Genomic DNA, 55,528 nt, shown 5'->3' with positions numbered 1-55,528 from the left:
CATTATACACCTCGTGCTAAAAAGGTTATTGAATTATCTATGGATGAAGCGCGTAAGCTAGGCCATTCTTACGTTGGAACAGAACACATTTTACTCGGTTTAATCCGTGAAGGTGAAGGTGTAGCGGCACGTGTTTTAAATAATTTAGGTGTAAGTTTAAATAAAGCGAGACAACAAGTGTTACAACTTCTTGGAAGTAATGAAGCTAGTTCAGGTCATCAAGGTGGTTCAGCAACAAATGCAAATACACCGACACTTGACAGTTTAGCAAGGGACTTAACAGTTGTTGCACGTGAAAATCGCTTAGATCCTGTTATTGGACGTGGTAAAGAAATTCAACGTGTAATTGAGGTGTTAAGCCGTAGAACGAAAAACAACCCAGTATTAATCGGTGAGCCTGGTGTAGGTAAAACGGCAATTGCAGAAGGATTAGCACAGCAAATTGTAAATAATGAAGTTCCTGAAACTTTAAGAGATAAGCGTGTTATGACACTAGACATGGGTACAGTAGTAGCTGGAACGAAATATCGCGGTGAATTTGAAGACCGTTTAAAGAAAGTGATGGATGAAATTCGCCAAGCAGGCAATATTATTCTATTTATTGATGAGCTTCATACATTAATTGGTGCAGGTGGAGCAGAAGGTGCAATCGATGCATCGAATATTTTAAAACCATCTTTAGCACGAGGAGAGTTACAATGTATTGGGGCGACAACTTTAGATGAGTATCGCAAATATATTGAAAAAGACGCGGCTTTAGAAAGACGTTTTCAACCAATTCATGTTGATGAGCCAAGTTTAGAAGAATCGATTCAAATCTTGAAAGGTTTACGTGACCGTTATGAGGCGCATCACCGTGTATCTATTACAGATGACGCTATTGATGCAGCTGTAAAACTTTCAGATCGTTATATTACAGATCGCTTTTTACCAGATAAAGCAATTGATTTAATTGATGAAGCTGCTTCAAAAGTTCGCTTACGTTCTTATACAACACCACCAAACTTAAAAGAGCTTGAAGTGAAGCTTGAGGAGATTCGAAAAGAAAAAGATGCGGCTGTACAAAGTCAAGAATTTGAAAAGGCTGCTTCTTTACGTGATATGGAACAACGCTTACGAGAGAAGTTAGAAGATACAAAACGTCAATGGAAAGAGCAACAAGGAAAAGAAAATTCAGAGGTTACGGTAGAAGATATTGCAAATGTCGTTTCTACATGGACGCGTATCCCAGTTTCTAAACTTGCACAAACAGAGACTGATAAATTATTAAACTTAGAATCCATTCTTCATGATCGTTTAATTGGTCAAGATGAAGCGGTAGTAGCTGTAGCAAAAGCTGTTCGTCGTGCGAGAGCAGGATTAAAAGATCCGAAGCGCCCAATTGGTTCATTTATTTTCTTAGGGCCAACAGGTGTAGGTAAAACAGAACTTGCAAGAGCACTAGCAGAATCTATGTTCGGTGACGAAGATGCAATGATTCGCATCGATATGTCAGAGTACATGGAGAAGCATTCTACTTCCCGTTTAGTTGGTTCTCCTCCAGGATATGTTGGATATGAAGAAGGTGGACAATTAACAGAGAAAGTTCGTCGCAAGCCATATTCAGTTGTCTTATTAGATGAGGTAGAGAAAGCTCATCCGGATGTGTTTAATATTTTACTACAAGTATTAGAAGATGGTCGTTTAACCGATTCTAAAGGACGTACAGTAGATTTCCGTAATACAATTGTTATTATGACATCTAACGTTGGGGCAGATGCATTAAAACGTAATAAGTATCTTGGATTTAACGTACAAGATGAGAGCCGCGATTATTCGGATATGAAAGGTAAAGTAATGGATGAACTGAAAAAAGCATTTCGTCCAGAATTCTTAAACCGTATTGATGAAATTATCGTATTCCATATGCTTGAGAAAAAACATATTCAAGAAATAGTAACTCTTATGGTAAATCAGTTAGTGAATCGCTTAAAAGAACAAGAAATCGAATTGCAATTAACAGAAGGGGCAATTTCTGCTATTGCTGATAAAGGATTTGATCGTGAGTACGGTGCTCGTCCGCTTCGTAGGGCAATTCAGAAGCATGTAGAAGATAGACTATCTGAAGAACTTTTAAAAGGTGCTATTGAGAAAGGACAAAAAGTTATCTTTGATGTAGAAGGAGAATCATTTGTCATTCATAGTGCGGAAAAGGTAAAATAAGTATAGACAAACAAAGAGGGCTACGCGATAGCCCTCTTTCTTGTACGAGAAGGATAAACGTTTATAGACGAAAGTGAAGTGAACTATAAAAAGGTATGGCTAAAAAGAAAACGAAATTTATATGTCAAGAATGTGGTTATCAGTCACCGAAATATATGGGTAAATGTCCCGGATGTGGTCAATGGAATACACTTGTTGAAGAGATGGAACCAGTTGTATCATCAAGGCGCCTTAATTACGCGAATGCAATTCAAACGGAAGTAACAAAACCAAGACGTCTTACTGAAGTAGAAACAAAGTCTGAGGCACGTATTGAAACGGAATTTCAAGAGTTTAACCGTGTGCTTGGTGGCGGAATTGTAGATGGGTCCTTAGTACTTATTGGTGGAGACCCTGGGATTGGAAAATCAACATTACTATTACAGATTTCATCGCAATTAGCAGATTCTTCATATGATGTATTATACATATCGGGTGAGGAGTCGGCAAAGCAGATTAAACTTCGTGCAGATCGTTTGCATGTAAAGGGTAGCAATCTATTTGTTGTAGCAGAGACAGACTTGCAGCGTATTGCAGCACATATTGAAGAAATGAATCCAGCTTTTGTTGTTATTGATTCTATTCAAACGATACATTTACCTGAAGTGACGTCAGCACCAGGAAGTGTGGCACAAGTACGTGAATGTACAGCGGAATTAATGAAACTTGCAAAAACAAAAGGAATCCCTATTTTCATCGTCGGGCATGTGACAAAAGAAGGAGCAATTGCAGGACCTCGTATGTTAGAACATATGGTCGATGCAGTTCTCTACTTTGAGGGAGATCGACACCATACGTATCGTATTTTACGAGCTGTGAAGAACCGTTTTGGTTCCACGAATGAAATGGGTATCTTTGAAATGAAAGAGCTTGGTCTTGCGGAAGTTTTAAATCCTTCTGAAATCTTCCTTGAGGAAAGGCCGGTTGGTGTTGCAGGGTCAACAGTAGTTGCTTCAATGGAAGGAACAAGACCGGTTTTAGTAGAAATACAAGCTTTAATCTCCCCTACTAGTTTTGGAAATCCTCGAAGAATGGCGACGGGAATTGATCATAACCGTGTTTCGCTTATTATGGCAGTATTAGAAAAAAGAACAGGCTTACTATTGCAAAATCAAGATGCATATTTAAAAGTAGCTGGTGGTTTGAAATTAGATGAACCGGCAATTGATTTAGCAGTGGCTTTAAGTATAGCCTCAAGTTTTAGGGATAAATCTACGGCACCAACCGATGCAGTAATAGGAGAAGTAGGATTAACTGGAGAAATAAGAAGAGTATCAAGAATCGAACAACGTGTACAAGAAGCGGCTAAATTAGGATTTCAACGTGTTATTATTCCTAGAAAAAACTTAGGAGGATGGACCATTCCAGATGGGATTGAGGTTGTAGGTGTTTCTAATTTAGGAGAAGCGCTTCGTTTGACATTAGGAGGCTAGGCTATGGAAGAAAATAAGCAACGTGTCAAAAGTATGATTAATATTTTACAGCTCGTGGCCCCAGGGACACCACTGCGCGAAGGGATAGATAATGTACTTCGCGCACAAACAGGGGGACTAATTGTTCTTGGATATAATGAGCAGATTAAAAGTATTGTTGATGGCGGTTTTCACATTAATTGTGCATTCTCTCCTGCTAGTTTATATGAATTAGCAAAAATGGACGGGGCACTTATTTTAAATGAAACGGGAAGTAAAATTTTAATAGCAAATGCACAGTTAGTTCCAGAGGCATCTATTGATTCTATTGAAACAGGCATGCGTCACCGAACAGCAGAACGTGTAGCGAAGCAGACTGGTAGCCTTGTTGTAGCTATTTCACAAAGACGTAACGTAATTACGCTATATCAAGGGAACTTACGTTATACACTAAAAGATATAGGGGTTATTTTAACAAAGGCAAATCAAGCTATTCAAACGTTAGAAAAATATAAGGCTGTATGGAATGATGGTATTACGAATTTGGGCATTCTAGAATTTGAAGAGGTCGTTACAATGTCCGAGGTCGTTCACGTTTTACATAGTGTTGAAATGGTACTGCGTATTAAAAATGAAATATTGAGCTATATTCATGAGCTAGGAACAGAAGGTAGGTTAATCCGTTTACAACTTACAGAACTACTAGCTGATTTAGAGGCAGAGGCAGCATTATTAATCAAAGATTATCACCAAGAAAAAACACAAGACCATCATCAAATTTTGAAAAAGTTGCAGGACCTTGCAAATACACAACTTTTAGAGGATAGTGATTTAGTTAAATTACTTGGCTACCCAGGGCAAACGAGTTTAGAAGAAAGTGTGACGCCAAGGGGATATCGAATCACAAGCAAAATCTCTCGTGTTCCGCCACTTATCATTGAAAATTTAATTAATCGATTCAAAACGTTGCAAGGTGTTTGTCGCGCGACTATTCATGAATTGGATGATGTGGAAGGAATTGGAGAAGTAAGGGCGAAGAAAATACGAGAAGGCTTAAAAAGAATTCAAGAGCATCTCTATATGAGTAGACACAATTAAGAATATTACATTGATTCCATAATATAACGACACTAGAACATTTTTGGTATATGATATGATATATTGGTAAATAAAACTATTTATAAAAAAACACGTCCGCTTTTGCATTCGGCGTTTTGATTAGCGAAACAATGGTTAATAATGAGTAGGAGGTGGTTGGATGTTAAAACGGATCGTACAGCTCTTCTTTCTAGTAATTGGGGGAGCGTTAGGGATTTACTTAATCCCAAAAGTTATTAATGTATTAGACATCGGTGCTGTTCCTTTATTGGAAGGATCGTATGTTCGTGCAATTATTGGTGCAATTATTTTATTTTTAACAACATTTTGGCTTGTAGATTATATTGTTCAACTTATTAAGCATATTGAAGAGGCTCTTGTAAAGGCGCCTGTAGCAGATGTTTTATTTGGTACATTAGGGTTAATCTCTGGTCTCATTGTTGCATATTTAATTTTAATACCAATTCGTGAATTTACAATTCCGGTTATTAGCACAGTATTGCAAGTGTTCTTTACTCTTTTACTTGGATATTTAGGATTCCAAGTAGGATTTAAAAAGAGGAATGAATTGCTAGGATTATTTACATTACCCCAACGCGGAGGTAAGAAGAAAAACAATAGTGAGAACGAAGAGATAGAGGTAGAAAAATCTACGGCTCATTGGAAAATTCTCGATACGAGTGTAATTATTGATGGACGTATTGCAGATATTTGCCAAACGAAGTTTTTAGAAGGAACAATTGTAATTCCACAATTCGTATTAGAAGAGCTTCAGCATATTGCCGACTCCTCCGATGCTTTAAAGCGTAATCGTGGTCGCAGAGGACTAGACATTTTAAATCGTATTCAAAAAGAGATGCCGATTCCGGTAGAAATTTATGAAGGCGATTTCGAGGATATCCAAGAAGTGGATAGCAAACTTGTAAAGTTAGCTAAAATCACCGGTGGAACTGTAGTAACAAATGATTTTAACTTAAACAAAGTTTCTGAATTACAAGGAGTAACGGTGTTAAACATTAATGATTTAGCTAATGCAATTAAACCAGTTGTACTCCCTGGCGAAGAATTAAGTGTTTATGTTGTGAAAGATGGTAAAGAGCAAAACCAAGGTGTTGCGTACTTAGATGATGGTACGATGATTGTAGTAGAAGATGGTAGAGAGTATGTAGGTTCGCAACTTAATGTACTAGTTACTAGCGTATTACAAACATCGGCTGGTCGTATGATTTTCGCAAAACGTAAATTATTAGAAAAAGCATTATAGGTAGAGGATTATTAATATGTATACATTAATTATTCCGGCAGCCGGTCAAGGAAAGCGGATGGGTGCTGGCAAAAATAAGTTGTTCTTACTTATAAATGAAGTACCGATTATCGTGCATACATTACGTGCTTTTGAAAGAGATAAGGCGTGCAAAAGTATTGTTATGGCAATTAACGAAGAGGAACGCCCGTATTTTGAAGAATTAATGCAGAAGTATCCGATTGAAAAACAGGTGCAATTTATTCAAGGTGGGGCTGAAAGACAAGATAGTGTATATAACGCGATTCAGCATGCAAGTGATGTGGAATACGTTCTTGTGCATGACGGAGCGCGCCCATTCGTAACGAATAAAGTGATTCAAGATGTATTAACAGCAGCAGAAAAATATGGGGCTTCCATTTGTGCAGTGCCAGTAAAGGATACAGTGAAGAAAGTAGAGCAAGGTGTTGTTGTCGAAACGGTAGAACGATCTCAGCTTAAGGCTGTACAAACACCGCAAGGGTTCTCTGTTTCGCTTTTGTTAGAAGCTCATAGAAGTGCAAAACAGAGCTGTTTTCTTGGTACAGATGATGCAAGTCTCGTAGAACGCATTGGTAAGCAAGTAGGTGTAGTAGAGGGGAGTTACTATAATATTAAAGTGACGACTCCAGAGGATTTACTAATTGCTGAAAGTTTCCTTCATGTTCAGAAAAAATAGCCGTGATGGTGTATAACAAAGGAAAGCTCGGCAATAGCCGGGCTTTTCTTTGTAAGGATATCGATATAATATAGAGTCATAAAGCTCAGTGGTTTAGCTCAAGGAGGATGTAAAGAATGTTTCGAATTGGACAAGGTTTTGATGTACATGAATTTGCGGAAGGTAGACCGTTAATTATCGGCGGAATTACAATTCCTCATGAGAAGGGATTAATCGGTCACTCAGATGCGGATGTATTGTTACATACGATTGCTGACGCATGTCTAGGAGCAATTGCAGCAGGAGATATTGGAAAGCATTTTCCTGATACTGATCCTGCCTTTAAAGATGCAGATTCAGCTATATTACTACAAAAGGTTTGGGAATTTGTACGCGAACAAGGTTACGAGCTAGGAAACCTAGATTGTACAATTATTGCTCAAAAGCCAAAAATGGCACCGCATATTGAAAGTATGCGTAAACGTATTAGTGAACTGTTAGAAACGTCTATAGATAACATTAATGTAAAGGCAACAACAACAGAAAAATTAGGATTTACAGGTAGAGAAGAAGGAATTGCTTCTCAAGCAGTGGTATTATTACAGAAAAAATAATGGTTTTTAATTCGTAAGATGGATAATCACATTTTTTTGTTGTACAATTATAGAATGTGTTGACATTAAGAATGGAAGGTGTACCAATTATGGAAAAGCAAGTGAGAGTGCGCTATGCGCCAAGTCCAACAGGACACTTACATATCGGAAATGCGCGTACGGCATTATTTAATTATTTATTTGCTCGTCATCAAGATGGTAAGTTTATTATTCGTATTGAAGATACTGATGTAAAACGTAATGTTGCAGGTGGAGAAGAAAGCCAATTAAAATACTTGAAATGGCTCGGTATGGACTGGGATGAAGGTGTTGATGTTGGTGGTGAATTCGGACCATATCGTCAAACAGAGCGTTTAGATATTTATAAAAAATTATATCTAGATTTATTAGAGCGTGGTTTAGCTTACAAATGTTATATGACAGAAGAAGAGCTGGAAGCAGAGCGTGAAGGACAAATTTCTCGTGGTGAAACACCTCGTTATGCAGGTAACCATCGTGATTTAACTGAAGAACAAATGAAAGAATTTGAAGCTGAGGGACGTATTCCAAGTATTCGTTTCCGTGTACCAGCTGATCGTGATTACACATTCAAAGACATCGTAAAAGATGAAGTTGCATTCCATTCAAATGATTTCGGTGATTTTGTTATCGTGAAAAAAGATGGAATTCCAACTTATAACTTTGCGGTAGCAGTAGATGATCACTTAATGGAGATTACACATGTGCTTCGTGGCGATGATCATATTTCAAATACGCCAAAACAAATGATGATTTATGAAGCTTTCGGTTGGGACATCCCACAATTCGGTCATATGACCCTAATTGTTAACGAAAGCCGTAAAAAGTTAAGTAAACGTGATGAATCTATTATTCAATTTATTGAGCAATATAAAGAGCTAGGATATCTTCCAGAAGCAATCTTTAACTTTATTGCACTACTAGGTTGGTCGCCGGTAGGAGAAGAAGAGATCTTCTCTAAAGATGAGTTCATCAAAATGTTCGATGCAGCTCGTTTATCAAAATCACCTGCATTATTTGATTCTCAAAAATTAAAATGGATGAACAACCAGTATATGAAAAAGCAAGATTTAGATACGGTTGTAGAGTTAAGTTTACCGCATTTAGTGAAAGCTGGACGTGTGGGCGAAACTTTAAGTGAACAAGAACAAGCTTGGATTCGTGATGTAATTGCTTTATATCATGACCAAATGAGTTTCGGAGCTGAAATCGTAGAGCTTTCTGAAATGTTCTTTAAAGATCATGTTGATTATGAAGAAGAAGGACAAGAAGTATTAAATGGTGAACAGGTACCTGAAGTACTTCGTGCATTTGCTGGTCAAATAGAAGCTCTAGAAGCGATGGAGCCTGCAGCGATTAAGGCAGCTATTAAAGCAGTTCAAAAGGAAACAGGGCATAAAGGTAAAAACTTATTTATGCCAATCCGTGTTGCTACTACTGGTCAAACACATGGTCCAGAGCTTCCTAATGCGATTGCACTTCTTGGGAAAGAAAAAGTTTTAAATCGCCTTCAAAAAGTAATTGGTTAACATTTTCTAGGTTTAGAAATATAATAAGTATACTTAAAATCTAATAAGGAAAAGCGACGAGAAGGAGAAGTAGAAAATCAGGCTTTTTACAGAGAGAACCACCTTTAGGCTGGAAGTGGTTTATAAGCGGATTTTTGAAATGCCCCTTCGAGTCTTCTGCTGAACAACGAATTGTTTCGTGAAATGTCTTAGGGCGTAAAGTAAGCAGAAGCGGTGTACACCGTTATCATGGATGAGTTTGAGGCTTTTTTATTAGCCTAAACAGAGTGGAACCGCGCTTAAAAGGCGTCTCTGTCAATATGACAGAGGCGTCTTTTTTTATACCGTAAAAGTCGGTATAAGTATAAGTTTGATCTCCTTGTATAAAGATTTAGAGGATAAGTGGGGAGTTAAGGGAGTTAGTTCACTCGAAAAAGCAGCCCATAAAGGGGAGGGGACATCGATGTTTAAGAGGCTTCGGGAAGATATTGAAGTCGTTTTTGAACAGGATCCAGCGGCACGAAGTTATTTCGAAGTCATTTTGACTTACTCTGGATTACATGCAGTTTGGGCCCATCGAATTGCACATGCTTTTTATAAAAAGAATTTCTTTTTTATTGCACGTTGGATTTCACAAGTTAGTCGGTTTTTTACTGGCATTGAGATTCATCCAGGAGCAACAATTGGTCGTCATTTTTTCATTGACCATGGAATGGGGGTTGTAATTGGAGAAACGTGTGAGATTGGTGATAATGTAACAATTTATCAAGGTGTTACATTAGGTGGTACGGGAAAAGAAAAGGGAAAGAGGCACCCTACAATTCAGGATAATGTATTAATTGCAACAGGTGCTAAAGTACTAGGCTCAATTACTGTTGGAGAGAATTCTAAAATTGGAGCAGGATCCGTTGTATTAAAAGAAGTCCCTGCGCATTCTACAGTTGTAGGTATACCTGGCCGAGTCGTTATTCAAAATGGAGTGAAGATTGGTCAAGAGTTAAATCATTCCGATCTTCCGGATCCGATTTTTGATAAATTAAAGGTTATGGAAGCAGAACTTGATAAATTGAAAAAGCAACTTGAAGTAAAGGTAGAAAGGAAGGATAAAAATGACTATTCACATTTATAATACGCTAACACGTCAAAAGGAAGAGTTTATTCCATTAGAAGAAAATAAGGTAAAGATGTATGTTTGCGGTCCTACAGTATATAACTACATCCATATTGGGAATGCGAGACCCCCTATGGTGTTCGATACAGTACGCCGTTATTTAGAATACAAAGGGTACGAAGTGCAGTATGTATCTAACTTTACTGACGTAGATGATAAATTAATTAAAGCAGCAAATGAATTAGGTGAAGATGTACCGACAATTGCTGACCGTTTCGTTGAAGCATATTTTGAAGATGTAACCGCACTAGGTTGCAAACATGCAACAGTTCATCCGCGTGTAACAGAAAATATGGATATTATTATTGAATTTATTCAAGAACTTGTGAATAAAGGGTATGCATATGAATCAGAAGGTGATGTGTACTTTAGAACGAAAGAATTCGAAGGTTACGGTAAATTATCGCATCAGCCAATCGCTGATTTACGTCATGGTGCACGTATTGAAGTAGGAGAAAAGAAACAAGACCCTCTTGACTTTGCTTTATGGAAAGCTGCAAAAGAGGGAGAAATCTTCTGGGAAAGCCCTTGGGGGAAAGGACGTCCAGGGTGGCATATTGAATGCTCAGCGATGGCACGTAAGTACTTAGGGGATACAATTGACATTCATGCTGGTGGTCAAGACTTAGCATTTCCTCATCATGAAAATGAAATTGCGCAGTCCGAGGCGTTGACTGGAAAAACATTTGCACGTTACTGGATGCATAATGGATATATTAATATTGATAATGAGAAGATGTCTAAGTCACTTGGAAACTTCATTTTAGTTCACGATATCATTAAGCAATATGATCCACAGTTAATTAGATTCTTTATGCTATCAGTACATTACCGTCATCCAATTAACTTTAGTGAAGAGTTATTACAAAGTACGAATAACGGGCTAGAAAGAATTAAAACAGCTTACGGTAACTTAAAGCATCGTATGGAAAGTAGCGCGAATTTAACAGATCATAATGAGAAATGGTTAGCTGAGATGGAAAAATTCCAGGCTGCATTTGAAGAAGCAATGGATGATGACTTCAATACTGCTAATGCGATTACTGAATTATATAATGTAGCAAATCACGCAAATCAATATTTATTAGAAGAACATACTTCTAAAGTTGTAATTGAAGCATACGTGAAACAACTTGAAACATTATTCGATATTTTAGGATTAGAATTAGCAAAAGAAGAATTGCTTGATGAGGAAATTGAGGCGCTTATCCAAAAGCGTATTGAAGCTCGTAAAAATCGTGATTTCGCATTATCTGATCAAATTCGCGATGATTTAAAAGAACGGAATATTATTTTAGAAGATACCGCACAAGGTACAAGATGGAAAAGAGGATAAGAATGATTGATGCAAAGCAATTAAACAGCTTAGCGTTAGCATATATGGGTGATGCGGTATATGAACAATATATCCGCTATCACCTCCTTCAAAAGGGAAAGGTTCGTCCTAATCAATTACATCGCTTAGGGACGAGCTTTGTTTCGGCAAAAGCACAGGCGAAAGTTGTTTATCATTTATTAGAGACGTCATTTTTGACAGAGGAAGAAGAGGCGGTATTAAGAAGAGGGCGTAATGCAAATTCAGGTACCGTTCCGAAAAATACGGATGTACAAACATATCGACATAGTACAGCCTTTGAAGCGCTAATTGGTTATCATCACTTATTAAATAATCGTGAAAGATTAGACGAAATTGTATATAAGGCAATTGCAGTTTTAGAAGAAAAGGAAGGGGGCACATCATCATGAGTAGTGAATATATTATCGGACGTAACCCTGTAATTGAAGCGTTACGATCAGGGAGAGATATTAATAAAATTTGGATCGCAGAAGGTGCTGCCAAAGGGCAAGTGCAGATTGTACTAGCATTAGCGAAAGAAAATAAGATTATTTTACAACATGCACCAAAGAAGAAGTTAGATCAATTAGTTGAGGGTAATCATCAAGGTGTAATTGCTCAAGTAGCTGCATACCAGTATGCTGAATTAGAAGATTTATTCAAAGTAGCAGAAAAACGTAATGAAGATCCATTCTTCTTAATCTTAGATGAAATTGAAGATCCGCATAACCTAGGTTCTATTATGCGTACTGCTGATGCCACAGGAGCTCATGGGGTTATTATTCCGAAAAGAAGGGCTGTAGGACTTACAGCATCAGTTGCGAAAGCATCAACAGGAGCAATTGAATATATTCCAGTTGCGCGCGTAACAAACTTATCTCGCACAATTGATGAATTGAAGGAACGCGGACTTTGGATTGCTGGTACAGATGCCAAAGGAAAAACGGATTACCGTAATTTAGATGGTAAAATGCCGATTGGATTAGTAATTGGTAGTGAAGGAAAAGGTATGAGTCGTATTATTGGTGAAAAGTGTGATTTCTTAATTACTTTACCTATGGTTGGTAAAGTTACATCCTTAAATGCTTCAGTAGCCGCAAGTTTGTTAATGTATGAGGTATATCGTAAACGTCACGAAATTGGTAAATAAAAAATGAACGATATTTTAATCGTTGACGGTTACAACATTATCGGAGCTTGGGGAGACTTGAAAAAACTACGGGATGTAGATTTGCAATCATCAAGAGACGCGCTTATTGATAAGATGGCGGATTATCAAGGATATACAGGAACGAAAGTAATGATAGTCTTTGATGCCTATACAGTCCACGGTATTGAAAAAAAGATGAAACAATCGCGGGTGGAAGTAATATTCACGCGCAAAAATCAAACTGCGGACGAAAAGATAGAGAAACTTGCGATTGAGCTTAGAAATATAAATACACAAATATATGTTGCGACTTCTGATTATACGGAACAATGGGTTATATTTGCGCAAGGTGCCCTTCGGAAATCTGCGCGTGAATTAGAGTTAGAAGTACAAGCGATGGAACAACAAGTAAGAAGACGTACAAAAGACACGAAAGAAAAGCAACCTGCCATGCGAAAGATATTTAGTGAGGATATTACAGAAAAATTAGAAAAATTAAGAAGAGGAGAGCGTTGAAGCATTGACGCTCTTTGTCTTTTTACTGTATAATATTGCTAAATAAATAGCGGTCGGAGGGATCAAGGTGGAAGCAGGCTTCGTAAGTGTAGGCGACGTTACATTTCGTGATTTAGAGGATGAGGCAATCGTTGAGTTAGTTCGAAAAGGTAATACTGACGCTCTAGAATATTTAATTCATAAATATAAGAACTTTGTTCGCGCGAAATCAAGATCTTATTTCTTAGTGGGTGCCGATCGAGAAGATATTGTTCAAGAAGGTATGATTGGATTGTTTAAAGCGATTCGTGATTATAAAGAGGACAAGCTGTCTTCGTTCAAAGCATTTGCTGAACTGTGTATTACTCGACAAATTATTACCGCTATTAAAACAGCAACAAGACAAAAACATATTCCTTTAAATTCGTATGTGTCTTTAGATAAGCCGATTTACGATGAGGAATCTGATCGAACGTTATTGGATGTTATTTCCGAAGCGAAGGTGACTGATCCTGAAGAGATGATCATTAGTCAAGAAGAATATACCGACATAGAGTCTAAAATATCTGAATTATTAAGCGATTTAGAAAGAAAAGTACTTTCTTTATACTTAGATGGTCGCTCTTATCAAGAGATTTCGGAACAGTTAAATAGACATGTGAAATCTATTGATAACGCTTTACAGCGGGTGAAGAGAAAATTGGAACGATATATGGAAATGAGAGAGAGTACAACTTTAAATTCATAGAAAGTAACGCAGGTGTAAATTAATTCACCTGTTTTCTTTTTGTAATGAGAGTGAGAGTCATGACATTGACATTGTCTTTTGTTGTATGATACATTTTTAGGGACATAATGTTACAAGGCTGGTGTAACTAATGAGGAAAAAAGTTGTACTCTCATGTGAAGAGTGTAAAAATCGAAACTACTCTACGATGAAAGATACGAGCTCAGTAGAGCGACTTGAGATAAAGAAGTTTTGTAAAACATGCAATAAGCATACAGTTCACAAGGAAACAAAATAAATAATACACTGGAGGTCCCGCAGATGCGTTTAACGAACTTTTTCGGCGATGTAGGTCGCGAAATGAAAAAAGTAAGTTGGCCTAAAAAAGATGAATTACTCCGCTCAACAGCGACTGTTATCGCTACAGTTGTGTTCTTTGCGATTTTCTTCGCAGTAGTTGATATGGGCATTTCTTCTTTAATTCGGTTAATTCTTGGTTAATTCTTGAATAAGAAGCACTTATCCATGATATAATGTTATTTATAAGAACTGTGTAAAAGCCCGGTGAACGGGTTTTTTCATTTGCGCAAAAAAATGTACGTCAGGGAGGGAAGGACGCTCGTCCTAAATGAATGGAAAAAAGTTGGTATGTTGTCCATACTTATTCTGGATATGAAAATAAAGTAAAGGCAAACCTAGAGAAACGTGTAGAATCAATGGGTATGCAAGATAAAATTTTCCGTGTTGTTGTCCCAGAAGAAGTAGAAGTAGAAATGAAAAATGGTAAAGAAAAAATAATGAAAAGAAAAGTGTTCCCAGGTTACGTGTTAGTGGAACTAATCATGACTGATGACTCTTGGTATGTTGTTCGTAATACACCGGGTGTAACAGGTTTTGTTGGTTCTTCAGGTTCTGGATCTAAACCATCTCCTCTATTAGAAGAGGAAGTTGTTACCATTATGAAGCATATGGGAATGGACAATGAAGTGGTTGATTTCGACTTTGAACTTCATGAGACAGTACGTGTAAATGAGGGACCATTCGCAGATTATACAGGTGCTATTGAAGAAATTGATGTGGAGAAGAAAAAAGTGAGTGTGCTTGTAGATATGTTTGGTCGCGAGACTCCAGTTGAACTTGACTTCCATCAAATTGAAAAATTATAAAATGAAACTTGAAATGAATTGTAAAAAGTGATAATATCTTTTAAGTCAGTACGTCTTCGTTATCGGAGACGTTTTTTGAAAGATTTTATCGTTACAGATAAAATATGACGTGGGAGGGCAAATCACTGTCCAATTGACCACATCACGGACTTAAGGAGGTGTGTCTCGTGGCTAAAAAGGTAATTAAAATGGTAAAGCTTCAAATTCCTGCAGGTAAAGCTAACCCAGCTCCACCAGTTGGTCCAGCATTAGGACAAGCAGGTGTTAACATCATGGGCTTCTGTAAAGAGTTTAACGCTCGTACAGCAGATCAAGCTGGTCTTATCATCCCTGTTGAAATTACGGTATTTGAGGACCGTTCATTCACTTTCATTACTAAAACTCCTCCTGCTGCTGTTCTTCTTAAGAAAGTAGCTGGTATTGAGTCTGGTTCTGGTGAACCAAACCGTAATAAAGTGGCAACTGTTAAGCGTGATAAAGTACGCGAAATCGCTGAAACTAAAATGCCTGACCTAAACGCTGCTAGCGTAGAAGCTGCAATGCGTATGGTTGAAGGTACTGCACGCAGTATGGGCATCGTTATCGAAGACTAATTCGATTTGTTTTTAAAAAAGGTTGCGGGTCTGGAATTCCAATTCGCAACCTTTATTATCGTAAATGATTATCGTTTTTTAAAATAAAAGGATGGCGCGCATCCTCAGGTTATCCCTGGAAAAAAGGCGTAAACGTGGGAGGTTATTCCGCTAAAACCACATTCGAGGAGGAAATAAAAATGGCTAAAAGAGGTAAAAAGTACGTAGAAGCTGCGAAGCTTGTTGATCGTGCAACTGCTTACTCTGCAACAGAAGCAGTAGAATTAGTAAAGAAAACAAACACAGCTAAATTTGATGCAACTGTAGAAGCTGCATTCCGTTTAGGTGTTGACCCTAAGAAAGCTGACCAACAAATTCGTGGCGCAGTTGTTCTTCCGCACGGTACTGGTAAAGTACAACGTGTATTAGTATTCGCTAAAGGCGAAAAAGCAAAAGAAGCTGAAGCTGCTGGCGCTGAATTCGTAGGCGATGCTGATTACATCGGTAAAATCCAACAAGGTTGGTTCGACTTCGATGTAGTAGTAGCAACTCCTGACATGATGGGTGAAGTTGGTAAACTTGGTCGCGTATTAGGACCTAAAGGTTTAATGCCAAACCCTAAAACTGGAACAGTTACTTTCGATGTAACTAAAGCTGTTAACGAAATCAAAGCTGGTAAAGTTGAATACCGCGTTGATAAAGCTGGTAACATCCACGTTCCAATCGGTAAAGTATCTTTCGAAGATGCTAAACTAGTAGAAAACTTCAAAACAATTGCTGACACGCTACAAAAAGCTAAGCCAGCTGCTGCAAAAGGTACTTACATGAAGAATGCAACTGTTGCTTCTACAATGGGACCTGGCGTACGCGTAGACGTTTCTACACTTGCGTAAAAATTGGAAGTTGACTTCATAAAGAAGTTTTAATATAATCATTTATGTTGTGAATTTAAATAGTGTACCGTAGACAGTAGGTGTCATTCGACTTAATTTCCTACCTAGGTGTTAATATACGAAGCGGAATCTTTTTTCTGTGACTATATGCCTCCATGTCTACAAGTTGGGCATGGAGGTTTTTAGTGCACTTTCGGTACATCTTCTATATAATCTACAGGAGGTGTAATAACATGAGCAAAGTAATCGAAACTAAACAACAAGTTGTAACTGAAATCGCGGACAAACTTCGCGCTAGTAAATCTACAATCGTTGTTGACTACCGTGGTTTAACAGTTTCTGAAGCAACAGAATTACGTAAGCAATTACGTGAAGCTGGCGTTGAGTTCAAAGTTTACAAAAACTCTTTAACTCGTCGTGCTGCAGAGTCTGCTGAAATGGCTGAGTTAAACGAATTCTTAACAGGACCAAACGCAATCGCGTTCAGTAACGAGGATGTAGTTGCTCCTGCGAAAGTATTAAACGACTTCGCTACAAAACATGAAGCTTTAGAAATTAAAGCGGGCGTAATCGAAGGTAAACTTGTAACACTTGATGAGGTTAAAGCTATCGCTACTCTTCCATCACGTGAAGGCTTACTTTCTATGCTTCTTAGCGTTCTTCAAGCTCCAATCCGTAACCTTGCACTTGCTACTAAAGCAGTTGCAGAACAAAAGGAAGAGCAAGGCGCTTAATTTTTTAAAAGATAATTACTTGTTATCTATAAAACAATACAAACCTATTTAAGGGAGGATATTTACAATGACTAAAGAACAAATCATTGAAGCAGTTAAATCTATGACTGTATTAGAACTTAACGACTTAGTAAAAGCTATCGAGGAAGAATTCGGCGTAACTGCTGCTGCTCCTGTAGCTGTAGCTGGTGGCGCTGGTGAAGCTGCTGCTGAGAAAACTGAATTTGACGTAGTACTTGCAAGTGCTGGCGCTCAAAAAATCAAAGTTATCAAAGCTGTACGTGAAATCACTGGTCTTGGCTTAAAAGAAGCTAAAGAATTAGTTGACAACACTCCAAAAGCAATCAAAGAAGGCGTTTCTAAAGAGGAAGCTGAAGAAATGAAAGCTAAACTTGAAGAAGTTGGCGCTGCTGTAGAAGTTAAGTAATTAACTTTTGATGCTTTAAAAAGCTCGCTCTCATGCGAGCTTTTTTTTTAACTGTAAAGAAAAGAGGTGGCCATATGGCAGACCATTATTTTTCTAACGACCCTTCTAGTAAGAGTGATCGTAAACGATGGGAATTTACGCTTCGTGAATCTCGATTTACTTTTTTATCTGACCATGGGGTGTTCTCGAAAAACGAAGTGGACTTTGGTTCTCGTCTTTTAATTGAAGCGTTTCAAATGCCAGATGTTAAAGGTAATGTGTTAGACGTAGGGTGTGGGTACGGTCCAATCGGTTTGTCGTTAGCGAAAGAGTTTCAAGATCGTGAAATTCACATGGTGGATGTGAATGAAAGGGCCTTGGGGCTTGCAAAAGAAAATGCCGCTAATAACAAAATTGAAAATGTACGTATTTTGCAAAGTAGTGTCTATGAAAATGTAGATGGCAAGTATGCTGTTATTCTATCTAATCCTCCAATTCGTGCTGGTAAAGATATCGTGCATGAGATTTTAGAAAAAGCTGTAGAGTATTTAGTTTCAGGTGGAGAATTGTGGATTGTTATTCAAAAGAAACAAGGTGCACCATCTGCGCTAAAAAAACTAGAAGAAGTATTTTCTGAAGTTGAAGTTGTAGAAAAGAAAAAAGGATATTATATCATAAAATCAAAAAAGCGTTGACGGTTATTTTTGGCTATGTTAACATTATACAATGCCAATATATGATTTTCTGCGTTGAGAAAAGATGTATATTTTTGTTTCTCTTGGAAAAGATAGTAAAATCAGCAGATTATGAAACAGAATGATGGTTTTCTTAAAGAAGCCATTTTTCTTTTTGAGCAGGTAGAAAGACTCAACGTATCTATCTTTAAGAGAAAAAAACTACGCTAATAGCAGTAGTTGTATTTATTTGTGATTTTGCACAAATTTTTTTGTGCATTTATAATACTCATGATTTGAGGGGTGAAGCAGTTGACAGGTCAACTAGTTCAATACGGACGCCACCGCCAACGAAGAAGTTATGCCCGTATTAGTGAAGTATTAGAGTTACCAAATCTTATCGAAATTCAAACCTCTTCTTATCAGTGGTTTCTTGATGAGGGTTTGCGAGAAATGTTCCAAGACATTTCTCCGATCGAAGACTTTACGGGAAATCTATCGCTTGAATTTATCGACTACAGCTTAGGTGAACCTAAATACTCTGTAGAAGAATGCAAAGAGCGTGATGTGACGTATGCAGCACCACTTCGTGTAAAAGTGCGTCTAATCAACAAGGAAACTGGTGAAGTAAAAGAACAAGATGTGTTCATGGGAGATTTCCCACTCATGACAGAGACTGGAACATTCGTAATTAACGGTGCAGAACGTGTTATCGTTTCCCAGTTAGTTCGCTCTCCAAGCGTATACTATAGTGGCAAAGTGGATAAAAACGGAAAACGTGGTTTTACTGCTACTGTAATTCCAAACCGCGGGGCTTGGTTAGAGTATGAGACAGATGCTAAGGATGTTGTATATGTACGTATTGACCGTACTCGTAAACTTCCTGTAACTGTTTTGTTACGCGCATTAGGGTTTGGCTCTGATCAAGAAATCACCGAGCTTTTAGGTGATAACGAATACTTAAGCAACACATTAGAAAAAGACAACACAGATAGCACAGAAAAAGCATTGCTTGAAATTTATGAGCGTCTACGCCCTGGTGAACCACCAACAGTAGAAAATGCAAAGAGCTTACTTGTGTCTCGTTTCTTTGATCCGAAGCGCTACGACTTAGCAAATGTAGGTCGCTATAAGATCAACAAAAAGCTACACATTAAAAATAGATTGTTTAACCAACGTTTAGCTGAAACACTGGTGGATCCAGAAACTGGTGAAATTTTAGCGGCAGAAGGAACAGTCTTAGATCGTCGTACGCTTGATCGCATTCTACCTTACTTAGAGAAAAACATTGGATTCAAAACAGCGAAACCAATGGGTGGAGTGGTAGCAGGCGATGTTGAGCTGCAATCTATTAAGATTTATGCTCCTGAGTCAGAAGGCGAACGCGTAATTAACGTAATTGGTAATGCAAATATTACTCGTGATATAAAACATATTACACCAGGTGATATCCTTGCTTCTATCAGCTACTTCTTCAACCTACTATACAAAGTAGGGGACACAGACGATATCGACCACTTAGGAAACCGTCGTTTACGTTCAGTAGGAGAGCTTTTACAAAACCAATTCCGTATCGGTCTTTCTCGTATGGAACGTGTTGTTCGTGAGAGAATGTCGATTCAAGATACAAATGCAATTACACCACAGGCGTTAATTAACATCCGTCCTGTTATTGCATCTATTAAAGAGTTCTTCGGAAGTTCTCAGTTATCTCAGTTCATGGACCAAACAAACCCATTAGCAGAGTTAACTCACAAACGAAGACTATCTGCATTAGGACCCGGTGGTTTAACGCGTGAGCGCGCAGGCTTTGAAGTGCGTGACGTTCACTACTCTCACTACGGTCGTATGTGTCCGATTGAAACACCAGAGGGACCAAACATCGGTTTGATTAACTCATTATCTTCGTTCGCGAAAGTAAATGAGTTTGGTTTCATTGAAACACCATACCGTCGTGTTGACCCAGAAACTGGTCTTGTAACAGGGCAGGTTGATTATTTAACAGCAGATGAAGAAGATAATTATGTTGTAGCCCAAGCGAATATGAAATTATCTGAAGAAGGAGAATTCCTTGATGAAGATATCGTAGCTCGTTTCCGTGGTGAAAACATTGTCACAAATAAAGAACGCATCGACTATATGGATGTATCTCCAAAGCAAGTAGTGTCGGCAGCGACAGCTTGTATTCCGTTCTTAGAAAACGATGACTCTAACCGCGCACTTATGGGAGCGAACATGCAACGTCAGGCGGTTCCGTTAATGAATCCGGAATCACCGATTGTAGGTACAGGTATGGAGTACGTATCAGCAAAAGACTCAGGTGCTGCAGTAATCTGTAAACACCCTGGTGTTGTTGAACGCGTAGAAGCACGTGAAGTTTGGGTACGTCGCTATGTAGAAGTTGACGGTCAAACAGTAAAAGGCGACTTAGATCGCTACAAAATGCAAAAATTCATTCGTTCTAACCAAGGAACTTGCTACAACCAACGTCCAATCGTAAGTGTTGGAAATGAAGTTGTAAAAGGTGAAATCCTTGCGGATGGTCCTTCTATGGAATTAGGTGAACTAGCACTTGGACGTAACGTGCTTGTTGGCTTCATGACATGGGACGGTTATAACTATGAGGATGCGATCATTATGAGTGAGCGCCTTGTAAAAGATGATGTGTACACTTCTATTCATATTGAAGAATATGAGTCAGAAGCTCGTGATACGAAGCTTGGACCAGAAGAAATTACACGTGATATTCCAAACGTCGGAGAAGATGCACTTCGTAACCTTGATGAGCGTGGTATTATTCGCGTCGGTGCTGAAGTAAAAGATGGAGATCTACTTGTTGGTAAAGTAACACCTAAAGGTGTAACAGAACTAACAGCAGAAGAACGTCTATTACATGCAATCTTCGGTGAAAAAGCACGTGAAGTACGTGATACATCACTACGTGTACCACATGGTGGTGGCGGTATTATCTTAGACGTAAAAGTATTCAACCGTGAAGATGGCGATGAATTGCCACCGGGCGTGAATCAACTTGTACGTGCGTATATCGTTCAAAAACGTAAAATTTCTGAAGGTGACAAGATGGCAGGACGTCACGGTAACAAAGGTGTTATCTCTCGTATTTTACCAGAAGAAGATATGCCTTACTTACCAGATGGTACGCCAATCGATATCATGTTAAACCCATTAGGGGTACCATCTCGTATGAATATCGGTCAGGTATTAGAGCTTCATCTTGGTATGGCAGCAAGATACCTTGGCATTCACATTGCAACACCAGTATTCGATGGTGCTCGTGAGGAAGATGTATGGGGCACAATTGAAGAAGCTGGTATGGCAAATGACGCGAAAACAATCCTGTATGACGGACGTACTGGTGAACCATTCGATAACCGCGTATCTGTTGGTGTCATGTATATGATCAAACTTGCGCACATGGTTGACGATAAACTTCATGCTCGTTCTACTGGACCATACTCACTTGTAACGCAGCAACCTCTTGGAGGTAAAGCTCAGTTCGGTGGACAGCGTTTCGGTGAGATGGAGGTTTGGGCACTTGAAGCTTATGGTGCTGCTTATACTCTTCAAGAAATTTTAACAGTGAAGTCTGATGATGTTATCGGACGTGTTAAGACGTATGAAGCAATTGTTAAAGGTGAAAATGTTCCAGAACCAGGCGTTCCTGAATCATTCAAAGTATTGATTAAAGAACTGCAGAGTTTAGGTATGGACGTTAAAATGATGTCTAGCGACGATAAAGAAATCGAAATGCGTGATACAGAAGATGACGACGATCATCAATCAGCAGATAAATTGAATGTCGAAGTTGAGACAACTAAGGAATAATTGGGATAACCTGTAGACTAAAAGGGAGGTAGGCCCCTTGATAGATGTAAATAACTTTGAATATATGAAGATTGGACTTGCTTCACCTGACAAGATTCGTTCTTGGTCATACGGTGAAGTTAAGAAACCAGAAACAATTAACTATCGTACGTTAAAGCCTGAAAAAGATGGCTTGTTCTGTGAGCGTATTTTCGGACCACAAAAGGACTGGGAATGTCATTGCGGAAAATACAAACGTGTACGTTATAAAGGTGTAGTTTGTGATCGATGTGGCGTTGAAGTAACGCGTGCAAAAGTTCGTCGTGAACGTATGGGTCATATCGAATTAGCTGCTCCTGTATCTCATATTTGGTATTTCAAAGGTATCCCGAGCCGCATGGGACTTGTCTTAGACATGTCCCCTCGCGCGCTTGAAGAAGTAATTTATTTCGCTTCTTATGTTGTAACAGAAAGTGGAGATACACCACTTGATAAGAAGCAATTACTTTCTGAAAAAGAATACCGTGCATATCGTGATCGATATGGTAGCACATTCCAAGCTGCTATGGGTGCAGAAGCGATTAAAAAGCTACTACAAGATATCGATTTAGATAAAGAAGTAGACTTCTTAAAAGAAGAATTAAAAACAGCACAAGGACAACGCCGTACTCGTGCTATTAAACGTCTAGAAGTATTAGAAGCATTCCGTAACTCTGGAAATCACCCATCTTGGATGATCCTAGATGTTCTTCCAGTTATCCCACCAGAACTACGCCCAATGGTACAGTTGGATGGTGGACGTTTTGCTACTTCTGATTTAAACGACTTATACCGTCGTGTAATTAACCGTAACAACCGTTTAAAACGTCTATTGGACTTAGGTGCACCAAGCATCATCGTTCAAAACGAAAAACGTATGTTACAAGAAGCTGTAGACGCATTAATCGATAATGGTCGCCGTGGCCGTCCAGTTACTGGACCAGGTAACCGTCCATTAAAATCTCTATCTCACATGCTTAAAGGTAAACAAGGACGTTTCCGTCAAAACTTATTAGGTAAACGTGTTGACTACTCTGGTCGTTCAGTAATCGTTGTAGGACCGAACTTAAAGATGTACCAATGTGGATTACCGAAAGAAATGGCGCTTGAACTGTTCAAACCTTTCGTTATGAAAGAGTTAGTTGAAAAAGGTTTAGCACACAACATTAAGAGTGCTAAACGTAAAATCGAGCGTGTACAACCTGAAGTTTGGGACGTTTTAGAATCTGTGATTAAAGAACATCCAGTACTTCTAAACCGCGCACCAACACTTCACCGTCTTGGTATCCAGGCGTTTGAACCTACACTAGTAGAAGGTCGTGCAATCCGTCTTCACCCACTTGTATGTACTGCATACAACGCGGACTTTGACGGTGACCAAATGGCGGTTCACGTTCCGTTATCATCAGAAGCACAAGCAGAAGCTCGTATTCTTATGTTAGCGGCACAAAACATCTTGAATCCAAAAGACGGAAAACCAGTTGTTACTCCATCTCAGGATATGGTATTAGGTAACTACTACTTAACACTTGAGCGTGAAGGTGCAATCGGTGAAGGTATGGTCTTCAAAGATGCCAACGAAGCAATACTTGCATATCAAAATGGATATGTACATCTGCACACGCGTGTTGCAGTTGCTGCAAGTTCAGTAAATAATGTAACGTTTACTGAAGAGCAAAAAGGTAAGCTTCTATTAACAACAGTTGGTAAATTAATATTTAACGAAATCTTACCAGAGTCGTTCCCTTATATTAACGAACCAACAAACTCAAACCTTGAAAAAGAAACACCAGCGGAATATTTCGTTGAAAAAGGTGCGAACATTAAAGAAATTATTGCTAGTCGCGAAGAAGTGGCACCATTTAGCAAGAAGATTCTTGGTAACATCATTGCGGAAGTATTCAAGCGTTTCAAAATTACAGAGACGTCTCGCATGCTTGACCGTATGAAGAACTTAGGATTTAAATACTCTACAAAAGCTGGTATTACAGTTGGGGTATCTGACATTCTTGTATTAGGTGAAAAAGATGAAATTCTCCACGAAGCACAAGCAAAAGTAGATAATGTAATTAAACAATTCCGTCGCGGTTTAATCACGGAAGAAGAACGTTACGATCGTGTTATCTCTATTTGGAGTAATGCAAAAGACGTTATCCAAGGAAAACTGATGAAGTCCTTGAATAAACGCAATCCAATCTTCATGATGAGTGATTCCGGTGCCCGTGGTAACGCATCTAACTTCACTCAGCTTGCTGGTATGCGTGGTCTGATGGCCAATCCATCTGGTCGTATCATTGAACTTCCGATCAAATCAAGTTTCCGTGAAGGTTTAACAGTACTTGAGTACTTCATCTCTACGCATGGTGCTCGTAAAGGTCTTGCCGATACAGCACTTAAGACTGCCGATTCTGGTTACTTAACACGTCGTCTTGTAGACGTTGCACAAGATGTAATTGTTCGTGAAGATGATTGTGGAACAGATCGCGGTTTACTAATCGGTGCGATTAAAGAGGGTAATGAAGTAATTGAGTCATTATATGATCGTCTTGTTGGACGTTTTGCAAGAAAAACTGTAAAACATCCTGAAACAGGTGAAGTATTAGTTGCTGAAAATCAATTAATTACTGAAGATATCGCTCATATCGTTGAAAATTCGGGTGTTGAAACTGTAAACATTCGTTCAGCGTTTACGTGTAACACTCGCCATGGTGTATGTAAGAAGTGTTACGGTCGTAACTTAGCAACTGGTACAGACGTAGAAGTAGGAGAAGCGGTAGGTATTATCGCGGCTCAATCTATCGGTGAGCCAGGTACACAGTTAACGATGCGTACGTTCCATACAGGTGGGGTTGCCGGTGATGATATCACACAAGGTTTACCTCGTATCCAAGAGATCTTTGAAGCTCGTAATCCGAAAGGTCAGGCAGTTATCAGTGAAATCGACGGTGTTATCGCAGCGATCAATGATGTTAAAGATCGCCAAGAAGTAGTTGTACAGGGTGAGGTTGAAGCTCGTACGTATGCTATTCCTTACGGTGCTCGTCTGAAAGTAACGCCAGGACAGCCAATTAGCCACGGTAAAGAGTTAACAGAAGGTTCTATTGATCCGAAAGAATTACTAAAAGTAACGGACATTACGGCAGTTCAAGAATACTTATTACGTGAAGTTCAAAAAGTATACCGTATGCAAGGGGTAGAAATTGGTGACAAACACGTAGAGGTAATGGTACGTCAAATGCTACGTAAAGTTCGTGTAAGTGATGCAGGTGAAACAGATGTATTACCAGGAACATTACTAGATATCCATCAGTTTACTGATGCGAATGCGAAGGTGTTACTGCAAGGTAAACAACCAGCAACGGCTAGACCTGTTCTACTTGGTATTACAAAAGCTTCACTTGAAACTGATTCATTCTTATCTGCAGCATCATTCCAAGAAACAACTCGTGTCTTAACTGATGCAGCAATTAAAGGTAAACGTGATGAGCTTCTAGGACTGAAAGAGAACGTTATTATCGGTAAACTTGTTCCTGCTGGAACAGGTATGAATCGTTATCGCAAAGTGGATCTTGTAAAAACAACACAAGATGACATGAATGTAGAAAACGATGAGATTTATGTGGAACAGTAAAATTTTCCGTCGTAAATTTTGTATAAAAACATCTAATCCTAGTTGACATTGTATGAGTCAAAATGTTACTATAATCAAGGTTGCTCCTGAACGATGCTTTGGAGGATATTTATATGTCTTATCAAAAAGTGTCAAATGCTGAAAATGTAGTCGTTGGTCATAAACGAACATTGGAAGCAATCAAAAATGGTATAGTTAAAGAAGTTGTTATTGCAGAAGATGCTGATGTGCGGTTAACCCATATTATCATTCGCACTGCTTTGCAACATAACATACCCATAACCAAAGTTGAATCAGTTCGTAAGCTTGGAAAAGTTTCGGGGATTCAAGTGGGAGCTTCAGCAATAGGAATAATAAGTTAAAACTGTTTTTGTGAGGAGAGAGCATTTGCTCTTCCTTGCAAAAACTTTGTTTTCAACTAATAATGAACCACCTGGATATGTGGTCATACAAACATGCGAAGGGAGGATAATCAAATGCCTACTATTAACCAATTAGTGAGAAATGGTCGTACTGATAAAGTATGGAAATCTAAATCACCTGCGTTAAACAAAGGTTTTAACTCTTTAAAGAAAAAATCAACTGATATCTCTGCACCTCAAAAACGTGGTGTATGTACTCGTGTTGGTACAATGACTCCAAAGAAACCTAACTCAGCGTTACGTAAATACGCTCGTGTACGTTTAACAAACGGTATTGAAGTTACAGCTTACATCCCAGGTATCGGTCATAACCTACAAGAGCATAGCGTAGTATTAATTCGCGGTGGTCGAGTAAAGGATTTACCAGGGGTACGTTACCACATCGTTCGTGGAGCGCTTGATACAGCTGGTGTTGACAAACGTATGCAAGGACGTTCTAAATATGGTACTAAGCGACCAAAACCTGCTAAAAAATAATAAACTTATAATGAAAGGAGGAACTCAATATGCCTCGTAAAGGACCTGTTGCGAAACGTGACGTGTTACCTGATCCAATGTACAATTCTAAACTTGTAACACGCCTAATCAACAAAATGATGGTTGACGGTAAAAAAGGTAAATCTCAAACAATTCTTTATAACGCTTTCGATATCGTTCGTGAACGTTCAGATAAAGAACCAATGGAAGTATTCGAGCAAGCTCTTAAGAACATCATGCCTGTTCTTGAAGTACGCGCTCGTCGTGTTGGTGGTGCTAACTACCAAGTTCCAGTTGAGGTTCGTCCAGAACGCCGTACAACTTTAGGTCTTCGCTGGTTAGTAAACTATGCTCGTCTTCGTGGTGAAAAAACTATGGAAGAGCGTCTAGCTTACGAAATCTTAGATGCAGCTAACAACGCTGGTGCATCTGTTAAGAAACGTGAAGACACTCATAAAATGGCAGAAGCTAACAAAGCATTTGCTCATTACCGTTGGTAGGATTCAACGTAAAATAAATGTAAGCATAAACCGCTTTATTTGTCGCTTATGGAAGTGTGGAGAGGGAGAATGCCTCTCCCTTTCGTTGGGCGCTCGTTTTACATAATGAGGGTACTGGACACTGGCATATGTAACAATATAAAGTGGCTTTTTTGCTACTTAAAATAAAAAAATCCAATCCATATATGGAAGGAGCAAGACACCAAATGACAAGAGAGTTCTCTTTAGAAAACACTCGTAATATTGGTATCATGGCTCACATCGATGCTGGTAAAACTACAGCAACTGAGCGTATTCTGTATTACACAGGACGTATTCATAAAATCGGTGAAACTCATGAAGGTGCATCTCAGATGGACTGGATGGAGCAAGAGCAAGAGCGTGGTATCACAATTACTTCTGCTGCAACTACAGCTCAATGGAAAGGTCACCGTGTAAACATCATTGACACTCCAGGACACGTAGACTTCACAGTAGAAGTAGAACGTTCTTTACGCGTACTTGATGGTGCGGTAGCAGTACTTGATGCACAATCTGGTGTAGAACCACAAACAGAAACTGTTTGGCGTCAGGCTACTACTTACGGTGTTCCTCGTATCGTATTCGTTAACAAAATGGATAAGATCGGTGCAGATTTCTTATACTCTGTAGGGACAATCCACGATCGTTTACAAGCAAACGCACATCCAATTCAGTTACCAATCGGTGCTGAAGATGAGTTCAATGGTATCATTGACCTTGTTGAAGAGTGTGCTTACATGTACGGTAACGATTTAGGAACAGACATCGAGCGTGTCGAAATTCCTGAAGAGCACAAAGAACTAGCTGAAGAATACCGTGGAAAGCTTATTGAAGCGGTAGCTGAGCTTGATGAAGAAATGATGATGAAGTACCTAGAAGGTGAAGAAATCACTGTAGAAGAGCTTAAAGCTGGTATCCGTAAGGCTACAACTTCTGTAGAATTCTTCCCAGTAATCTGTGGTTCTGCATTCAAAAACAAAGGTGTTCAAATTCTGTTAGACGCAGTTATCGACTACCTACCATCTCCATTAGATGTACCTGCTATTAAAGGTACTCTTCCGGATACAGAGGAAGAAGTAGAACGTAAGTCTAGCGATGAAGAACCATTTGCAGCTTTAGCATTCAAAATCATGACTGACCCTTATGTTGGTAAGTTAACGTTCTTCCGTGTGTACTCTGGTGTGTTAAACTCTGGATCATACGTGAAAAACTCAACTAAAGGTAAGCGTGAGCGTGTAGGTCGTATCCTACAAATGCACGCTAACAGCCGTGAAGAGATTTCAACAGTTTACGCTGGTGACATCGCTGCTGCTGTAGGTTTAAAAGATACTACTACTGGTGATACTCTTTGTGACGAGAAGAGCCTTGTTATCCTTGAGTCTATGGAATTCCCAGAGCCAGTTATCTCTGTAGCTATCGAACCAAAATCTAAAGCTGACCAAGATAAAATGGGTACAGCATTATCTAAGCTTTCTGAAGAAGATCCAACATTCCGTGCTCACACTGACCAAGAAACTGGCCAAACAATCATCGCTGGTATGGGTGAACTTCACCTTGATATCATCGTTGACCGTATGCGCCGTGAATTCAAAGTTGAAGCAAACGTTGGTGCTCCTCAGGTAGCATACCGTGAAACTTTCCGCGCTGCTGCGAAAGTTGAAGGTAAGTTCGCTCGTCAATCTGGTGGACGTGGACAATTCGGTCACGTTTGGATTGAGTTTGCACCTAACGAAGAAGGTAAAGGATTTGAATTCGAAAACAAAATCGTCGGCGGTGTAGTTCCACGTGAATACATCCCAGCTGTTGGAGCGGGTCTTGAAGACTCACTTAAAAATGGTGTACTAGCTGGTTACCCACTAGTTGACATTAAAGCAGCATTAGTTGACGGTTCTTACCATGATGTCGATTCATCTGAGATGGCGTTCAAAATCGCTGCATCTATGGCACTTAAAGCTGCGGTTTCTAAATGTAACCCAGTAATTCTTGAGCCAATGATGAAAGTTGAAGTTGTAATTCCTGAAGAATACATGGGAGACATCATGGGTGACGTAACATCTCGTCGTGGACGTGTAGAAGGTATGGAAGCTCGCGGTAACGCACAAGTTGTTCGCGCTATGGTTCCACTTTCTGAAATGTTCGGTTATGCGACAGCATTACGTTCAAACACTCAAGGACGCGGAACATTCTCAATGACATTTGATCATTATGAAGAAGTACCGAAGTCTGTTTCAGAAGAAATTATTAAAAAAAATAAAGGTGAATAATTGATTTTTATCGATTGTTCAAGTATAACTACTTATGTAAGCTTAGAAAGTGAGACTTTGGTTTCGCTTTCTAGTCTAAATATAAAATAACCTATATAAACTAAGGAGGAATTTAGAATGGCTAAAGCTAAATTCGAACGTTCTAAACCCCATGTTAACATCGGTACAATCGGCCACGTTGACCATGGTAAAACTACATTAACTGCTGCGATCACTACAGTTCTTGCAAAAGCTGGTGGTGCTGAAGCACGCGGATACGATCAAATCGACGCTGCTCCAGAAGAAAGAGAGCGCGGAATCACAATCTCAACTGCACACGTTGAGTACGAAACTGAAACTCGTCACTATGCACACGTTGACTGCCCAGGTCACGCTGACTATGTTAAAAACATGATCACTGGTGCTGCTCAAATGGACGGCGGTATCTTAGTAGTATCTGCTGCTGATGGCCCAATGCCTCAAACACGTGAGCACATCCTTCTTTCTCGTCAAGTAGGTGTACCTTACATCGTTGTATTCTTAAACAAATGCGACATGGTAGACGACGAAGAATTATTAGAATTAGTAGAAATGGAAGTTCGTGACCTATTATCTGAATACGGATTCCCAGGCGACGACATTCCTGTAATCAAAGGTTCTGCTCTTAAAGCTCTTCAAGGAGAAGCTGATTGGGAAGCAAAAATCATTGAATTAATGACTGAAGTTGATGCTTACATCCCAACTCCAGAACGTGAAACTGACAAACCATTCTTAATGCCTATCGAGGATGTATTCTCTATCACAGGTCGTGGTACAGTTGCAACTGGTCGTGTAGAGCGCGGAATCGTTAAAGTTGGTGACGTAGTAGAAATCATCGGTCTTGCTGAAGAGAATGCTTCTACAACTGTAACTGGTGTAGAAATGTTCCGTAAACTTCTTGACCAAGCTCAAGCTGGAGACAACATCGGTGCTCTTCTTCGTGGGGTTGCTCGTGAAGACATCCAACGTGGACAAGTTCTTGCTAAAACTGGCTCTGTAAAAGCACACGCTAAATTCAAAGCTGAAGTTTTCGTATTATCTAAAGAAGAAGGTGGACGTCACACTCCATTCTTCGCTAACTACCGTCCTCAGTTCTACTTCCGTACAACTGACGTAACTGGTATCATCCAATTACCAGAAGGTACTGAAATGGTAATGCCTGGTGACAACATCGAAATGACTATCGAACTTATCGCTCCAATCGCTATCGAAGAGGGAACTAAATTCTCTATTCGTGAAGGTGGACGTACAGTAGGTTACGGCGTAGTTGCAACTATCGTTGAGTAATCTTAACTGATATAAAAACCCAAGGGATTCTCCCTTGGGTTTTTTGTTTGTGTTTATATAATGAGTAAGATTATATTTTTATGTTTTGACGAGTTTCTTCTATAGTAATATAAAACCAACAAAACAAAACCCAGAAACTGTAAAATGAATTCTGTTAGATGAAAACTTGAAATTCTTTAAAGTGCCATGTATAATAGCAAAAGTAGAGAAAAGCAGATGCAAACAAAAAGATGCTTGCATCTAGACGAATAACATTGTATAATAGACAATGTTGGTCTTTGACTGCGATGAAGTGGAAGGTTGCTGACACACCCGGCCGCTTTGCCATGGCATGGTGTGGGGAAATTTCCATGGAGAAGGTCTATTTTAGAAATAGGCGAACGAAGGAGGGAAAATAATGGCAAAAGAAAAAATTCGTATCCGTTTAAAAGCTTATGATCACCGTATTCTTGATCAATCAGCTGAGAAAATTGTAGAAACAGCTAAGCGTTCTGGGGCAACAGTTTCTGGTCCGATCCCATTACCAACTGAGAAGACTATTTACACAATTCTTCGTGCTGTTCATAAGTACAAAGATTCTCGTGAGCAATTCGAAATGCGCACACACAAACGTTTAATCGATATCGTGAGTCCTACTCCACAAACAGTAGATTCATTAATGCGTTTAGACTTACCGTCTGGTGTAGATATCGAAATCAAACTATAAATTATATAACTTAAAAATGTAGGAGGTGTAACTCATGACCAAAGGAATCTTAGGAAGAAAGATCGGTATGACTCAAGTATTTGCTGAGAACGGTGAGTTAATCCCAGTAACAGTTATCGCTGCTAATCCAAACGTTGTTCTTCAAAAGAAAACAACTGAAACTGATGGCTACAATGCAATCCAGTTAGGATTTGAAGATAAACGTGAAAAGTTAACTAACAAACCTGAACAAGGCCACACTGCTAAAGCATCTACAACTCCTAAGCGCTTCATTCGCGAAATCCGCGATGCAGACGTGGACGGATTAGAGGTTGGTCAAGAGGTAAAAGTTGAAGTTTTCGCTGCAGGTGAAATCGTTGACGTAACAGGAATTTCTAAAGGTAAAGGTTTCCAAGGTGTTATCAAACGCCACGGACAATCTCGCGGACCTATGTCTCATGGTTCTCGCTATCACCGTCGTCCAGGTTCAATGGGCCCAGTTGCTCCGAACCGTGTATTCAAAGGCAAAAAACTTGCTGGACGTATGGGTGGAGACCAAGTTACTATCCAAAACTTAGAAATCGTTCAAGTTGACACTGAGCGCAACTTATTACTAGTAAAAGGTAACGTTCCAGGTGCTAAGAAATCTCTTGTAGTTGTTCAAGGCGCTGTGAAGGTTAGCAAATAATTCACAATAGGAAGGAGGAATTCCAATGCCAAAAGTTACTGTATATAACCAAACTGGTTCACAGGTTGGTGAAATCGAATTAGCTGAAGCTATTTTCGGTATCGAACCAAATGAAGCTGTACTTTTCGAAGCTGTAATGATGCAACGTGCATCTTTACGTCAAGGTACACACAAAGTAAAAACTCGTTCTGAAGTTCGCGGTGGTGGTCGTAAACCATGGCGTCAAAAAGGAACTGGACGTGCTCGTCAAGGGTCTATCCGCTCTCCTCAATGGCGTGGTGGTGGTACGGTATTCGGACCTACACCAAGAAGCTATGCGTACAAACTTCCTAAGAAAGTTCGTCGTTTAGCAATCAAATCTGCATTAGCTACTAAAGTAGTTGAGAACAACATTGTAGTTCTTGAAGACCTAGTGTTAAATGCACCAAAAACAAAAGATATGCTAGCAGTACTTAAAGGATTAACTGTTGAGAAGAAAGCTCTTATCGTAACTGCTGATGCAAACGAATCTGTAGAGTTATCTGCTCGCAATATCCCTGGAGTAACAGTAATCACTGCTGATGGCGTAAACGTTTTAGACGTGCTTCATCATGATAAGCTAATCATGACAAAAGCGGCAGTGGAAAAAGTAGAGGAGGTGCTTGCATAATGAGAGATCCTCGTGATATCATTAAGCGCCCAGTTATCACTGAACGTTCTATGGAAATGATGGCTGAAAAAAAATACACGTTCGATGTGGACGTTAAATCTAATAAAACAGAAGTTAAAGATGCTCTTGAAGCGATCTTTGGTGTTAAAGTAGAAAAAGTGAACATCATGAACTACAAGCCGAAAGCAAAACGCGTTGGTCGTCACGCTGGTTTTACTAGCCGTCGTCGTAAAGCAATCGTTAAGCTAACTGCTGACAGCAAAGAAATCGAAATCTTCCAAGGCGTTTAATTCTTACTAAAGAAGGAGGGAAATTGAGATGGGAATTAAAAAGTATAATCCAACTACTAACGGTCGTCGTAATATGACTACGAATGATTTCGCTGAAATCACGACTGACAGACCCGAAAAGTCATTACTTGCTCCTTTAAGCAAGAAGGCGGGTCGTAATAACCAAGGTAAAATTACTGTACGTCATCAAGGTGGCGGACATAAGCGTCAATACCGTATCATCGACTTTAAGCGTAACAAAGATGGAATTCCAGGACGCGTTGCTACGATCGAATACGATCCAAACCGCTCTGCGAATATCGCATTAATTAACTACGTTGACGGTGAAAAACGTTACATTCTTGCTCCTAAATCTTTAGAAGTAGGTATGGAAGTTATGTCTGGCCCAGAAGCTGACATTAAAATCGGTAACGCATTACCATTAATCAACATTCCAGTAGGTACTGTTGTTCATAACATCGAGCTTAAGCCTGGTCGTGGCGGACAATTAGTTCGTTCTGCTGGTACATCTGCTCAAGTACTTGGTAAAGAAGGTAAATACGTACTTGTACGTTTAACTTCTGGTGAAGTACGTCTTGTATTATCTGCTTGTCGCGCTTCAATCGGTCAAGTTGGTAACGAACAACACGAACTTATCAAAATCGGTAAAGCAGGTCGCTCTCGCTGGTTAGGTAAACGCCCAACAGTTCGTGGTTCTGTAATGAACCCGGTTGATCACCCACACGGTGGTGGTGAAGGACGTTCTCCAATCGGACGTAAGTCTCCAATGTCTCCATGGGGTAAACCAACTCTTGGATTCAAGACTCGTAAGAAAAATAAAGCGTCTGATAAATTTATCGTTCGTCGTCGTAAAAAATAATGGGATTGTAGTACGGTTCATTTCTAGAACCGTACGCCAATCACGAAGGGAGGCACCAAAATGGCTCGTAGCTTAAAAAAAGGACCATTTGTCGATGATCACTTAATGAGCAAAATGGAAAAATTAGTTGCATCTGAGCAAAAACAAGTTGTTAAAACTTGGTCTCGCCGTTCAACAATCTTCCCTCAGTTCATCGGACACACAATCGCTGTATATGATGGTCGTAAACACGTACCTGTGTACATCACTGAGGATATGGTTGGCCATAAGTTAGGTGAATTCGCACCAACTCGTACGTATAAAGGTCACCTTGCTGACGATAAGAAAACTAGAAGATAATGAGAGGAGGCACTTCAATGCAAGCTAAAGCAGTAGCGAGAACAGTTCGTATTGCTCCTCGTAAAGTTCGTTTAGTAGTAGACTTAATCCGAGGTAAGCAAGTGGGTGAAGCGATTGCTATCCTTAACCACACACCAAAAACTGCTTCTCCAGTTGTAGAAAAAGTTTTAAAATCTGCAATCGCAAATGCAGAGCACAATTATGAGATGGATATTAACAACCTAGTTGTTGAAAAAGTTTTCGTTGACGAAGGTCCAACGTTGAAACGTTTCCGTCCACGTGCAATGGGTCGTGCAAGCCAAATTAACAAACGCACAAGCCACATCACAGTTGTGGTATCAGAAAAGAAGGAGGGATAATCGATGGGTCAAAAGGTTAATCCAATTGGTCTTCGTGTCGGTGTTATCCGTGACTGGGAATCTCGTTGGTTCGCTGAGAAAGATTACGCTACATTATTACATGAAGACATCAAAATCCGTGAGTACATTACTGTACGCTTAAAAGATTCTGCTGTTGCTAAAGTAGAAATCGAACGTGCAGCAAATCGTGTAAATGTTACAATTCACACTGCAAAACCTGGTATGGTAATTGGTAAAGGTGGTACTGAAGTTGAAGCACTTCGTAAAGCTCTTAACCAATTAACAGGCAAGCGTGTACACATCAACATTTTAGAAGTTAAGAGAGCTGATCTTAACGCTAAATTAGTAGGCGAAAACATCGCTCGTCAATTAGAAAACCGTGTATCATTCCGTCGTGCACAAAAGCAAGTTATTCAACGTGCTATGCGTGCAGGTGCTAAAGGTATTAAAACACAGGTTTCTGGTCGTCTTGGCGGAGCTGATATCGCTCGTGCAGAATCTTACAGTGAAGGAACTGTTCCACTTCATACACTTCGCGCTGATATTGACTATGCAGCAGTTGAAGCTGATACAACATACGGTAAATTAGGCGTAAAAGTATGGATCTACCGTGGAGAAGTCCTTCCTACAAAAAAGAAAGCTTCTGAGGAAGGAGGAAAATAATATGTTAATGCCAAAACGCGTAAAATATCGTAGAGAGCATCGTGGTAAAATGCGTGGTCGTGCAAAAGGTGGAACTGAAATTGCTTTCGGTGAATTCGGTTTACAAGCACAAGCTGCTTCATGGATTACAAACCGTCAAATCGAAGCTGCTCGTCGTGCAATGACTCGTTACATGAAACGTGGCGGTAAAGTATGGATTAAAATTTTCCCTTCTAAGCCTTACACTGCAAAACCTCTAGAAGTACGTATGGGTTCCGGTAAAGGGGCACCAGAAGGCTGGGTAGCAGTAGTAAAACCTGGGAAAATTATGTTCGAAATCGCGGGTGTATCTGAAGAGGTAGCACGCGAAGCATTACGTCTTGCAGCTCACAAGTTACCTGTGAAATGTAAATTCGTAAAACGTGAAGAAAATGGTGGTGAATCTAATGAAAACTAATGATATTCGTGAATTAACCACTGCCGAAATCGAAACAAAAGTTAAAGCTTTAAAGGAAGAGTTGTTTAATCTTCGCTTCCAACTTGCTACAGGACAATTAGAGAATCCAACTCGCATTCGTGAAGTGCGTAAAGCAATTGCTCGTATGAAAACTGTAGTTCGTGAAAGAGAGATCGGAATTAATCGATAAATTGAGGGGAGGTTTGCATAGTGAGCGAACGTAACCAACGCAAAGTTTATACTGGTCGTGTAGTGTCTGACAAAATGGACAAAACGATTACAGTTTTAGTTGAAACTTACAAAACTCATTCCTTGTACGGAAAACGTGTTAAGTATTCTAAGAAGTACAAAGCCCATGATGAGCAAAACCAAGCGAAACTTGGCGATATCGTTAAAATCATGGAAACTCGCCCGCTTTCTGCTACTAAGCGTTTCCGTTTAGTTGAAATCGTTGAAGAAGCGGTTATTATCTAAATAGACGAATCGGAATTTTTAGTCCGAAGGGAGGTTTCATAACATGATCCAACAAGAATCTCGTTTGAAAGTTGCTGACAACTCTGGTGCACGTGAACTTTTAACAATTAAAGTATTAGGCGGCTCTGGTCGTAAATATGCTAACATTGGTGATATTATCGTTGCTACGGTAAAACAAGCAACACCAGGTGGCGTTGTTAAAAAAGGTGACGTTGTTAAAGCAGTAGTAGTACGTACGAAGAGCGGAGCTCGTCGTCCGGACGGTTCTTACATCAAATTTGATGAAAACGCAGCGGTTATCATTAAAGACGATAAGAGCCCACGTGGTACTCGTATCTTCGGACCAGTAGCTCGTGAATTACGTGATAGCAACTTCATGAAGATCGTTTCTTTAGCTCCAGAAGTTCTATAATTTAAGGTATTGCCTTGCTAAGGAGGTGCAGAATTAAGATGCATGTAAAAAAAGGTGATAAAGTACAGGTAATCACTGGTAAAGACAAAGGAAAACAAGGCGTTATCCTTGTGGCTTTCCCAAAGCAAAACCGTGTTATCGTTGAGGGTGTCAATATCGTTAAGAAGCACTCTAAGCCATCTCAATTAAATCCACAAGGTGGAATTATTACTAAAGAAGCACCTATTCACGTTTCTAACGTTATGATTTTAGATCCGAAAACAGGTGAACCTACTCGTGTAGGCTTCAAAGTAGAAGATGGTAAAAAAGTTCGTATTGCAAAAAAATCTGGTGAATTATTAGATAAATAATTTTCTTAAGAAAGGAGGTCACTTCATTGAATCGCCTTAAAGAGAAGTTCCAAAAGGAAATTACTCCTGCTCTAGTGAGCAAGTTTAACTATAAATCTGTGATGGAAGTACCGAAAATCGAAAAGATCGTAATCAACACTGGTGTTGGTGACGCGGTATCTAACTCAAAAGCTTTAGACAATGCAGTAGAAGAATTAACACAAATCGCAGGTCAAAAACCTGTTGTAACTCGTGCTAAAAAATCAATCGCTGGTTTCCGTCTTCGTGAAGGTATGCCAATCGGTGCGAAAGTAACTTTACGCGGCGAGCAAATGTATGAGTTCTTCGACAAATTAGTGTCAGTTTCTTTACCACGTGTACGTGATTTCCGTGGTGTTTCTAAGAAATCATTCGATGGTCGTGGGAACTACACATTAGGTGTTAAAGAGCAACTTATCTTCCCTGAGATCGATTATGATAAAGTAAGCAAAGTCCGCGGTATGGACATCGTAATCGTTACTACAGCGAAAACTGATGAAGAAGCTCGTGAACTTTTAACACAATTCGGTATGCCATTCCAAAAATAATGGAAGCCAACGCTAAGTAGAGGAGGCGAAAACGTGGCTAAAAAATCTATGATAGCGAAACAAAAGCGTACTCCTAAGTTTAAAGTACAAGAGTATACACGTTGCGAACGCTGCGGTCGTCCGCATTCTGTATACCGCAAATTTAAACTTTGCCGTATTTGTTTCCGTGAACTTGCATATAAAGGTCAAATTCCTGGTGTTAAAAAAGCTAGTTGGTAAAACCCACAAATGGGAAGGAGGTAAAACACATGGTGATGACAGATCCAATTGCAGACATGCTTACTCGCATCCGTAATGCGAACATGGTACGTCATGAGAAATTAGAGGTTCCTGCTTCTAAAATCAAAAAAGAGATCGCTGAACTTTTAAAACGTGAAGGTTTCATTCGTGATGTAGAATACATCGAGGATAACAAACAAGGTATCCTTCGTATTTTCCTGAAATATGGTGCAAACAATGAACGTGTAATCACTGGATTAAAACGTATCAGTAAACCTGGCTTACGCGTTTACGCTAAAGCTGATGAAGTACCACGTGTACTTAACGGATTAGGTATCGCTCTTGTTTCTACATCTAAGGGAGTAATGACAGACAAAGATGCTCGTCAATTACAAACTGGTGGAGAAGTAGTAGCATACGTTTGGTAATATATATTTAAAACGAACGGAGGTGTGACCACATGTCTCGTATTGGTAAAAAGATTCTTGAAATCCCTGCAGGTGTTACTATTACAATTGCAGAAGACAATACTGTAACAGTAAAAGGCCCTAAAGGTGAATTAACTCGTAAATTCAATGCTGATATGTCTATCAAAATTGAAGAAAATACACTAACAGTTGAGCGTCCATCTGAACAGAAGGAACACCGTGCATTACACGGTACAACTCGTGCTTTAATCGGAAACATGGTTGAAGGTGTAACTACAGGTTTCGCACGCGGACTTGAATTAGTCGGTGTTGGTTACCGTGCTCAAAAACAAGGAGATAAACTTGTATTAAGCGTAGGTTATTCTCATCCAGTAGAAATGACTCCGGAAGCAGGTATCGAAGTTGAAGTACCTGCACCAACTAAAATCGTAATTAAAGGTATCGACAAGCAACGTGTTGGCGAATTTGCTGCTAACATCCGTGCTGTACGTGCTCCTGAGCCATATAAAGGTAAAGGTATTCGTTACGAAGGCGAAGTTGTTCGTCGTAAAGAAGGTAAAACTGCTAAGTAAACCCGTTAGGTGAGAGAAAGGAGTGACAAGAATGATCACTAAAGCTGATAAAAATGCGACTCGTAAGAAAAGACATGCACGTGTACGTGCTAAACTTACTGGTACTGCAGAACGTCCACGTTTAAACGTGTTCCGTTCTAACCAACATATTTACGCTCAAGTTATTGATGATGTGAATGGTGTAACGTTAGTAAGTGCATCTACTCTTGATAAAGACCTTGCTCTTAACGGTACTAGCAATACTGAAGCTGCTACGAAAGTTGGAGAATCAGTTGCTAAGCGTGCTGTAGAGAAAGGCGTTAAAGAAGTAGTATTCGATCGCGGTGGTTACTTATACCATGGCCGTGTTAAAGCTCTAGCTGAAGCTGCTCGTGAGGCTGGATTACAATTTTAATGGTCAAAGGAGGGAAAATTGATGCATCGCATTGACCCAAGTAAATTAGAACTTGAAGAACGTGTAGTTACGATAAATCGTGTCGCGAAAGTTGTTAAGGGTGGTCGTCGTTTCCGCTTTGCTGCACTAGTTGTAGTTGGCGATAAAAACGGTCATGTTGGATTCGGTACTGGTAAAGCACAAGAGGTACCAGACGCAATTCGCAAAGCTATCGAAGACGCTAAGAAAAACTTAATCGCTGTACCATTAGTTGGTACAACAATTCCACACACAATCAACGGTCATTTTGGAGCTGGTGAAGTATTCTTAAAACCTGCTGCTGAAGGTACTGGTGTTATTGCTGGTGGACCTGTTCGTGCGGTACTTGAATTAGCTGGTGTACAAGATATTCTTTCGAAATCTCTTGGTTCTAACACACCAATCAACATGATTCGCGCTACTGTGAACGGATTAAGCGAACTTAAGCGCGCTGAAGATGTTGCAAAATTACGCGGTAAATCTGTAGAAGAGCTACTAGGTTAAGGAGGGAAAACAAATGGCGAAAAAGTTAGAAATTACCCTCACTCGTAGTGTAATTGGTCGTCCACAAGATCAACGTGCGACGGTAGAAGCTTTAGGTCTTAAAAAGTTGAATTCAACTGTAGTTAAGGAAGAAACTCCTGCTATTCTTGGTATGATCAACAAAGTTTCTCACCTTATAACTGTAAAAGAAGCTTAAGGATAACTCATTAATATAAGGAGGTGCCTGGGAATGAAACTTCATGAATTAAAACCTGCAGAAGGTTCTCGTAAAGTACGTAACCGTGTCGGTCGTGGTATCGGTTCTGGTAACGGTAAAACTGCTGGTAAAGGTCATAAAGGACAAAACGCACGTTCTGGTGGCGGTGTTCGTCTTGGCTTCGAAGGTGGTCAAACTCCATTATTCCGTCGTTTACCAAAACGCGGCTTCACAAACATTAACCGTAAAGAGTTTACTATTGTAAACTTATCAACGTTAAATCGTTTTGAAGATGGTACAGAAGTAACACCTGAATTATTGCTGGAAACTGGCGTTATCAGCAAGTTAAACGACGGTGTTAAAATTCTTGCAAGCGGAGCAGTAGAGAAAAAATTAACTGTTAAAGCGCACAAGTTCTCTTCAAGTGCTAAAGAAGCAATTGAAGCAGCTGGCGGATCAGTTGAGGTGATCTAATGTTTCGTACAATCTCCAACTTTATGCGCGTTGCTGAGATAAGACGTAAAATATTATTCACTTTAGCGATGTTAATCGTATTCAGGATTGGCACGTTTATCCCAGTGCCATTTACAAATGGAGACGTACTGAAAGCACAAGATCAATTAAATGCCTTAGGTATCCTAAATACATTTGGCGGTGGCGCCTTGAAAAACTTCTCCATCTTCGCGATGGGAATCATGCCGTATATTACAGCATCCATCATCGTGCAATTATTGCAGATGGATGTTGTTCCTAAATTTTCGGAATGGTCGAAGCAAGGTGAAATGGGCCGTCGTAAACTAACGCAATTCACTCGTTACTTTACAATTGTTCTTGCGTTTATTCAGGGGTTTGGTATGTCAATCGGTTTTAACGGTATGGTAGGTGGGCAATTAATTTTGAATCCTGGTTGGAGCACTTATTTATACATTGCTACGGTACTGACTGCTGGTACTGCATTTTTAATGTGGTTAGGTGAACAGATTACAGCTAAAGGTGTAGGTAATGGTATTTCCATCCTTATCTTTGGTGGTATTGCCGCAGCGATCCCAAGTGTTATATCTCAAGTGTATCAACAACAGTTTCAAAATATCGGAGATCAATTGTTCATGAGTATCGTTAAAGTTGTATTGATCTTACTAGCTGTGCTAGCGGTTATTGTTGGTGTCATTTTCATTCAACAGGCTGTTAGAAAGATCCCAATTCAATATGCGAAGCGTGTAACAGGAGCGAATGGGAATCATGCTGGAGCACAAAACACTCATTTACCACTTAAGGTAAATAGTGCGGGTGTTATTCCAGTCATTTTTGCTGTTTCATTCTTAATTACACCTCCAACTATTGCACAGTTCTTCCCGAAACATGATGTATCGCAGTGGATTATTGCAAACTTTAACTATTCTCACCCAGTGGGAATGATCATATATGTTGCGCTCATTGTAGCCTTCACATATTTCTATGCATTTGTTCAGGTTAATCCAGAGCAAATGTCAGAGAATCTAAATAAGCAAGGTGGATATGTTCCAGGTATTCGTCCGGGTAAGAATACGGAACAATATTTAACAAAAATCTTGTATCGTTTGACCTTTGTAGGATCAATTTTCCTAGCAGCGATTGCAATCTTACCAGTTATCTTTACGAAATTGGGAAATCTTCCTCCATCTGCACAGATCGGTGGAACGAGTATGTTAATCGTTGTCGGCGTTGCTTTAGAAACAATGAAGCAGCTAGAAAGCCAACTGGTAAAACGCCATTACAAAGGGTTTATCAAGCAATGAGTAAGTGGGAAGGCTTGTCTTCCCTACATGCTCATGTACTGAGGGGGAACAAGGATGAACTTAATTTTAATGGGGCTTCCTGGTGCTGGTAAAGGTACACAAGCCGAACAGATTGTTGCCAAGTATAACATCCCTCACATCTCAACAGGAGATATGTTCCGTGCAGCTATGAAGGCTGAAACTGAAATGGGTTTACAAGCAAAATCTTTTATTGATAAAGGTGCTCTTGTTCCAGATGAAGTTACAATCGGAATCGTTCGTGAACGTTTAAGTCAAGAAGACTGTGTAAAAGGATTCTTATTAGATGGTTTCCCACGAACTGTTGCACAAGCATCAGCTCTTGAAGAGATTATGAAAGATCTTGGCAAAAAAATCGACTATGTTTTAAACATTAATGTGGATTCAGGGTTGTTATTAAAACGCCTTACAGGCCGTCGCATTTGTAAAGAGTGCGGTGCGACTTACCACTTAGAATTCAATCCACCAGCAAACGCTGATGTGTGCGATAAATGTGGTGGCGATTTATATCAACGCTCTGATGACAATGAAGAAACTGTAGCAAATCGTTTAGATGTAAATATTAAGCAAACAAAACCTTTGCTTGATTTCTATGAGGAGCTTGGTTACTTGCAAAGCATTAATGGTGAGCAAGACATCAATAAAGTATTTGCTGATATCGATGTTCTCATCGGAGGCTTAGCGTAATGATCATCTGCAAAACTCCTCGCGAGATAGAAATCATGCGAGAAGCTGGCAGGATCGTTGCTTTAACTCATCAAGAGTTGAAACAGCATATTACTCCAGGAATTACAACGAAAGAGCTCGATCAAATAGCGGAAAAGACGATTCAAAAATATGGTGCTACGCCATCTTTTAAAGGATACAACGGATTTCCGGGGAGCATATGTGCTTCTGTAAATGAAGAGCTTGTACACGGAATTCCAGGGAAGCGAAAGCTCGAAGAGGGCGATATCATCAGTATCGATATTGGTGCGAAATACAATGGGTACCATGGAGATTCTGCATGGACGTATCCAGTTGGAAACATTTCTGAATCTGTTCAAAAGCTACTTGATGTCACAGAAAAATCGTTGTATCTTGGTTTAGAACAAGTAAAACCAGGCGAAAGATTATCAAATATCTCACATGCGGTTCAAACCCATGCTGAAGAGAACGGATTCTCGATCGTTAGGGAGTATGTTGGTCACGGAATCGGGCAAGACTTACATGAGGACCCTCAAATCCCGCACTATGGTCCTCCAAATAGAGGCCCTAGATTAAAGCCGGGAATGGTCATCTGTGTTGAGCCGATGGTGAATCAAGGAAGACGATATGTAAAAACACTATCTGATGACTGGACAGTGGTAACGGTAGATGGTAAATGGTGTGCCCATTTTGAGCACACGATTGCTCTTACAGAAGCAGGATACGAAATCCTTACCACTTTATAAGTAGCTGGCTCTCCGGAATTTCAGAGCAGTGTAAAATGTTACTGATTTGAAGAAGGGAGAACTATTGAATGGCTAAAGATGATGTAATTGAAGTCGAAGGTACCGTTCTTGAAACGTTGCCAAATGCTATGTTCAAAGTAGAATTAGAGAATGGGCATGTCGTATTGGCTCACGTTTCTGGTAAAATCCGTATGAACTTCATTCGTATTTTACCAGGAGACAAAGTTACGGTAGAATTATCTCCGTACGATTTAAATCGTGGTCGTATTACGTACCGTTTTAAATAATATAGCACTCCGTAATCTTTAAGGAGGTTCGAGACATGAAAGTAAGACCGTCAGTTAAACCAATCTGCGAAAAATGTAAAGTTATTCGTAGACGTGGAAAAGTAATGGTTATTTGTGAAAACCCTAAACATAAACAAAAACAAGGTTAATCAGAAGGAGGTGCATTCAGAATGGCACGTATCGCAGGTGTAGATATTCCTCGAGACAAACGCGTTGTTATTTCTTTAACTTACGTATTCGGCATTGGTCGCACAACTGCTGAAAAAATTCTTACTGAAGCTGGTATTTCTTCAGAAACACGAGTTCGTGATTTAACGGAAGACGAACTAGGACGTATCCGTGATGTTATCGATAGCATTAAAGTTGAGGGAGACCTTCGTCGTGAAGTATCTCTTAACATTAAACGTCTAATGGAGATCGGTTCTTACCGTGGTCTTCGTCACCGTCGTGGTTTACCAGTTCGTGGTCAAAACTCTAAAAACAATGCTCGTACACGTAAAGGTCCACGTCGTACAGTAGCAAATAAAAAGAAATAATAAGTAAAGGAGGTTGAACTAACAATGGCACGTAAAACAAACACTCGTAAAAAACGTGTGAAAAAGAATATTGAAGCTGGTATAGCTCATATTCGTTCTACTTTCAACAACACAATCGTAACACTTACAGATACTCATGGTAACGCACTTTCTTGGTCTAGTGCTGGTGCACTTGGTTTCCGTGGATCTCGTAAGTCTACTCCATTCGCTGCGCAAATGGCTGCTGAAGCTGCTGCTAAAGTTGCAATGGAGCACGGTTTAAAAACTTTAGAGGTTACTGTTAAAGGTCCTGGTGCTGGTCGTGAAGCTGCAATTCGTGCTCTTCAAGCTGCAGGTCTAGAAGTAACAGCAATTAGAGATGTTACTCCAGTTCCTCATAATGGATGTCGTCCACCAAAACGTCGTCGTGTGTAATTTTTCTGTATAGAATTTTCCCTTTTGTCTATAATGGATATGATGCATTATCGAGAAATTTCGTACAGAAACATCGCTTGTTGTGCACAATCGGGAACTGCCTAAGGGGGACTTTCGGTTAATCAAAGGGGTATACCTTTGTTTAACCGGGGTTTCGACGTTTTGAAGGAGGGTTTAGTTAATGATTGAAATCGAAAAGCCGAAAATCGAAACGGTTGAACTTAACGAAGATGCTAAATATGGTAAATTCGTAATTGAACCGCTTGAGCGTGGATATGGTACTACTTTGGGTAACTCCTTACGTCGTATTCTTTTATCCTCACTCCCTGGTGCCGCTGTTACTGCTATCCAAATCGATGGCGTATTACATGAATTTTCAACAGTTGAGGGCGTAGTAGAAGACGTTACGACGATCATCTTAAACTTGAAAAAGTTAGCTCTTAAAATCTACTCTGAAGAAGAGAAGACGTTGGAAATTGATGTGCAGGGCGAAGGTATTGTCACAGCTGCTGATATTACTCACGATAGTGATGTAGAAATCTTAAATCCAGATTTACACATTGCAACGTTAGCAAAGGATGCGCATTTCCGCGTGCGTTTAACTGCAAAGCGTGGCCGTGGGTATACGCCAGCTGATGCAAATAAAAGCGAAGATCAACCAATAGGAGTAATTCCTATTGATTCTATTTATACTCCAGTATCACGTGTAACTTACCAAGTGGAAAAGACACGTGTCGGACAAGTGGCTAATTATGATAAGCTTACGCTTGATGTATGGACGGATGGAAGCATCGGGCCAAAAGAAGCTATCTCTTTAGGGGCCAAAATCTTAACTGAGCATTTAAATATCTTTGTTGGTTTAACTGATGAAGCACAAAATGCTGAGATTATGGTCGAGAAGGAAGAAGATCAAAAAGAGAAAGTTCTTGAGATGACTATCGAAGAACTAGATCTTTCTGTTCGTTCTTATAATTGCCTAAAACGTGCAGGAATTAATACTGTACAAGAGCTTGCGAACAAAACAGAAGAAGATATGATGAAAGTTCGTAACTTAGGACGTAAATCCTTAGAAGAAGTTAAACATAAACTTGAGGAATTAGGTTTAGGTTTACGTAAAGACGACTGAGGATTTAAACCCATCAACAAAGGAGGGAACTACGAATGGCATACAGAAAATTAGGCCGTACAAGTGCGCAACGTAAAGCTATGTTACGTGATTTAGCTACTGATTTAATTATCAACGAGCGCATCCAAACGACAGAAACTCGTGCAAAAGAACTTCGTTCTGTAGTGGAAAAAATGATCACTTTAGGTAAACGCGGAGATCTTCACGCTCGTCGTCAAGCAGCAGCTTTCATTCGCAATGAAGTTGCTAACGCTGAGACTGGTCAAGATGCACTTCAAAAATTATTCGCTGATGTAGCTCCACGCTATGCTGAGCGCCAAGGCGGATACACTCGTATTGCAAAAATTGGTCCACGTCGCGGAGACGCAGCACCAATGGTAATTATCGAGTTAGTATAATGATAATTAAAAGGGCAGGACAGTTCTTTTCAAGTAACTGGTCATGGCCCTTTTTTTTTAAATATAAAAAAGGCTAACTTGGCGAAGGAAAGGGTGCCTTGTATTGAAAAAAGAGAAACTTCGGACAGAAAATGTATCATTTCAATATCCTGGGGCAGCCTCGTATGCATTAAAAGATGTTTCGTTTTCCTTATATGAAGGAGAATGGGTATCTGTTATCGGACAAAATGGTTCAGGTAAATCTACACTTGCAAAATTATTGAATGGTTTGTTTTTGCCGGAATCAGGGACAATTACTGTAAATGATACAATGGTTTTATCAGAAGAAACGGTATGGGATGTTCGAAAACAAATTGGAATGGTATTTCAAAATCCAGATAATCAATTTGTTGGAACGACAGTACAAGATGACGTTGTATTTGGCTTAGAAAATATCGGAATGCCAAGGGAACAGATGGTAGAAAGATTAGAACAAGCCCTGCGACTTGTCCGTATGGAAGATTTTCTTAATGATGAGCCCCATTCGTTATCTGGTGGGCAAAAGCAGCGAGTTGCAATAGCAGGTGTTTTAGCACTTCAGCCATCTATTTTAATACTAGATGAAGCAACGTCAATGTTAGACCCTCAAGGGAGACGTGAAGTAGTAGAAACGGTTAGACAGCTTGTTAATCAAAAAGGTATTACCGTATTATCAATTACGCACGATTTAGAAGAAGCGGCACAGTCAGACCGTGTCATTATTTTAAACAAGGGAGAAATATTAGAGGAAGGGACCCCAAAGCAAATTTTCAAGTCCTCTCATATGCTCCAAGAAATTGGGTTAGATGTACCTTTTTCAGTAAAAATAGCAGAATTATTAAAAAGAAGTGAAATTCTTTTGCAAAATACGCATCTTACAATGGAAAGTTTGGTGAACGAACTTTGGAGATTACATTCCAAAAAGTAGAACATCGTTATCAATATAAAACTCCATTTGAAAGACGCGCGCTTTATGATGTAGACGTGTCGTTTCCAAGTGGAGGCTATTATGCCATTATCGGTCATACTGGTTCAGGTAAGTCGACGATGATTCAACATTTAAATGGTTTATTGCAGCCGACAAATGGTACGGTTCAAATTGGTGAACATTTAATTTCAGCAGGGAAGAAAGAGAAGAAGCTTAAGCCACTACGAAAAAAAGTAGGGGTTGTCTTTCAGTTCCCAGAACATCAGTTATTTGAAGAGACAGTGGAGAAAGATATTTGTTTTGGGCCTACTAATTTCGGTTTATCTGAAGAAGTGGCAAAGCAAAAGGCAAAAGATGCCATTCAGCTTGTTGGATTGGATATAGAGTTATTAGCACGTTCTCCGTTTGAATTAAGCGGTGGGCAAATGAGGCGTGTTGCAATAGCGGGCGTACTTGCGATGGAACCCGAAGTACTTGTATTAGATGAACCTACAGCGGGGCTTGATCCGAAAGGACAGCACGAGCTTATGGAGATGTTTTATAGTTTGCATAAGGAGCAGGGGCTTACAGTCATTCTTGTTACCCATAATATGGAGGATGCCGCTAAGTATGCAGATCAAATTGTGGTCATGCATAAAGGAACGGTCTTTTTGCAAGGAAGTGCAGAGGAAGTATTTTCACATGCTGATGAACTAGAACAAATTGGTGTGGACCTTCCGATGTCTTTAAAGTATAAACGTGCAATTGAAGAGAAGTTTGGTATTTCAATTCCAAAGGCTACCTTATCTTTAGAGGATCTTACTCATGAAGTTGTACAGGTGTTACGAAAAGGTGGTCATGAATCATGCAGCAGTTGATTATTGGGAGATACATTCCAGGTAAGTCACTCATTCATCAACTTGATCCTCGTACGAAGCTGTTGATTGTCTTTTTATATGTATTTGTTGTTTTCTTAGCAAATAATGCGATTTCATATGGATTTTTATTTTTATATGCACTCATTGCTTTATTTTTTGCAAAAGTGCCGATTCGTTATGTACTTTCGGGCTTAAAACCAATTTTATGGATTTTTCTTTTTACATTTTTCCTGCATATCTTCACAACTAAAGAAGGGGATGTACTATTCCAGCTTGGTTGGTTTTCAATACATGAAAAGGGATTAGAGCAAGGGATATACATTTCTATACGATTCTTTGTTATTATTTTAATGACGACATTATTAACGTTAACAACGACACCTATTGAGATTACAGATGGTTTGGAGACGTTATTAAAGCCGTTGAAGCGTATAAAGGTTCCTGTTCATGAAATCGCATTAATGATGTCTATTTCTCTTCGTTTTATTCCGACATTAATGGATGAAACGAGTAAAATTATGAAAGCACAAGCGTCACGTGGTATTGATTTTGCTGGAGGTCCGATAAAAGATAGGATGAAGGCAATTATTTCACTACTCGTTCCACTTTTTATTAGTGCTTTTAAGCGTGCTGAGGATTTAGCAATTGCGATGGAAGCACGTGGATATCGAAATGGTGAAGGACGAACTAAATTTAGGCAACTACGCTGGAAAATGAGCGATACAGTAACAATTATAAGTTTACTTTGTCTAGCTTGTATTTTAGTATGGTTGCGATTGTAATGGAGAACGGAAAGATGGAAAGAATAAAATGTACAGTTGCATATGATGGCATGCATTTTTGTGGTTACCAAATTCAACCACAGCATCGTACTGTTCAACAAGAAATAGAGAAGGCATTACAGAAATTGCATAAGGGTGAACTTGTTCGTGTTCAGGCATCAGGCAGAACGGATTCTACCGTTCATGCGAAAGGACAAGTCATACACTTTGATACACCTTTGTCTCTTGAAGAGTGGCAATGGAGTAATGCTTTAAACACAATGTTGCCAGATGATATTGTTATCAGGCAAGTAGAGAAGAAAACAGAAGAATTTCATGCACGTTACGGTGTTGAGAGAAAAGAATATCGTTATCGTGTATTATTATCAAAGACTGCGGATGTATTCCGTAGAAATTACGTATATCAATATCCATATCCGCTTGAAATAAACTCTATAAGAAAAGCGATTCCTTATTTTATTGGAACGCATGATTTCACTTCTTTTTGTTCGGCAAAAACTGACAAAAAAGATAAAGTGCGAACAATTTTTGAAATCGAGTTAATTGAGCAAGATGATGAATTAATTTTTCGTTTTGTAGGTAATGGATTTTTATATAATATGGTCAGAATTATTGTTGGTACGTTACTTAACGTAGGGCAAGGAAAGCTTGATCCTGATAGCATTCCAGAGATTTTAGCAAAACAAAATCGCCAGTTTGCTGGAAAGATGGCTCCAGGTCATGGACTTTACTTATGGCAAGTAAACTATAACAACTAATCCTGGTGTAACATTTGCTTGACATTAGAAACTCAAAAGTATATCATAACATATGGTATTGTTTCTAAAACCACGATTAGCCCCGGAAGGAAATCGTGTTTAAGATAAACAATAGATTTTTTCTATGGAAAAGATAACGAGGAGGGAAACACATGCGTACGACTTTTATGGCAAAAGCTAACGAAGTTGAGCGTAAATGGTATGTGGTTGATGCTGAAGGTCAAACTTTAGGTCGCCTATCTACTGAAGTAGCATCCATTTTACGTGGTAAAAACAAACCTACATTTACACCACACGTTGACACGGGTGATCATGTAATTATTATTAACGCTGAGAAAATTCATTTAACAGGTAATAAATTAAACGATAAAATTTACTACCGTCACACTAACCACCCAGGTGGACTTAAGCAAAGAACAGCTCTAGAAATGCGTACAAACTACCCTGTACAAATGTTAGAGCTTGCAATTAAAGGGATGCTTCCAAAAGGACGTTTAGGACGTCAAGTATCTAAGAAATTAAACGTGTATGCTGGAGCAGAGCATCCACACCAAGCACAAAAACCAGAAGTTTACGAACTTCGCGGATAATTAATTAAAGGAGGGCTTACTTTGGCACAGGTTCAATACTATGGCACTGGACGTCGTAAGAGTTCAGTAGCGCGCGTACGCCTAGTTCCAGGCGAAGGACGCGTTATCATTAACGGTCGTGATTTTGAAAACTATATCCCATTTGCTGCATTACGTGAAGTAGTTAAACAACCTCTAGTTGCAACAGAAACTTTAGGTAACTACGATGTACTTGTAAACGTAAATGGTGGTGGATACACTGGTCAAGCTGGTGCTATTCGTCACGGTATTTCTCGCGCTTTATTAAAAGCTGATCCAGAATACCGTCTAACACTAAAACGTGCAGGTCTATTAACTCGTGACGCACGTATGAAAGAGCGTAAAAAATACGGTCTTAAAGGCGCACGTCGTGCACCTCAGTTCTCAAAACGTTAATTTTTGCGAACTACAAACCTCAACCATTTTGGTTGGGGTTTTTTTATATTTAATTCCTCTTATTTATTTTTGAAGTTTGGAATATTTTAGTGCTACCGTCCCGCGTATGCTTCTTCTTTAGAAGTTTAGACTAATACGTATTAGGGAGGTTTTATAAGTACTATGAATGTCATTGTCAGCTTAAAAGAAAAACAAAAAGAAAAGCAATTAAAATACGAGCGGAAGATGCTACGAGAATTATCATTAAAAACGTTGCGTTCAAATATTCGTGATGCCTTTCACATGCAAGAGCTTCATCGTCAGTATGAAGATTACTGTATTGAACTAGGAATAGAATCTTATTTATTAGGAGCGAGATACAGTAAGTTTGGTTATTATGGCGAATCGTTCTTTGATGTGAAATATAGGGCTTTAGAAGAAGAGCAACAATTAACGGAAACACTATTTCAATTTTTAACGAGTATGACTTTACGAGAAATTAAGTTAAAAGATGAGGAATTACTTTTTGAATCTTGTCAGCAGTTTATCGGATTGTGGTGGCAGGAAGGATATGAAAAAGGTGAAAGAAGATATCGTTTAAAGCTACATTAAGACAAGCATAAACTTTCCTCTTGTCCCATATAAGTAATTAGAGGGACTAGCTGGAGGAGGAAAGGTATGAAGAGAATTCGAATTATCTCTTTTGCGCTCGCTGCGGTTGTTTTGTTTTTTTTAGTCAAACAAGAATTTCAAATTACAAAATCGTGGCGAGCGTGGAATTTACCCTTATCAGGGAAAGTAATTGTATTAGACGCAGGGCATGGTGGACCAGACGGAGGAGCTGTTGGTGGAAAGGATATTATAGAAAAAGACATAACTCTTGAAATTACAAAAAAAGTGCAAGATTATTTGCAAGAGCAAGGTGCATTAGTTATTTTGACACGTGAAGGAGATTATGATTTAGCTAACAAAGATACAAAGTCGTACAGTAGACGTAAAGCAGAGGATTTAAGAAGACGTGTGGAGATTATTAATAAGCCAGATGTCGATTTCTTTGCAAGTATTCATTTAAATGCATTAACTAGTAGTGGTTCTAAAGGAGCACAAACGTTCTACTATCGTTCTTTAACTGAAAATGAACGTGCTGCGAAGTTTATACAAGCTGAATTGAGAACGAGTTTAGAAAATACGAACCGTTCTGCTAAAACGATTTCTCATGTGTATTTATTAAAGTATGCGAAAACACCAGGCGCTTTAATTGAAGCTGGATTTTTATCGAATGTGAACGAAAGGTATATGTTAAATTCGGAAAAATATCAGCAAAAGGTAGCGGCTGCCGTATATCGAGGTATATTGCGTTATTTCACGGAAAAAGGAAATCCTCCAGAATAAGGGGGATTTTTTGAGTTTCTCTCGTTAACGAAGTTTTCGGAAAATATGTTATACTGAAAATGTAAACGCATTTATTTCAAGGATAAAGAGAGATAAATTCAATTAACATTACGTTATTTTTCATACAGGGGGCTGGGCTAATTATGGTAACGAAAGAGCAAGTAGTGGAAGCGTTAGAAGGGATTGTAGATCCGTTTTTACATAAAACGTTAAAAGAAACAAATGCAATTAAAGAGGTAACAGTCAAGCCGGAGAAGGAACATGTGAGTGTTAAAATTGCAATTGTAAAAACAGGTACTGCGGAACAAATGCAGTTGCAGTCGGGCATCGTAAAGTTAGTGAAGGAACTTGGGGCAGCAACAGTTGGACTTCGTTTTGCAGAATTTACAGAAGAGGAATTAGCTCAGTTTGTACCACCGCAAGAAGAAGAGCAAATTGAATCTTTATTGTCACCGAATTCAAAAACGACATTTTTAGCAGTTGCGAGTGGAAAAGGTGGAGTGGGAAAATCAACAGTCTCCGTTAACCTTGCCATTGCTTTAGCTCGTCTAGGGAAAAAAGTTGGTATCATTGATGCGGATATTTACGGTTTTAGTGTACCTGATATGATGGGGATAGAAAAACGTCCTATTGTAAGAGGAGATAAAATAATCCCAGTGGAGCGTCTAGGTGTAAAAGTAATCTCAATGGGATTCTTTGTGGAAGATAATGCACCGGTTATTTGGAGAGGACCTATGCTTGGGAAAATGTTAAATCATTTCTTCACAGAAGTAGAATGGGGTGATTTAGATTACTTAGTATTAGATTTACCGCCAGGTACAGGTGATGTTGCGCTAGACTTGCATTCCATGTTGCCGGCTTGTAAAGAGATTATAGTAACGACGCCTCATCCAACAGCGGCATTTGTAGCAGCGCGTGCTGGAGCGATGGCTTTGCGCACTGAACACAGTATTCTTGGTGTCGTTGAAAATATGGCGTATTTTGAAAGTAAAGTAACTGGTGAGAAGGAGTATGTATTTGGAAGAGGTGGAGGAGATAAATTAGCTGCCGAATTACAAACAGATGTAATAGGCCGCATTCCACTTCAACAACCTGATTGGAATAAAGAAGACTTCGCTCCTTCAGTATATGAAGATACGCATACAACGGGGATTATTTATCGCACGATAGCTGAAACAGTAATTGATAAAACAGCTGTCGCGCAAAAATAAAATAATAGTGAGTGGACGATATATATTGTCCACTCACTATTATAGTTATTATTTTTTACTGTTGTTCCTTACTCCCGCTTTGGGAGCCACCTTCGCCACCTGCATCTTTTTTATCAGGGCCACCTTTTTCAGCCTTTTGCACACCTTTACTAATAATATCAATCATCTTAGCTTGGAAGAGTGGGCTTTCAGTAGTTTCTGTTAGTACTTGTTGTAAATATTGACGGTATTCTTTACTCTTCATTGTTTGCAACATCATTTTTTCTACTTCAGGGTTTTTCATGATCTCTATAACGCCTGCTTGGTATTCAGGGTCTTTTAGTAAGGTTTTCATTAAATTTGTTTGTTCTTTCCCCATACTTTTAGCGAATTTCGATGAGAACTCAGGGTCTTTAAAGAGCTTTTCCCAGAATTGCTGCCCTTTGTCGGATACCATTGCATCTTCAATCGTTTTCTTTACTACTGTTTCATCTAGTATGAGTGCTTGTTTCATTTTTTCATCAGTTAATACATCTTGAATGGCCTTCTTACCTTGATCAGTTTTTAAAATATCAACAATCATTTTCTTTGTTTGATCGTAATCTAATTCGGATTTCGTTTCTTTTCCTTGTGCACATGCTACAAGTGCAATAAGTAGAAAAGAAGAAACGAAAACGAGTAGTATCCGTTTCATAAGTTGGAACTCCTTTCAACACAGTTCTCTCTTTTTAATATAAATATCTTTAAGGAATTTATACATGAACATGGCTAGCTTTTTGAAATTGTCATTGATACAATTTAATTAGAAATATAAGGATAATGGGGGATGTGTTGTGAATAGCCGCAAGTGGGTACGACTATTTTTAACGACGTTGTTTCTTGGTGGAGTCAGCACGGTTATTATTGGGTTTGTTTTGGAGTGGGACAAGTACGATAAATTTTTTCAAAATTTCGACGTAAGGGAGATTCTAGCAGTTTCTTTCTGGTTGATGGGTGTAGGGTTTATTTTTAGTGTTATAAGTCAAATGGGGTTCTTTGCCTATTTAACGATTCATCGTTTTGGACTAGGTATGTTCCGATCGTCATCTTTATGGAATGTAGTCCAGCTCTTCTTTATTGCATTCGTTTTATTCGATTTTGTGTATTTAAGATCTGTACTCATTGCAAATGGAGAAGTTTCATTAGGGAATAACATACTTGTTGCTGGAATATTATTTGTGTTTGGAGCGATTGTTGCTTATATAAAAAGTAAAGAAACAAATAAAAAAGCATTTGTGCCTGCCCTGTTCTTTATGGTTGTTGTAACAATTCTTGAATGGGTTCCAGCACTAAGGATTAATGATACAGATTGGTTATATTTAATGGTTATACCACTTTTATTATGTAATGCATATCAGTTACTTATATTACATCGTTTAATCGGAAAAACGAGTAAAGCTGCTTAATTGAAAAGTACTTTTGAATTTTTACGCAGCGATAGTTATACTACGAGAAATAGTGAGATGGAAATAGCTCTATTACCTTTCGATAAGGTAATAGAGCTATTTATGTGTAAAGGGTAGCAGAAAAGAAACTACTTCACATCTTCACTTTTCGTACTTGTGTTGGAAATGAGTTGTGATACGGATATTTGTTGATATCCGTCACTCTTTAACTTTTGTAGAAGTAGCGGTAAAGCTTTATTTGTTTGAAGAGCAGAATCAGATGCGTGTAATAAGACAATATCTCCACCCTTCAAATTATTAGAGACAGTGGAAACGATAGTATTTACACCTGGATTTTTCCAATCATTTGAATTATTACTCCAATGAACGACAGTGTATCCGAGCGATTCTGCGATTTTAAGAGTTGCTTTGTTGAATTCACCACTAGGTGGACGCAATAGCTTGACTTGTTTTACGCCAAGTTTCGTAAAAACATCTTGGGCTCGTAAAAGATCTCTTCTTATTTCATTCGGCTCTAGAGAAGTGTAAGACGTGTAATTATAACCCATACTACCGATTTCATGTCCATCTTTCATGATACGTTCGACGATATCGGGGTGTCTTTCGGCCCATGCAGCAGAAAGGAAGAAGGTTGCATTCTTAATTTCTCTTTCTTTGAGTGTCTCAAGGATTGGAATCGCTTTTTTGTCTCCCCAACTAATATCAAACGTGAACGCAACTTGTTTTTTAGCAGTATCTCCTTTGTAAATTACCTTAGGACCTGTAGCAGTTGAAAAAGCAGATTCATGTGAATATGTTTTTAAAAAGAGTAGCCATGCTGTAAATAAGGAAAGTATCACTATTAAGCTAATGTGTTTAAAAGTTCTTTTGCTCGTAATAAAAAAGAAAAACATAATATTACGCCCCTTTGTCCAATCCTTTTCAGTTACATATATGCTTTAAATATAAAAAAGAGAACAAGGGATTAATATCGTAAGTGGTGGATATAATAAATGATAGGATTTTGATGATTTGTTTTTGATAAGTAAAAATGAACGGAACTTGTATTGCTCTGTAAGGAATGAGTGAGGTGATGATTTGCTTGGGCTTATGTTGACGAGAGAAGAGAAAAAAGAAATGGAATACATATTGAAGAGAGAGTTAGAGGAACTTTTATTTGATTTTGAAGATGAGCGTATTCATGAGGTTGTAAAAAAAGCGATGGAAGAAAGATATAAAATCATTTTTTGTTTATTTCGAAGAGTTGCTAACGCAGAAGAATGTATTCGTTATGTAAGAAAAAGAATTTTTTATTAAAAAGTGTTGACGTTAATGATTAGTATATGGTAAATTAATAAACGTCGCTGATGCGGAAACGCAGAAAACGACAAGAAAGAAATTGAAAAACTTAGTTGACATCGAAAAACGAAGATGTTAACATAAGGAAGTCGCAAATGAGCGACCAAGTA

At 39.0% G+C, this 55,528-nt stretch carries 71 protein-coding genes and 2 other annotated features (1 of these 73 cut by a window edge); of the genes, 69 read left to right on the top strand and 2 right to left on the bottom strand.

From position 1 onward, the window contains the following. The 67 genes from clpC to JDS81_RS26010 all read left to right on the top strand — a co-directional run. On the top strand, positions 1-2,202 hold the 3' portion of the coding sequence (gene clpC / locus JDS81_RS26340) for an ATP-dependent protease ATP-binding subunit ClpC (RefSeq protein ID WP_000971171.1). 234 nt of this gene lie to the left of the window's left edge; 2,202 of the gene's 2,436 nt are visible here — the last part of the coding sequence; the start codon falls outside the window, past its left edge; its stop codon occupies positions 2,200-2,202. Positions 2,203-2,297: 95 nt separating this feature from the next. Beyond that, on the top strand, positions 2,298-3,674 hold the full coding sequence (gene radA / locus JDS81_RS26335; RefSeq protein ID WP_001085199.1) for a DNA repair protein RadA: 1,377 nt from the start codon (positions 2,298-2,300) through the stop codon (positions 3,672-3,674). Between the two features lie 3 nt (positions 3,675-3,677). Next, positions 3,678-4,751 (top strand): DNA integrity scanning diadenylate cyclase DisA, encoded by a 1,074-nt coding sequence (gene disA / locus JDS81_RS26330; RefSeq protein ID WP_000392164.1) that lies wholly within the window; start codon positions 3,678-3,680, stop codon positions 4,749-4,751. A 160-nt stretch (positions 4,752-4,911) separates the two neighbouring features. Then, entirely contained in the window at positions 4,912-6,015 is a 1,104-nt protein-coding gene (locus JDS81_RS26325; RefSeq protein ID WP_000919680.1) for a PIN/TRAM domain-containing protein, read from the top strand. Between the two features lie 16 nt (positions 6,016-6,031). Then, positions 6,032-6,712 carry a 2-C-methyl-D-erythritol 4-phosphate cytidylyltransferase gene (ispD, locus tag JDS81_RS26320; protein WP_000288308.1) on the top strand — a complete coding sequence of 227 codons (681 nt, stop codon included), beginning with the start codon at positions 6,032-6,034 and terminating at the stop codon, positions 6,710-6,712. A gap of 116 nt (positions 6,713-6,828) precedes the next feature. Beyond that, the gene (ispF, locus tag JDS81_RS26315) at positions 6,829-7,305 is read left to right on the top strand and encodes a 2-C-methyl-D-erythritol 2,4-cyclodiphosphate synthase (protein ID WP_000488380.1); all 477 of its coding nucleotides are present in this window, start codon (positions 6,829-6,831) and stop codon (positions 7,303-7,305) included. A gap of 89 nt (positions 7,306-7,394) precedes the next feature. Continuing rightward, positions 7,395-8,852, top strand: coding sequence for a glutamate--tRNA ligase (gltX, locus tag JDS81_RS26310; RefSeq protein WP_000415160.1), 1,458 nt, complete (start codon positions 7,395-7,397; stop codon positions 8,850-8,852). A gap of 47 nt (positions 8,853-8,899) precedes the next feature. Then, positions 8,900-9,148 (top strand) — a binding site (T-box leader). Positions 9,149-9,294: 146 nt separating this feature from the next. Beyond that, positions 9,295-9,960 carry a serine O-acetyltransferase gene (gene cysE, locus JDS81_RS26305; RefSeq protein WP_000476498.1) on the top strand — a complete coding sequence of 222 codons (666 nt, stop codon included), beginning with the start codon at positions 9,295-9,297 and terminating at the stop codon, positions 9,958-9,960. Beyond that, positions 9,941-11,338 carry a cysteine--tRNA ligase gene (gene cysS, locus JDS81_RS26300; RefSeq protein ID WP_000152262.1) on the top strand — a complete coding sequence of 466 codons (1,398 nt, stop codon included), beginning with the start codon at positions 9,941-9,943 and terminating at the stop codon, positions 11,336-11,338. Before cysE ends, cysS begins: the two co-directional genes overlap by 20 nt. Positions 11,339-11,340: 2 nt before the next feature. Continuing rightward, positions 11,341-11,748 carry a Mini-ribonuclease 3 gene (locus tag JDS81_RS26295; protein WP_000564265.1) on the top strand — a complete coding sequence of 136 codons (408 nt, stop codon included), beginning with the start codon at positions 11,341-11,343 and terminating at the stop codon, positions 11,746-11,748. Continuing rightward, positions 11,745-12,488 (top strand): 23S rRNA (guanosine(2251)-2'-O)-methyltransferase RlmB, encoded by a 744-nt coding sequence (rlmB, locus tag JDS81_RS26290; protein ID WP_000093761.1) that lies wholly within the window; start codon positions 11,745-11,747, stop codon positions 12,486-12,488. Before JDS81_RS26295 ends, rlmB begins: the two co-directional genes overlap by 4 nt. A 3-nt stretch (positions 12,489-12,491) precedes the next feature. Beyond that, positions 12,492-13,004 carry an NYN domain-containing protein gene (locus tag JDS81_RS26285; protein ID WP_000997879.1) on the top strand — a complete coding sequence of 171 codons (513 nt, stop codon included), beginning with the start codon at positions 12,492-12,494 and terminating at the stop codon, positions 13,002-13,004. 67 nt (positions 13,005-13,071) lie between these two features. Next, complete coding sequence (locus JDS81_RS26280; RefSeq protein WP_000387198.1) at positions 13,072-13,731, top strand: RNA polymerase factor sigma-70; 660 nt, start codon at positions 13,072-13,074, stop codon at positions 13,729-13,731. Positions 13,732-13,861: 130 nt separating this feature from the next. Then, a complete protein-coding gene (gene rpmG, locus JDS81_RS26275; RefSeq protein ID WP_012260172.1) occupies positions 13,862-14,008 on the top strand; it encodes a 50S ribosomal protein L33 in 147 nt (48 codons plus the stop codon). A gap of 23 nt (positions 14,009-14,031) precedes the next feature. After that, positions 14,032-14,211: a preprotein translocase subunit SecE gene (secE, locus tag JDS81_RS26270; protein WP_001241321.1), complete on the top strand. Its 180-nt coding sequence runs from the start codon at positions 14,032-14,034 to the stop codon at positions 14,209-14,211. A gap of 131 nt (positions 14,212-14,342) precedes the next feature. Further along, positions 14,343-14,876 carry a transcription termination/antitermination protein NusG gene (nusG, locus tag JDS81_RS26265; protein WP_000415793.1) on the top strand — a complete coding sequence of 178 codons (534 nt, stop codon included), beginning with the start codon at positions 14,343-14,345 and terminating at the stop codon, positions 14,874-14,876. 167 nt (positions 14,877-15,043) lie between these two features. After that, positions 15,044-15,469, top strand: coding sequence for a 50S ribosomal protein L11 (gene rplK / locus JDS81_RS26260; RefSeq protein ID WP_001085872.1), 426 nt, complete (start codon positions 15,044-15,046; stop codon positions 15,467-15,469). 179 nt (positions 15,470-15,648) lie between these two features. After that, positions 15,649-16,341 carry a 50S ribosomal protein L1 gene (gene rplA, locus JDS81_RS26255; protein ID WP_002093855.1) on the top strand — a complete coding sequence of 231 codons (693 nt, stop codon included), beginning with the start codon at positions 15,649-15,651 and terminating at the stop codon, positions 16,339-16,341. A gap of 49 nt (positions 16,342-16,390) precedes the next feature. After that, positions 16,391-16,535 (top strand) — a sequence feature (ribosomal protein L10 leader region). 39 nt (positions 16,536-16,574) lie between these two features. After that, a complete protein-coding gene (gene rplJ / locus JDS81_RS26250) occupies positions 16,575-17,075 on the top strand; it encodes a 50S ribosomal protein L10 (protein WP_000048718.1) in 501 nt (166 codons plus the stop codon). A gap of 67 nt (positions 17,076-17,142) precedes the next feature. Continuing rightward, positions 17,143-17,502 carry a 50S ribosomal protein L7/L12 gene (rplL, locus tag JDS81_RS26245; RefSeq protein WP_000159737.1) on the top strand — a complete coding sequence of 120 codons (360 nt, stop codon included), beginning with the start codon at positions 17,143-17,145 and terminating at the stop codon, positions 17,500-17,502. 74 nt (positions 17,503-17,576) lie between these two features. Further along, the gene (locus JDS81_RS26240; protein WP_000763276.1) at positions 17,577-18,176 is read left to right on the top strand and encodes a class I SAM-dependent methyltransferase; all 600 of its coding nucleotides are present in this window, start codon (positions 17,577-17,579) and stop codon (positions 18,174-18,176) included. A gap of 291 nt (positions 18,177-18,467) precedes the next feature. After that, on the top strand, positions 18,468-22,001 hold the full coding sequence (rpoB, locus tag JDS81_RS26235; RefSeq protein WP_000147560.1) for a DNA-directed RNA polymerase subunit beta: 3,534 nt from the start codon (positions 18,468-18,470) through the stop codon (positions 21,999-22,001). A 37-nt stretch (positions 22,002-22,038) separates the two neighbouring features. After that, positions 22,039-25,650, top strand: coding sequence for a DNA-directed RNA polymerase subunit beta' (gene rpoC, locus JDS81_RS26230; RefSeq protein ID WP_000567945.1), 3,612 nt, complete (start codon positions 22,039-22,041; stop codon positions 25,648-25,650). A 113-nt stretch (positions 25,651-25,763) separates the two neighbouring features. Then, a complete protein-coding gene (locus JDS81_RS26225) occupies positions 25,764-26,012 on the top strand; it encodes a 50S ribosomal protein L7ae-like protein (protein ID WP_000121831.1) in 249 nt (82 codons plus the stop codon). Between the two features lie 114 nt (positions 26,013-26,126). Next, positions 26,127-26,549 (top strand): 30S ribosomal protein S12, encoded by a 423-nt coding sequence (gene rpsL, locus JDS81_RS26220; protein ID WP_001142341.1) that lies wholly within the window; start codon positions 26,127-26,129, stop codon positions 26,547-26,549. Between the two features lie 29 nt (positions 26,550-26,578). Continuing rightward, positions 26,579-27,049, top strand: coding sequence for a 30S ribosomal protein S7 (rpsG, locus tag JDS81_RS26215; protein WP_001137492.1), 471 nt, complete (start codon positions 26,579-26,581; stop codon positions 27,047-27,049). A gap of 206 nt (positions 27,050-27,255) precedes the next feature. Beyond that, a complete protein-coding gene (gene fusA, locus JDS81_RS26210) occupies positions 27,256-29,334 on the top strand; it encodes an elongation factor G (protein ID WP_000196385.1) in 2,079 nt (692 codons plus the stop codon). A 117-nt stretch (positions 29,335-29,451) separates the two neighbouring features. Continuing rightward, positions 29,452-30,639 carry an elongation factor Tu gene (gene tuf, locus JDS81_RS26205; protein ID WP_001029617.1) on the top strand — a complete coding sequence of 396 codons (1,188 nt, stop codon included), beginning with the start codon at positions 29,452-29,454 and terminating at the stop codon, positions 30,637-30,639. A gap of 397 nt (positions 30,640-31,036) precedes the next feature. Beyond that, complete coding sequence (gene rpsJ, locus JDS81_RS26200; RefSeq protein ID WP_001040595.1) at positions 31,037-31,345, top strand: 30S ribosomal protein S10; 309 nt, start codon at positions 31,037-31,039, stop codon at positions 31,343-31,345. 34 nt (positions 31,346-31,379) lie between these two features. Beyond that, the gene (rplC, locus tag JDS81_RS26195) at positions 31,380-32,012 is read left to right on the top strand and encodes a 50S ribosomal protein L3 (RefSeq protein ID WP_000160209.1); all 633 of its coding nucleotides are present in this window, start codon (positions 31,380-31,382) and stop codon (positions 32,010-32,012) included. A gap of 25 nt (positions 32,013-32,037) precedes the next feature. Beyond that, positions 32,038-32,661, top strand: a complete 624-nt coding sequence (gene rplD / locus JDS81_RS26190; RefSeq protein WP_001127258.1) for a 50S ribosomal protein L4 — start codon at positions 32,038-32,040, stop codon at positions 32,659-32,661. After that, positions 32,661-32,951: a 50S ribosomal protein L23 gene (gene rplW / locus JDS81_RS26185; protein ID WP_001205558.1), complete on the top strand. Its 291-nt coding sequence runs from the start codon at positions 32,661-32,663 to the stop codon at positions 32,949-32,951. Before rplD ends, rplW begins: the two co-directional genes overlap by 1 nt. Before the next feature lie 28 nt (positions 32,952-32,979). After that, a complete protein-coding gene (rplB, locus tag JDS81_RS26180; protein ID WP_000511583.1) occupies positions 32,980-33,810 on the top strand; it encodes a 50S ribosomal protein L2 in 831 nt (276 codons plus the stop codon). Between the two features lie 60 nt (positions 33,811-33,870). Further along, the gene (gene rpsS / locus JDS81_RS26175) at positions 33,871-34,149 is read left to right on the top strand and encodes a 30S ribosomal protein S19 (RefSeq protein WP_000124454.1); all 279 of its coding nucleotides are present in this window, start codon (positions 33,871-33,873) and stop codon (positions 34,147-34,149) included. Positions 34,150-34,166: 17 nt separating this feature from the next. Then, a complete protein-coding gene (rplV, locus tag JDS81_RS26170; protein WP_001148024.1) occupies positions 34,167-34,508 on the top strand; it encodes a 50S ribosomal protein L22 in 342 nt (113 codons plus the stop codon). 3 nt (positions 34,509-34,511) lie between these two features. Further along, positions 34,512-35,171, top strand: coding sequence for a 30S ribosomal protein S3 (gene rpsC / locus JDS81_RS26165; protein WP_000529958.1), 660 nt, complete (start codon positions 34,512-34,514; stop codon positions 35,169-35,171). 1 nt (position 35,172) lies between these two features. Beyond that, positions 35,173-35,607 carry a 50S ribosomal protein L16 gene (gene rplP / locus JDS81_RS26160; RefSeq protein ID WP_000928969.1) on the top strand — a complete coding sequence of 145 codons (435 nt, stop codon included), beginning with the start codon at positions 35,173-35,175 and terminating at the stop codon, positions 35,605-35,607. Continuing rightward, positions 35,597-35,797, top strand: coding sequence for a 50S ribosomal protein L29 (rpmC, locus tag JDS81_RS26155; RefSeq protein WP_000855718.1), 201 nt, complete (start codon positions 35,597-35,599; stop codon positions 35,795-35,797). Before rplP ends, rpmC begins: the two co-directional genes overlap by 11 nt. Positions 35,798-35,817: 20 nt before the next feature. Beyond that, positions 35,818-36,081 carry a 30S ribosomal protein S17 gene (rpsQ, locus tag JDS81_RS26150; RefSeq protein ID WP_000004106.1) on the top strand — a complete coding sequence of 88 codons (264 nt, stop codon included), beginning with the start codon at positions 35,818-35,820 and terminating at the stop codon, positions 36,079-36,081. 43 nt (positions 36,082-36,124) lie between these two features. Beyond that, a complete protein-coding gene (gene rplN / locus JDS81_RS26145) occupies positions 36,125-36,493 on the top strand; it encodes a 50S ribosomal protein L14 (RefSeq protein WP_000615912.1) in 369 nt (122 codons plus the stop codon). 38 nt (positions 36,494-36,531) lie between these two features. Beyond that, entirely contained in the window at positions 36,532-36,843 is a 312-nt protein-coding gene (gene rplX / locus JDS81_RS26140) for a 50S ribosomal protein L24 (protein ID WP_000558200.1), read from the top strand. A 26-nt stretch (positions 36,844-36,869) separates the two neighbouring features. Then, positions 36,870-37,409 carry a 50S ribosomal protein L5 gene (gene rplE, locus JDS81_RS26135; RefSeq protein ID WP_001080829.1) on the top strand — a complete coding sequence of 180 codons (540 nt, stop codon included), beginning with the start codon at positions 36,870-36,872 and terminating at the stop codon, positions 37,407-37,409. A 33-nt stretch (positions 37,410-37,442) separates the two neighbouring features. Then, the gene (rpsN, locus tag JDS81_RS26130; RefSeq protein ID WP_001085700.1) at positions 37,443-37,628 is read left to right on the top strand and encodes a 30S ribosomal protein S14; all 186 of its coding nucleotides are present in this window, start codon (positions 37,443-37,445) and stop codon (positions 37,626-37,628) included. Between the two features lie 29 nt (positions 37,629-37,657). Beyond that, entirely contained in the window at positions 37,658-38,056 is a 399-nt protein-coding gene (gene rpsH / locus JDS81_RS26125) for a 30S ribosomal protein S8 (RefSeq protein WP_000245511.1), read from the top strand. Between the two features lie 32 nt (positions 38,057-38,088). After that, on the top strand, positions 38,089-38,628 hold the full coding sequence (rplF, locus tag JDS81_RS26120) for a 50S ribosomal protein L6 (RefSeq protein ID WP_000086552.1): 540 nt from the start codon (positions 38,089-38,091) through the stop codon (positions 38,626-38,628). Positions 38,629-38,659: 31 nt separating this feature from the next. After that, positions 38,660-39,022 carry a 50S ribosomal protein L18 gene (gene rplR, locus JDS81_RS26115; protein WP_000628818.1) on the top strand — a complete coding sequence of 121 codons (363 nt, stop codon included), beginning with the start codon at positions 38,660-38,662 and terminating at the stop codon, positions 39,020-39,022. A gap of 21 nt (positions 39,023-39,043) precedes the next feature. Beyond that, positions 39,044-39,544, top strand: coding sequence for a 30S ribosomal protein S5 (rpsE, locus tag JDS81_RS26110; protein ID WP_000554646.1), 501 nt, complete (start codon positions 39,044-39,046; stop codon positions 39,542-39,544). A 13-nt stretch (positions 39,545-39,557) separates the two neighbouring features. Beyond that, positions 39,558-39,740, top strand: coding sequence for a 50S ribosomal protein L30 (gene rpmD / locus JDS81_RS26105; protein WP_001085231.1), 183 nt, complete (start codon positions 39,558-39,560; stop codon positions 39,738-39,740). Positions 39,741-39,773: 33 nt separating this feature from the next. Beyond that, complete coding sequence (gene rplO / locus JDS81_RS26100) at positions 39,774-40,214, top strand: 50S ribosomal protein L15 (protein WP_000766083.1); 441 nt, start codon at positions 39,774-39,776, stop codon at positions 40,212-40,214. Then, on the top strand, positions 40,214-41,515 hold the full coding sequence (gene secY, locus JDS81_RS26095; RefSeq protein ID WP_000490120.1) for a preprotein translocase subunit SecY: 1,302 nt from the start codon (positions 40,214-40,216) through the stop codon (positions 41,513-41,515). The genes rplO and secY overlap by 1 nt, the downstream gene beginning before the upstream one ends. Positions 41,516-41,569: 54 nt before the next feature. Further along, complete coding sequence (locus JDS81_RS26090; protein WP_001048990.1) at positions 41,570-42,220, top strand: adenylate kinase; 651 nt, start codon at positions 41,570-41,572, stop codon at positions 42,218-42,220. Further along, positions 42,220-42,966, top strand: a complete 747-nt coding sequence (map, locus tag JDS81_RS26085; protein ID WP_000582534.1) for a type I methionyl aminopeptidase — start codon at positions 42,220-42,222, stop codon at positions 42,964-42,966. Before JDS81_RS26090 ends, map begins: the two co-directional genes overlap by 1 nt. A gap of 68 nt (positions 42,967-43,034) precedes the next feature. Then, positions 43,035-43,253 carry a translation initiation factor IF-1 gene (infA, locus tag JDS81_RS26080; protein WP_001029884.1) on the top strand — a complete coding sequence of 73 codons (219 nt, stop codon included), beginning with the start codon at positions 43,035-43,037 and terminating at the stop codon, positions 43,251-43,253. 35 nt (positions 43,254-43,288) lie between these two features. Then, a complete protein-coding gene (rpmJ, locus tag JDS81_RS26075) occupies positions 43,289-43,402 on the top strand; it encodes a 50S ribosomal protein L36 (RefSeq protein ID WP_000868344.1) in 114 nt (37 codons plus the stop codon). A gap of 21 nt (positions 43,403-43,423) precedes the next feature. Then, entirely contained in the window at positions 43,424-43,789 is a 366-nt protein-coding gene (gene rpsM / locus JDS81_RS26070; RefSeq protein WP_000090793.1) for a 30S ribosomal protein S13, read from the top strand. A 24-nt stretch (positions 43,790-43,813) separates the two neighbouring features. Next, entirely contained in the window at positions 43,814-44,203 is a 390-nt protein-coding gene (rpsK, locus tag JDS81_RS26065; protein WP_000101797.1) for a 30S ribosomal protein S11, read from the top strand. Between the two features lie 181 nt (positions 44,204-44,384). Further along, on the top strand, positions 44,385-45,329 hold the full coding sequence (locus tag JDS81_RS26060; RefSeq protein ID WP_000569643.1) for a DNA-directed RNA polymerase subunit alpha: 945 nt from the start codon (positions 44,385-44,387) through the stop codon (positions 45,327-45,329). A gap of 35 nt (positions 45,330-45,364) precedes the next feature. Next, entirely contained in the window at positions 45,365-45,727 is a 363-nt protein-coding gene (gene rplQ, locus JDS81_RS26055) for a 50S ribosomal protein L17 (RefSeq protein WP_000331490.1), read from the top strand. A gap of 103 nt (positions 45,728-45,830) precedes the next feature. Beyond that, positions 45,831-46,673, top strand: a complete 843-nt coding sequence (locus JDS81_RS26050) for an energy-coupling factor ABC transporter ATP-binding protein (RefSeq protein ID WP_000711788.1) — start codon at positions 45,831-45,833, stop codon at positions 46,671-46,673. Then, positions 46,649-47,530 carry an energy-coupling factor ABC transporter ATP-binding protein gene (locus JDS81_RS26045; RefSeq protein ID WP_000406524.1) on the top strand — a complete coding sequence of 294 codons (882 nt, stop codon included), beginning with the start codon at positions 46,649-46,651 and terminating at the stop codon, positions 47,528-47,530. The genes JDS81_RS26050 and JDS81_RS26045 overlap by 25 nt, the downstream gene beginning before the upstream one ends. Then, entirely contained in the window at positions 47,518-48,312 is a 795-nt protein-coding gene (locus JDS81_RS26040; RefSeq protein ID WP_001186520.1) for an energy-coupling factor transporter transmembrane component T family protein, read from the top strand. Before JDS81_RS26045 ends, JDS81_RS26040 begins: the two co-directional genes overlap by 13 nt. Before the next feature lie 14 nt (positions 48,313-48,326). Next, positions 48,327-49,070: a tRNA pseudouridine(38-40) synthase TruA gene (truA, locus tag JDS81_RS26035; protein WP_000439681.1), complete on the top strand. Its 744-nt coding sequence runs from the start codon at positions 48,327-48,329 to the stop codon at positions 49,068-49,070. Between the two features lie 152 nt (positions 49,071-49,222). Further along, a complete protein-coding gene (gene rplM / locus JDS81_RS26030; protein WP_001260795.1) occupies positions 49,223-49,660 on the top strand; it encodes a 50S ribosomal protein L13 in 438 nt (145 codons plus the stop codon). Between the two features lie 21 nt (positions 49,661-49,681). After that, a complete protein-coding gene (gene rpsI / locus JDS81_RS26025; RefSeq protein ID WP_000079986.1) occupies positions 49,682-50,074 on the top strand; it encodes a 30S ribosomal protein S9 in 393 nt (130 codons plus the stop codon). Between the two features lie 162 nt (positions 50,075-50,236). Continuing rightward, complete coding sequence (locus tag JDS81_RS26020; protein WP_097954580.1) at positions 50,237-50,665, top strand: DUF2521 family protein; 429 nt, start codon at positions 50,237-50,239, stop codon at positions 50,663-50,665. Positions 50,666-50,731: 66 nt separating this feature from the next. Beyond that, positions 50,732-51,445, top strand: coding sequence for an N-acetylmuramoyl-L-alanine amidase CwlD (gene cwlD, locus JDS81_RS26015; protein WP_000822443.1), 714 nt, complete (start codon positions 50,732-50,734; stop codon positions 51,443-51,445). 143 nt (positions 51,446-51,588) lie between these two features. Further along, positions 51,589-52,656: an Mrp/NBP35 family ATP-binding protein gene (locus tag JDS81_RS26010; RefSeq protein ID WP_000256618.1), complete on the top strand. Its 1,068-nt coding sequence runs from the start codon at positions 51,589-51,591 to the stop codon at positions 52,654-52,656. 55 nt (positions 52,657-52,711) lie between these two features. Here JDS81_RS26010 and gerD read toward each other — a convergent pair whose 3' ends face one another. Continuing rightward, on the bottom strand, positions 52,712-53,329 hold the full coding sequence (gene gerD / locus JDS81_RS26005) for a spore germination lipoprotein GerD (RefSeq protein WP_097954579.1): 618 nt from the start codon (positions 53,327-53,329) through the stop codon (positions 52,712-52,714). 139 nt (positions 53,330-53,468) lie between these two features. Here gerD and kbaA point away from each other — a divergent pair, with 139 nt between their 5' ends. Beyond that, the gene (gene kbaA, locus JDS81_RS26000; protein WP_097954578.1) at positions 53,469-54,080 is read left to right on the top strand and encodes a KinB signaling pathway activation protein KbaA; all 612 of its coding nucleotides are present in this window, start codon (positions 53,469-53,471) and stop codon (positions 54,078-54,080) included. A gap of 128 nt (positions 54,081-54,208) precedes the next feature. Here the strand turns inward: kbaA and pdaB are convergent, their stop codons facing one another. Continuing rightward, entirely contained in the window at positions 54,209-54,973 is a 765-nt protein-coding gene (gene pdaB / locus JDS81_RS25995; RefSeq protein ID WP_000464721.1) for a polysaccharide deacetylase family sporulation protein PdaB, read from the bottom strand. A 184-nt stretch (positions 54,974-55,157) separates the two neighbouring features. On the opposite strand from pdaB, the gene JDS81_RS25990 reads away from it, so the two are divergent. After that, positions 55,158-55,376 (top strand): hypothetical protein, encoded by a 219-nt coding sequence (locus tag JDS81_RS25990; protein WP_097954577.1) that lies wholly within the window; start codon positions 55,158-55,160, stop codon positions 55,374-55,376. The last annotated feature ends 152 nt before the right edge of the window (positions 55,377-55,528 follow it).

Origin of the sequence: Bacillus cereus group sp. N31, from assembly GCF_016483245.1 — a bacterium.
Lineage (GTDB): Bacteria > Bacillota > Bacilli > Bacillales > Bacillaceae_G > Bacillus_A > Bacillus_A toyonensis.
Note: the sequence above shows the minus strand (reverse complement) of the source record. Positions and strands in the feature narration are given on the sequence as shown.

Excerpts from the sequence above, each read along its gene's own strand:
- radA (WP_001085199.1), top strand. The coding sequence starts at position 2,298 with ATGGCTAAAAAGAAAACGAAATTTATATGTCAAGAATGTGGTTATCAG.
- disA (WP_000392164.1), top strand. The coding sequence starts at position 3,678 with ATGGAAGAAAATAAGCAACGTGTCAAAAGTATGATTAATATTTTACAG.
- JDS81_RS26325 (WP_000919680.1), top strand. The coding sequence starts at position 4,912 with ATGTTAAAACGGATCGTACAGCTCTTCTTTCTAGTAATTGGGGGAGCG.
- ispD (WP_000288308.1), top strand. The coding sequence starts at position 6,032 with ATGTATACATTAATTATTCCGGCAGCCGGTCAAGGAAAGCGGATGGGT.
- ispF (WP_000488380.1), top strand. The coding sequence starts at position 6,829 with ATGTTTCGAATTGGACAAGGTTTTGATGTACATGAATTTGCGGAAGGT.
- gltX (WP_000415160.1), top strand. The coding sequence starts at position 7,395 with ATGGAAAAGCAAGTGAGAGTGCGCTATGCGCCAAGTCCAACAGGACAC.
- cysE (WP_000476498.1), top strand. The coding sequence starts at position 9,295 with ATGTTTAAGAGGCTTCGGGAAGATATTGAAGTCGTTTTTGAACAGGAT.
- cysS (WP_000152262.1), top strand. The coding sequence starts at position 9,941 with ATGACTATTCACATTTATAATACGCTAACACGTCAAAAGGAAGAGTTT.
- JDS81_RS26295 (WP_000564265.1), top strand. The coding sequence starts at position 11,341 with ATGATTGATGCAAAGCAATTAAACAGCTTAGCGTTAGCATATATGGGT.
- rlmB (WP_000093761.1), top strand. The coding sequence starts at position 11,745 with ATGAGTAGTGAATATATTATCGGACGTAACCCTGTAATTGAAGCGTTA.
- JDS81_RS26285 (WP_000997879.1), top strand. The coding sequence starts at position 12,492 with ATGAACGATATTTTAATCGTTGACGGTTACAACATTATCGGAGCTTGG.
- rpmG (WP_012260172.1), top strand. The coding sequence starts at position 13,862 with ATGAGGAAAAAAGTTGTACTCTCATGTGAAGAGTGTAAAAATCGAAAC.
- secE (WP_001241321.1), top strand. The coding sequence starts at position 14,032 with ATGCGTTTAACGAACTTTTTCGGCGATGTAGGTCGCGAAATGAAAAAA.
- nusG (WP_000415793.1), top strand. The coding sequence starts at position 14,343 with ATGGAAAAAAGTTGGTATGTTGTCCATACTTATTCTGGATATGAAAAT.
- rplA (WP_002093855.1), top strand. The coding sequence starts at position 15,649 with ATGGCTAAAAGAGGTAAAAAGTACGTAGAAGCTGCGAAGCTTGTTGAT.
- rplJ (WP_000048718.1), top strand. The coding sequence starts at position 16,575 with ATGAGCAAAGTAATCGAAACTAAACAACAAGTTGTAACTGAAATCGCG.
- rplL (WP_000159737.1), top strand. The coding sequence starts at position 17,143 with ATGACTAAAGAACAAATCATTGAAGCAGTTAAATCTATGACTGTATTA.
- JDS81_RS26240 (WP_000763276.1), top strand. The coding sequence starts at position 17,577 with ATGGCAGACCATTATTTTTCTAACGACCCTTCTAGTAAGAGTGATCGT.
- JDS81_RS26225 (WP_000121831.1), top strand. The coding sequence starts at position 25,764 with ATGTCTTATCAAAAAGTGTCAAATGCTGAAAATGTAGTCGTTGGTCAT.
- rpsL (WP_001142341.1), top strand. The coding sequence starts at position 26,127 with ATGCCTACTATTAACCAATTAGTGAGAAATGGTCGTACTGATAAAGTA.
- rpsG (WP_001137492.1), top strand. The coding sequence starts at position 26,579 with ATGCCTCGTAAAGGACCTGTTGCGAAACGTGACGTGTTACCTGATCCA.
- fusA (WP_000196385.1), top strand. The coding sequence starts at position 27,256 with ATGACAAGAGAGTTCTCTTTAGAAAACACTCGTAATATTGGTATCATG.
- tuf (WP_001029617.1), top strand. The coding sequence starts at position 29,452 with ATGGCTAAAGCTAAATTCGAACGTTCTAAACCCCATGTTAACATCGGT.
- rpsJ (WP_001040595.1), top strand. The coding sequence starts at position 31,037 with ATGGCAAAAGAAAAAATTCGTATCCGTTTAAAAGCTTATGATCACCGT.
- rplC (WP_000160209.1), top strand. The coding sequence starts at position 31,380 with ATGACCAAAGGAATCTTAGGAAGAAAGATCGGTATGACTCAAGTATTT.
- rplD (WP_001127258.1), top strand. The coding sequence starts at position 32,038 with ATGCCAAAAGTTACTGTATATAACCAAACTGGTTCACAGGTTGGTGAA.
- rplW (WP_001205558.1), top strand. The coding sequence starts at position 32,661 with ATGAGAGATCCTCGTGATATCATTAAGCGCCCAGTTATCACTGAACGT.
- rplB (WP_000511583.1), top strand. The coding sequence starts at position 32,980 with ATGGGAATTAAAAAGTATAATCCAACTACTAACGGTCGTCGTAATATG.
- rpsS (WP_000124454.1), top strand. The coding sequence starts at position 33,871 with ATGGCTCGTAGCTTAAAAAAAGGACCATTTGTCGATGATCACTTAATG.
- rplV (WP_001148024.1), top strand. The coding sequence starts at position 34,167 with ATGCAAGCTAAAGCAGTAGCGAGAACAGTTCGTATTGCTCCTCGTAAA.
- rpsC (WP_000529958.1), top strand. The coding sequence starts at position 34,512 with ATGGGTCAAAAGGTTAATCCAATTGGTCTTCGTGTCGGTGTTATCCGT.
- rplP (WP_000928969.1), top strand. The coding sequence starts at position 35,173 with ATGTTAATGCCAAAACGCGTAAAATATCGTAGAGAGCATCGTGGTAAA.
- rpmC (WP_000855718.1), top strand. The coding sequence starts at position 35,597 with ATGAAAACTAATGATATTCGTGAATTAACCACTGCCGAAATCGAAACA.
- rplN (WP_000615912.1), top strand. The coding sequence starts at position 36,125 with ATGATCCAACAAGAATCTCGTTTGAAAGTTGCTGACAACTCTGGTGCA.
- rplX (WP_000558200.1), top strand. The coding sequence starts at position 36,532 with ATGCATGTAAAAAAAGGTGATAAAGTACAGGTAATCACTGGTAAAGAC.
- rpsH (WP_000245511.1), top strand. The coding sequence starts at position 37,658 with ATGGTGATGACAGATCCAATTGCAGACATGCTTACTCGCATCCGTAAT.
- rplF (WP_000086552.1), top strand. The coding sequence starts at position 38,089 with ATGTCTCGTATTGGTAAAAAGATTCTTGAAATCCCTGCAGGTGTTACT.
- rplR (WP_000628818.1), top strand. The coding sequence starts at position 38,660 with ATGATCACTAAAGCTGATAAAAATGCGACTCGTAAGAAAAGACATGCA.
- rpsE (WP_000554646.1), top strand. The coding sequence starts at position 39,044 with ATGCATCGCATTGACCCAAGTAAATTAGAACTTGAAGAACGTGTAGTT.
- rpmD (WP_001085231.1), top strand. The coding sequence starts at position 39,558 with ATGGCGAAAAAGTTAGAAATTACCCTCACTCGTAGTGTAATTGGTCGT.
- rplO (WP_000766083.1), top strand. The coding sequence starts at position 39,774 with ATGAAACTTCATGAATTAAAACCTGCAGAAGGTTCTCGTAAAGTACGT.
- secY (WP_000490120.1), top strand. The coding sequence starts at position 40,214 with ATGTTTCGTACAATCTCCAACTTTATGCGCGTTGCTGAGATAAGACGT.
- JDS81_RS26090 (WP_001048990.1), top strand. The coding sequence starts at position 41,570 with ATGAACTTAATTTTAATGGGGCTTCCTGGTGCTGGTAAAGGTACACAA.
- map (WP_000582534.1), top strand. The coding sequence starts at position 42,220 with ATGATCATCTGCAAAACTCCTCGCGAGATAGAAATCATGCGAGAAGCT.
- infA (WP_001029884.1), top strand. The coding sequence starts at position 43,035 with ATGGCTAAAGATGATGTAATTGAAGTCGAAGGTACCGTTCTTGAAACG.
- rpmJ (WP_000868344.1), top strand. The coding sequence starts at position 43,289 with ATGAAAGTAAGACCGTCAGTTAAACCAATCTGCGAAAAATGTAAAGTT.
- rpsM (WP_000090793.1), top strand. The coding sequence starts at position 43,424 with ATGGCACGTATCGCAGGTGTAGATATTCCTCGAGACAAACGCGTTGTT.
- rpsK (WP_000101797.1), top strand. The coding sequence starts at position 43,814 with ATGGCACGTAAAACAAACACTCGTAAAAAACGTGTGAAAAAGAATATT.
- JDS81_RS26060 (WP_000569643.1), top strand. The coding sequence starts at position 44,385 with ATGATTGAAATCGAAAAGCCGAAAATCGAAACGGTTGAACTTAACGAA.
- rplQ (WP_000331490.1), top strand. The coding sequence starts at position 45,365 with ATGGCATACAGAAAATTAGGCCGTACAAGTGCGCAACGTAAAGCTATG.
- JDS81_RS26040 (WP_001186520.1), top strand. The coding sequence starts at position 47,518 with ATGCAGCAGTTGATTATTGGGAGATACATTCCAGGTAAGTCACTCATT.
- truA (WP_000439681.1), top strand. The coding sequence starts at position 48,327 with ATGGAAAGAATAAAATGTACAGTTGCATATGATGGCATGCATTTTTGT.
- rplM (WP_001260795.1), top strand. The coding sequence starts at position 49,223 with ATGCGTACGACTTTTATGGCAAAAGCTAACGAAGTTGAGCGTAAATGG.
- JDS81_RS26020 (WP_097954580.1), top strand. The coding sequence starts at position 50,237 with ATGAATGTCATTGTCAGCTTAAAAGAAAAACAAAAAGAAAAGCAATTA.
- cwlD (WP_000822443.1), top strand. The coding sequence starts at position 50,732 with ATGAAGAGAATTCGAATTATCTCTTTTGCGCTCGCTGCGGTTGTTTTG.
- JDS81_RS26010 (WP_000256618.1), top strand. The coding sequence starts at position 51,589 with ATGGTAACGAAAGAGCAAGTAGTGGAAGCGTTAGAAGGGATTGTAGAT.
- gerD (WP_097954579.1), bottom strand. The coding sequence starts at position 53,329 with ATGAAACGGATACTACTCGTTTTCGTTTCTTCTTTTCTACTTATTGCA.
- pdaB (WP_000464721.1), bottom strand. The coding sequence starts at position 54,973 with ATGTTTTTCTTTTTTATTACGAGCAAAAGAACTTTTAAACACATTAGC.